This window comes from Roseibium denhamense, assembly GCF_009711415.1.
In the GTDB taxonomy this organism is placed as follows: Bacteria; Pseudomonadota; Alphaproteobacteria; order Rhizobiales; family Stappiaceae; genus Roseibium; species Roseibium denhamense.
Genome location: NZ_SMLZ01000116.1, coordinates 359,235 through 416,905, shown reverse-complemented (window position 1 = coordinate 416,905; position 57,671 = coordinate 359,235). Strand labels below are relative to the sequence as shown.

Here is a 57,671-nt window from a genome sequence, read left to right as displayed (position 1 = left end):
GGAAATCGGCAAGGACCGTTTCGGCAAATCCGTAGGGAAGGCTCACGGTCAACCGGCCGCTCATTTGGGCGTCTGTGCTTTGGACCGACCGGTCTGCCTCCGCGATACGCTCGACGATGTCGCACGCATAAGCGTAATAGCGCTCTCCGGCCTCAGTGAGGGACAATCGCCGGGTGGTCCGGTTGATGAGCCGGGTCCCGATATCCTCCTCCAGGGCGCGCACTTGTTGGCTGACTGCGGGCTGCGATACCCCGAGATCAGAGGCGGCGGCCGAAAAACTTCCAAGGCGGATTGCCTGCACAAAGCTGGTCAATGCGCTGAGTTTGTCCATGTAATCTCCAAGGCGCGCGATGCGCATCATTCATAAGAAAAAATTAGATCTCATATAAATCATAGGCCTCTTCAAAATCCAGAATAATAAATCGATCTATAGACGTATGGCCTCCCACCGGAGGCTTTCTGACCGATTTCAGTACGACCGGAGAATCAAATGACCCTAGAAACACTTGGCCTGAGCCGCCGCGGCTTTTTTGGCGCAGCCCTTGCCGGAGGAACGGCTGTCGGTGCCCTGGGCGAGCTCACCCTTGCTGCGGGAACCGCAAACGCCGCAGCCCCGCTTGCCGGAAGTCCCATGGCCGGTGCGCTGCGCCGGAAGGTTGGCTCCTTCGAAGTGACAGCTTTGCTCGATGGATTTTTGCAACTGGGCCCGGATTTGTTCGTCGGACTGGATGACGCGGAAGCGGCCAAACTTCGTGAGGCAGCCTTCGTTGAAGGGACCGATCTGACCGGCCCGGTCAGCGCCTATTTGGTCAATACCGGGGACAAGCTGGTTCTGATCGACGCTGGTACGTCCGACAAGATGGGGCCGACGCTTGGTCATCTTGGCAAAGCCTTGACCGCCGCAGGTGTGACGCCCGACCAAATTGACGCGGTCCTCATTACGCACCTTCATCCCGATCATCTGTTTGGTGTCCTGACGCCGGACGGGCAAAAGGCCTTCCCGAATGCCGAATTGATCATGCCCGAAACCGACAAGGCCTTCTGGTATGACGATGCCAACATGAATGCGGCTCCGGAACAGTTCAAACCGTTCTTCCTGGGCGCACGCGCGGCGGCTGATGCCTACAGTTCAACCGAAACACTGTTCAAGGGCGACAAGGAGATCCTGCCCGGGATCACGGCGAAAGCGATGCCGGGCCATACGCCGGGACACACCGGATATGTGATCGACAGCGACGGCGAGCGGCTGATTATTGCTGGCGACATCCTCCATGCAGCGGTCTATCAGTTCGCGAAGCCGGAATGGGCGATCGGTTTCGACATCGATCCCGCACAGGCTGTTGCCGCACGGAAAGCGTTTTTCGACGAAGCGGCCAGCGACCGGGTTCTGTTCGCGGGCATGCATATTCCGTTCCCTGGCTTTGGATACGTAACACGGGACGGAGATGGCTACCGGTTCGCGGCGGCGGATTGGCCCTACACGTTCTGACGTTGAGACGATGCAACACGGCGGGTTGTCTGCCGTGTTGCGCGTCAAAGGATGCCCATGCCTGAAAATGGGAGAAACGTAACCGTGTCACCCTTGCGGACCGAGACGGTTTCTTCCGGTATTTCGATTAATCCATCAGCGGCCCTAAGGCCGGATATCAGACCCGACCCATCCCGCTCGAACTTGTGAGCGGTCACCGTGCCGCCCGCCTCTGTTTTCAAAAAACCGCGGTAGAACTCGCGGCGGTCCGGCTTCTTCTTCGGCACGTCGAAACCGGCGGGCATTTGAAAGCGTTGCGGCTCGAGAAACGGGCCACCCGCAAGAACGCTCATGACGGGGCGGGCGTAGAGCAGAAAACACACCATGGCCGCGACCGGGTTTCCGGGAAGGCCCAGCAGGGTGCAGTTTCCAATTTGTCCGAACATCATGGGCCTGCCTGGTTTGATCGCCAGCTGCCACATGTGACGTTGGCCCAGCCGGTCGAGTGCCGCAAGCACGTGGTCTTCCTCGCCCCGGCTTGCGCCCCCCGTTGTCAGGATGACGTCAAAGCGTTCCGCTGCATCTCTCAAGATGGCTTCCACCAAATCACCGTCGTCCTTCAAGATCCCTAGGTCTTCGATGTCCACGGGGAGGGATTGAGCTAGGCCGCGCAAGAGGAAATGGTTGCTGTCGTAAACATCGCCCACGGTTATCAGTTTTCCGGGGCGGCGGAGTTCGTCCCCGGTTGAGACGAGGGCCACGCGCAGTTTCTTGAAAACGCTCAGCTCGGCCGTACCCGTTGAGGCAATTCCAGCAAGATCCTGTGGCCGGAGCCAGCTTTTTTCCGACAAGATCTCCGTGCCTTCGGACACATCTTCACCTGCCTTGCGGCAGTTCGCGCCCGGCTTGAGCCCCTGCGGAACGATCACGAACTCCCTGCCGTCCTGCGTGTGCCGTTCACAGTCTTCCTGCATGGCAACCGTGTCAGCGCCTTCCGGCATGACGGCGCCGGTAAAGATCTGCATGGCGGCCCAGGGGGCAAGCGCGGTCTCACTCGGGTGTCCGGCAGAAACACGGTTCTGCAATGGGAAAAACCCGCCAGCTTCTTCATGATCGGCATGCCGGAACGCATAGCCGTCGACCGCCGAGTTATCGGCCAGTGGAATGTTGCGGGGTGCCTTGAGCGGCTGCGCAGCAATCCGCCCATAAGCCTCTTCAAGCCGGACGATCTCGGTTTCCGTGACCCGCGAGACCCGGCTCTTGAGAATGTCCAGGGCCTCCTGGTGGCGTAGACGGTCCTTATCGTGCAGGAAGCAGTCGTTCAGCAGTGCCGGACCGGTCATTGGGATGTACCTTTCAGGCCGAGATGGGATTGAATGAAATCGGCGATGGCATTGATGTCATTCAAATCGAAGATGGTCACACTTTCTCCTGGCACATCGTGGTCGGCTGCGATGGCGAGAATGTTGGGGTCCGTCTTTGTCAGCGGGCCCTTGTCGAAACTCTCCCGGCGGCGGGCTTCGATTTTCGGATGGTTCTCGCGCTTGTATCCTTCGATCAGGATAAGGTCACACGGGGCAAGACGCGGCAGGATCGCCTCCAGCGGCGGTTCGTCTTCATCCCGCAATTCATGCATCAAGGCCCATCGCCGCCCGGAAACCAAGGCCACTTCACTGGCGCCCGCTTCCCGGTGGCGGTAGCTGTCAGCACCCGGGCGGTCGATATCAAAGTTATGGTGCGCGTGTTTGATCGTGGACACTTTCAAGCCGCGTTGCGTGAACTCGGCAATGAGGCTTGTAACAAGCTGCGTCTTGCCGGAGTTCTTCCATCCGGTCACGCCAAAGACAGGAGTGTTGTTCATGATGCTTCCTGACTGAGAAGGCGGCGGACTTCAGACAGATCTTCCGGACGGTTCGCATTGAAAAACGGATCGAGGCCGGTTTCTGGGTCGGGGGCGAACGCAACCTCGACACTGTCATGACGGTCGACAAACGCCAGTACCTTGCCGCTTTTTCCTGTTTCCAGCCATTCGGTCAAATCATCAATAAGGGCGACAGGCCAGAGCCCAAAGACCGGATGGAGCTTGTTTGACGAGGAGGCCAATGCGATCACAGGTTTGTTGCCGGGCACTGACGCTGCCATGGCAGTGACCAGATCCGCCGGGAAGAAGGGGGTATCGCCGGCAATTGAGACCACATGTGTCACATCCGGCATTTCATCCCGCGCATAGGTCAGGCCCGCCAGAACGCCGGCCAAGGGCCCCGCATACTCACCAACCGGATCGGAAACGACCGGCAGTCCGAATTCAGAAAAACGCTTCGGATCCCCATTGGCGTTGAGGATGATGGATCCGATTTGAGGGCGCAGGCGGTTGAGGATGATTTCCAGCATCGTTTTGCCGCCGAGATCGACAAGGGTCTTGTCGCCGCCGCCCATGCGCCGGGACTGACCGCCGGCAAGCACGCATCCCAATAGTTGCGCCGGGATCAAAGGGCTGCTTCCGAGTGTCATTCCGCGGCCATGCTCCCTTTGCGCCTGGCGTTTTCCGGTTCGTCGCCCGCGAGATCCGGGTTCATGTCAAATTCAATCCGTTCATTGCCCGCAAGGGCTACAAATCGTTTGCCGCGCGCGCGGCCGATCAGTGTCAGGCCCGCCTTTTGCGCAAGCTCGACGCCCCAAGCCGTGAACCCCGACCTTGAGACCAGAACCGGAATGCCCATCATCACCGTCTTGATGACCATTTCAGACGTTAGCCGTCCGGTCGTGTAAAAGATCTTGTCTCCGGCGGGTATCTTGTTGAGCATCATCCAGCCGGCAATTTTGTCGACTGCGTTGTGCCGTCCGACGTCCTCCATGTAGACAAGCGGCTTGTCCTCCTGACAAAGCACACAGCCGTGAATCGCGCCCGCTTCCAGATAGAGCGACGGGGTCATGTTGATGGTCTTGGCAAGGTGATAAAGCCAGGATGTCTTGATCTTGGCATTCGCCGGCAGATCGATCCTGTCGAAGCCCTCCATGACATCTCCGAACACCGTGCCCTGGGCACAGCCGGACGTCCGGACCTTCTTTTTCATCTTGTCTTCGAAATTCGTTTCCTGTTCCGTCCTGACGACCACCACCTCGAGATCGTCGTCATAGTCGATCCCCGTGATCACATCGGTGTCAGAAAGCATGTTCTGATTCTTGAGATAGCCGACTGCAAGCAGATCCGGATGGTCCCCGATCGTCATCATGGTGACCACTTCCTGGGAGTTGAGGTAAAGCGTCAAAGGCTTTTCGGTCACCACCTTGGTCATCACCGGGGCACCGGTCTGATCAATGCCGGGCACTTCGGTGGACAGAGCCGGATCGGACGGGTCGGGTTGCAGAATGTACGGGCCGGTCACTTCCAGTCTCTCCCATGCGAGTCAGCATTTAAAGATTATGGTGCTGCAGGCATTGAACGCAAGGACCGCATTTCTCACGCCTTTTTGGTGGTCAGTGCCAAAAAGGCGCCGCCTGCCAACAGGCCCCAAAAGGCCCCGGAAACACCCAGGAAACTGATCCCGGAGGCCGTCACGGCAAAGGTGATGATCGCGCTGTCGCGCGTTGCTGCGTCCTTCGTGGCCTCGCTGATGGAAAAGGCCAGCGCACCGAGAAGCGCAAGGCCGGCTACCGCTTCGATCAGGATGGCTGGCGTTGCGGCGACCAGCGTCATGACCACTCCGGCAAAAAGCCCAAACAGGATGTAGACAATGCCGCCGGTGATAGCGGCCCAATACCGCTGCGCAGGATCGGGGTGCGCGTCTTCGTTGGCGCACATGGCCGCGGTAATTGCGGCTAGATTTACGGCGTGGCCACCAAAGGGGGCTGACAGCAGGCTGAAGATCCCGGAAATCGTGAAAAGGGACCCTGTCCGCGGCTGGTAGCCATAGGCCCGGAGCACCGCGATGCCGGGAATGTTCTGAGAGGCCATTGTCACGATAAACAGGGGCAGGCCGATACTGACAATGGCCTCAAGACTGAAGGTCGGAAGAACAAGGATCGGTTCGGTGATCAAACCGCCAGTCTGAAACTGCAGCGGAGGGCCGCTGGAAAGACCAACGGCAAAAGTGGAGATCATGGCAAGCGGCACCGCGAACAAGCGGAGGAACTTGAAGGCAACAGCCCAAACGCCGATGACAAGCAACGCCTCGAAAGGAAGCTGGGAAACCGCTTTGACCGGCGCGAGGCAGAGCCCGAACAGAACACCGGCCAGCATGGCGTTTGCCAAAGGCGAGGGGATTGCAGCGACAGCCCGGCCGAACGGCCGGACCAAGCCTGCGGCGGTGATCAAAAAGCCGCAAACGAGAAACGCGCCGACCGCCGCGCTGAAGCCGCCGTCTAGTTGACCGGATGTCGCAAGGAGGGCCGCGCCAGGAGTGGACCAGGCGAAGGAGGCCGGTATCTTGAACCAGAATGAAGCAACGATTGCACTGATGCCCATGGTGATGGAAAGGACCATCAGACCGCTGGTCGCCTCTGGTTGCGAAGCGCCTGCTGCGCTGAGGCCCTGAATGACAATCGCAAAGGAGCTTGCGAAGCCGACCAAAGCGGCCAAGACGCCGGCTGATGCAGCCTGATAGGACGGTGGGATCAGTGTTTGAGGAGCAGCCGGCATCGTGTGATCCGCGAAAAGGTGGGACGATCACACTAAACCGGCGCAGGAACGTCTGAACAGATCAGATTGCGCCCGATCCGTTCTCATCACCGCAAGGCGGCGATCCAATCAGATCATCAGCATGTCGTTCGTCAGGCGGCCTTCCTGAAGTTCACATGCAAAGTGGCTCAGCGCGAGATATGCCTCATCGCGGGTGACCTCACCGGGGTGGTCCAGAAGAGGCCGCAGCACCGGATGTTTGGCTGCAGCAAGACCATCCGTCAGATCCCGGAAAAACATCAGGGAATTTGGAAACATGCGGTAATCGGCAGGCTCGTGAATGATGCCTTCGATGTTTTCCAGGCGGGGGTCGTTCATGACACAATAGACTGTATCAAGCACGGGACCGGTGTGGCCCTCAAGCACCTGCACAATATGCTGATCAACCAGAAGCAATGCCCCGGTCACACCGGCCTTGCGGTTGATGCGGCGAATTCTCAACAGAGTGCGATCTATTTCGTCCGGCAAAGCCAAACGCATCTCATCCCATCTGATCTTGCTGCGGTAGCAGGCCCGGTAAAGTTCCATAGCGTGTCCCATCCTTTTCCAGATGGAACCAGCTTGCGACTCAATTCCTCACATTTGCTTAAAATTTTAATCAAATTCGAAGAATAGGCCGACGTTTCGGTGGCTTCCTGGAAGTTGTCAGTTCCTAGGCGATCTGGTTTGCTGGAAAGCTTCCAACAAACCTGTGCAAAACAACATCGCCACTTCTTTATGTGGAAAAGCAGTTAGAGAATCGGGCGTTTTGCTGAAAACGCCCAAAGCTGCTCGCCCCCTTAAGAATCGATCAGTTTCTGCCGTTCATTCGGATCCGATTCATCGCCCACCGATCTAAGCGACGCTGTTGAGCTTGAAATCAAGACTGGTCCTTACGGCTGGCCATTCATGCGGGAGAATCGAATAAACGGCCGTGTCCCGGAGCGCTCCATCCGGCGTTCTTTGGTGTGACCTCAAGACGCCGTCGAGTTTCGCGCCCAGCCGCTCGATTGCGGTCCGGCTCTGCCTGTTCATGAAGTGCGTGCGGAACTCGACCGCAATGCAGTCGAGGTCTTCAAACGCATGGGTTAAGAGAAGCCGCTTGCACTGGGTGTTGAGGGGCGTTCGCTGCACCGATGTCCGGTACCAGGTCGAGCCAATTTCAACGCGCTTGTGGGTCGCATCAATGTTCATGAAGGTGGTCATGCCGACCGCCTTGCCCGTTGGGTCCAGTACAGCAAAGGGCAGCATGGACCCGTCATTTTGCAGGGATAAACGCCTCTCGATTTCAGCCGCCACTTTGTCCGGGTGCGGCACACTCGTGTACCAGAGTTTCCAAAGGTCGTTTTCAGCGGCAGCTTCGGAAAGGTCCGCCGCATGAGTGTGCGAAAGCGGGGCAAGCGATGCGAACGTACCGGTCAGCGTGACGGGGGTGGGCCAGGCCATGGTTTTTATCCTGTGAGTGGGGCTTAGATGGTTGGGACGCGCTCGTGTGGTGAAACTGAAATCCGTCCCACACTTGAGCCAGCTTCCAGAGCGGATTTCAATTCCGGCAACCGCACTAGAAGCATAAACATGCACGTGTTCTTGGTGATTCTGAAGGTCATTCAGCGCATGCCGGGACAGGAACCGATTTTCTGAGACAGGTGACTAGAAAGGCCGCTCTTCGCCCGACCACTTGAAGAATTTGCCGGTGCCGGAGATATCCAGATCAACTGCCGTTTTCAAAATGCCTTTTGCGACATCTTCGGGACAATTGTCAGCGGCCGGACCGCCCATATCCGTCCGCACCCAGCCGGGGTCGACAACGGCGACGGGAATTCCGTCCGGTTCCAGTTCACTTGCAAGTCCCTGCATGACCTTGTTCACGGCCACCTTGGACGCCCGGTAGGCGAGTGTGTCCGGTTTACGGTAGCCCATCCAGGACATCTGGCTGGAGATTGTAATGATCTTGGGACTGCTGGATTTGCGCAGATGCGGAAGGAAGGCCTGGGTGATCGCAAGCGGCGCAAGCGTGTTGATTTCAAGGGTCTGGCGGAAACCATCAAAATCCATGTCGAGTGGCAGTTGCCGCTTTGGGCCGATGATGCCGGCATTGTTGATCAACAGATCAACCGCGATGCTCAGAGTGCCGGCTGTTCTCTTGACCGCATCATGGTCGGTAACGTCGAAGATGAGGGGCGTGAAACCGTCGCCAAGGGCATCTTGTGTTGTCCTGGCCATGTCATCGCTGCGGACGGAACCATAGACGGTCCAGCCAGTGCGCAGGGCTTCCTTGGCAAGTTCGAATCCAATGCCGCGATTCGTCGCGGTAATCAGGCAGACCGGCATGAAATCCTCGGAGAGTTTGGAAACGCCTTGGCGGCGCGTTGGTCAGGAAGGACACGTGACAATACCGTTGCTTGTTGGTTTGGCAAGGATGACGAAAGTCCTCTTGTTTGGGCATTCTAATGCAACCGGCGCCTGCCTTTTCCAGAACCGCTGCTATGAGGCCGGTTGGTTTCAGCCAAAATCGGCGCGGCCAGCTGTGACCGGGCTTGTATCGTGTTCAACGGGATTTTATGTGTTGATCCAGCATGAAATGTGGAAACACGGCGCCTGCCAATCCAAAGCTTTGCCTGAACCTGGTTGAGCTTGGGTTTCGGTTCCGGGATCCGACTTGATGGGAATATTGAATGAGCGAAAGCCTGAAAGCTGCCGTAACCGAACGGCTCAAGCAGATAAAGGGGCCGGATCTTGAGAGCGATATTATCACGCTCGGTCTGGTCTCCGACATCTTTGTCTCCGACGGCCGCGTCGCTTTTTCAATCACGGTCCCGGCCGAGCGTGCTCAGGAGCTGGAACCGCTGAGACAGGCGGCCGAGAAAGTCGTAAAGGAAGTCGACGGTATCGAAACCGCCATGGTGGCTTTGACAGCCGAACGGCAAGCAGGGGCAGGGAAAACACCTCCACCGCCGCCACCCCCGCGCCCGCCAGTTTCGGCACAGGCCCGTCCGGCTCAAGAAAAAGCTCCGGCAAAGCCCGGGGTCCCGGGCATCAAGAACATTGTCGCAGTCGCCTCGGGAAAAGGCGGTGTCGGCAAGTCCACCACATCCGCTAACCTCGCGCTGGGCCTTGCGGCCAACGGCGTGAAGGTCGGGGTTTTGGATGCCGACATCTACGGGCCGTCGGTGCCGCGCCTCTTCAATGTGTCCGGCAGGCCCGAGGCACTTGAAGGCCGGATGCTGAAACCGCTGGAAGGCCATGGCATCAAGGTCATGTCCATGGGGTTCATGGTGGAAGAGGAAACGCCCATGATCTGGCGCGGACCCATGGTGATTTCCGCACTGACACAGATGCTGCGCGAAGTTGCCTGGGGAGAGCTTGACGTGCTGATCGTCGATATGCCGCCGGGGACCGGGGATGCGCAACTGACCATGGCCCAGCAGGTGCCGCTTGCCGGAGCGGTTATCGTCTCGACACCGCAGGACCTTGCGCTCATCGATGCCCGGAAGGGTTTGAACATGTTCAAGAAGGTCGATGTCCCGGTTCTCGGAGTTATCGAGAACATGAGCTATTTCCTGTGTCCTGATTGCGGCAGCCGCCAGGATATCTTTGGGCATGGCGGTGCGCGGGCGGAAGCCGACCGGTTAAAGGTACCATTCCTTGGCGAGGTTCCGCTGACCATGAAGGTCCGGGAGACATCGGATGCCGGGATGCCGATCGTGATTTCGGACCCGGATGGACCGATCTCCAAGATTTACCGGGACATCGCTGAAAAGGTCTATGCAGCGATCAATGATGACACGGGGCCGACTGCACGGGCTGCGCCGCAAATTGTGTTCGAATAGGTGTGAAAACACGAGGGCGGCAATCGCATCCTGTTGCCGACTTCATCCGGATAAATGTATCAATTGCGGGCCACACTCTATGGGTGTGGTCGGAAATGAGCCGTGATACGGCCGTAAAGCCTGTATCAAAAACGATTTCACGTCCGGATCACAGCCCTGGTCTACAGTTCTTCCCGTAGAGTGCGAGGATAGGTTGTCCTCGCAGTTTCAAGTTGGCGCAGGGAGACAGCGGGGTATGGCTTTGGACGATGTTAGGCCGAGCATATCCGGCAGTAAGCCTTCCATCCTTGTTTTGATTGTTGTTTCCTCCGTCACCATGGCTGCCATGCAGATTTATCTGCCCTCGATCAATGGCATGCTGACAGAGTTCTCCGCGACCGCGAACGAGTTTCAGTGGACCTTGTCCGCTTATCTGATCGCCATCGCGATTTCACAACTCATTTGGGGGCCGCTGTCGGATCAGTTCGGGCGTAAACCGATCATTGTTCTTGGCATGGCGCTGTTCGTTCTAGGCACATTGATGTGCGTGCTGGCGACCACCGTTGAGAGCCTGATGATTGCCCGTGTGATCCAGGCTGCCGGCGGCTGTACGGGCCTTGTTCTTGGCCGGGCCATGGTGCGGGATATCTACGGTCCCGCGCAGTCTGCAAGCATGATCGGATACCTGACAATGGGCGTTACGGTCATGCCGCTGGTCGCGCCTGCAATCGGAGGTCTTCTTGATCCCTATTTTGGATGGCAGGGCGGCTTTTACCTGATGTTGGGTCTGGGATTTGCAGCGCTTTGGGCCAGTATTGTCGGCCTGCCCGAGACCCATTTTTCAAGGCGCGAGGCGGGGCCCGGTGAGATTATCCGGTCCTACGTCCAGCTCACCCGCGAACGTCTTTATTGGTGCTACGCCCTGACCGTGGGCTTCAGTGCGTTCACGTTTTTTGCGTATCTGGGTGGCGCACCTGTTGTGGCGTCGCAAATTCTCTCCGTCTCCCCGGCGGGCCTCGGCGGGTATATGACCTTCGTTGCGCTTGGCTATTTTGGCGGCAATTTCCTGTCCGGCCGGTATACACAGCGGTTCGGTATGGTCCCGATGATCCTGGCCGGTTCCGGGTTGGGCCTGTTCGCAATTGCTCTTGTGGCCGCATTTACACTGGCCGGAGCCCTGTCGCCTCTGACCCTTTTTGTGCCCATGGCGATCCTTGGCCTTGGCAACGGCCTTTGTGTTCCAAGTGGATTCGCAGGTGCCGTCAGCGTCCGTCCGGATTTGGCAGGCGCGGCATCGGGCCTGACTGCATCTCTTCAAATGAGCTTGGGCGCCGTTGCCGGAACATTGGTGGCAGCCGCTTTTGCAGGCGGCCTGATGCAGGCCAGCGCCTGGGCGATGCTGGCGGTCATGGCACTTGGGATGGGATTGAGCCTGTTTTTTGCGCTTTTGATCAGGCCAGTGACTGCAAGAGTGTCGTCCATTGTTGCAGCTGAATAAGAAACGGCCCGTTCCGCGGGCCGTTTCTATTCGTCACAATCGATACAAATCAAAAGCCGGATAGATTAGCCCCCGGTAACGCTCATGTGGCGTGAGACCGCGGGCTGGCGGGTCTTCCGGTCAATCACGAAATCATGTCCTTTGGGCTTGCGGCCAATGGCTTCGTCGATCGCGTCGCTCAACAGCTCATTCCCCTCCGAGGCCCGCAGCGGCGCTCTAAGGTCCGCCATATCGTCCTGACCTAGGCACATGTAAAGCTGGCCCGTGCATGTCACGCGGACACGGTTGCAACTTTCGCAAAAATTGTGGGTGAGCGGTGTGATGAAGCCGAGGCGGCCGCCGGTCTCCTCAATGGTGACGTAGCGCGCCGGGCCACCCGTCTTGTAGGGAATGTCCGTCAAGGTGAACCGTTCGGACAGCCTTGCCCTTACGGTTGAAAGCGGAAGGTACTGGTCCGTCCGGTCGCCATCTATTTCGCCCAAAGGCATCGTCTCGATCATGGTCAGATCATGCCCGTTTTCATGGCACCATTTGAGCATCGTCTCGATTTCATGCTCATTCACGCCTTTCAGCGCGACCATGTTGATCTTGACCTTCAGACCGGCCTTGGTGGCTGCACGGATGCCATCCAGCACCTTGTCCAGATCGCCCCACCGGGTCACGGCCTTGAATTTGTCCCGGTCCAGCGTGTCGATGGAAACATTGATCCGCCGAACGCCGCAGTCATAGAGTTCGTTCGCGAACCGGGCGAGCTGAGACCCGTTTGTGGTCAGGGTGAGCTCTTCAAGCGCGCCCGTGTCGATATGGCGTCCAAGGCTGCGGATCAGAGACATGATGTTTTTGCGCACCAAAGGTTCACCGCCGGTCAGACGCAACTTGCGGACACCCTTGGCAATGAAAGCCGAGCAGAGGCGATCCAGTTCCTCAAGGCTGAGTACTTCGCGCTTTGGAAGAAACGTCATGTCTTCCGCCATGCAATAGACACACCGGAAATCACAACGGTCCGTGACCGAGACCCGCAGATAGGTAACTGCACGGCCAAAAGGATCGATCATCGGGGTAGGGGCGGTCGACAAGGGTAGTTCACTTTCCGCCGGTACCTTGATGGCCTCATCGCTCACGTTTTTCTCCCCGCATTTGTGTCCTCTTGCCATGATCATACGGCACGATCCGACAGCGGTTCAATCAAAACCGCGCGTTTGGCATGTCACGTCGTCGAAAAGTAAACTCTCCAGTTTATTTTTGTCAATTGATCTCGATAACAGTGAGGTTACCGCAATCTGGCGCCGCGCCTTTGTCGGCTGTTCAACGCGTGGCTTTCAGGCCTGATACATTGATCTGCTGCTGCCGGGCTGCGTATCCATGAGGCAAGACAAAGAGATAGGGTATAATGACAACACTGGTCTGGTTCCGGCAGGACTTGCGGCTTGCCGACAATCCCGCGCTTCATGAAGCAGCAGAACGTGGTCCGATCCTTCCGGTCTATATTTTTGAACCGGCTGAGGAGACTGGCGAAAGTCATCCGTTGGGGGGCGCCAGCCAATGGTGGCTGCACCACAGTCTGCAGTCACTAAAGAAACGGCTGCCCGGCCTGGTCATCATGAAAGGTGATGCCCGCCATCTGATACCGCAGATGGCAAAAGACGTTGGCGCGGAGGCTGTCTACTGGAACCGCTGTTATGAACCGAAGGCCATTCAGCGCGATACCGATCTTAAGTCCTCTTTGAAGGACGATGGCTTTGAGGTCAAAAGCTTCAAGGCGTCGTTGTTGTTCGAACCTTGGGAAATGGAAACAAAAAGCGGCGGCCCGTTTAAAGTCTACACGCCGTTCTGGAAAAGTGCCCAGCAGAAGCCTGTTCCGGAACCGTTGGCCGCCCCGGACAAGCTGGACACGATCTCCTATGACGGCGGTATCAAGATTACTGAGCTTGATCTGTTACCGCGCCGGCCGAACTGGGCGGCCGGCTGGGAAAAGCTTTGGTCGCCTGGGGAAGAGGGCGCGCACCAACGCCTGACGACCTTTCTCCAGAACGAGCTTCAAGGATATGGAGACCTGCGCAACCGGCCGGATCTTCCAAATGTGTCCCGCCTGTCACCGCATCTTCACTTTGGCGAAATCTCGCCGCGCTCTGTCTGGCATCAAACCCATCAGGCCGCTGCAGCCAAGAAGTCTCTCGCCGATGATGCGCACAAATTCCTGTCCGAGATCGCTTGGCGGGAGTTTTCCTATCATCTTTTGTATCACTTCCCGAAACTGCCGGAAGCCAACTGGCGCCCGGCCTTTGACGCGTATCCCTGGCAGGAGCCGGGTGAAGACCTGATCCGCTGGCAAAAGGGATTAACTGGCTATCCGATTGTCGATGCGGGCATGCGGGAACTTTGGCGAACCGGATACATGCACAACCGGGTGCGCATGATTGCAGCCAGCTTTCTGATCAAGCATCTGCGCATCGACTGGCGGCATGGGGAAGCGTGGTTCCGCGACACGCTTGTTGATGCGGACCTGGCCAACAATTCGGCCGGCTGGCAGTGGGTCGCGGGATCCGGCGCGGATGCGTCCCCTTATTTCCGGGTGTTCAATCCGATCACGCAAGGGGCGAAGTTCGATCCGGAGGGCACTTATGTCCGCAAATGGGTTCCCGAACTTGCAGAGCTGCCGACCGAACATTTGTCCGCGCCCTTTGATGCGCCTCCTGCCGTCTTGAAGATGGCTGGCGTATCACTTGGTAAGGATTACCCAAATCCCATCGTTGATCACGCTGAGGCTCGAAAGGCAGCGCTTGCCGGTTATGACGCCGTCAAGACTGTGGGTCAGGACGCTGCTTGACCGCCGGACTTATGCTGCTACTGTCCGCGCGGCAGAAACCAGTTTTTCCTGATGAGACAAGAAGATGAGCGCAAGTGACGAGCCCTGGCCGAGCGAATTGAGGGTCGCGAAGGACCGCCGGACTTTGACCATTGGGTTCGACAATGGCGAGCGGCATGACCTGTCGGCTGAATATTTGCGGGTCTGTTCCCCCTCGGCGGAGGTGAAAGGCCATCATCCGTCTCAAAAGAAGACTGTGCCGGGCAAGCGCAATGTCGAGATCATCAAGATCGAACCGGTGGGGAACTATGCTGTTCGAATCCACTTCGACGATATGCACAGTTCAGGGATTTACTCCTGGCGGTATTTCAGAGACCTCGCCACCCATCCGGAAAATCACTGGGAAGTTTATCTTCAAGAGCTGGCAGCAAAAGGCTTGAGCCGCTAGGCACCCAAACAGTCCAAGTGCCGGAGAGATCTCCGGCACATGTGGACAGCGTTTGTGGGTTTACTTGGCGACTTCCCGGGCCAGGAAGTCACGAATTTCCGTGGCAATCAACTGGCCATCTTCTTCAAGGGCGAAATGCCCGGTGTCGAGAAGATGGAATTCCAGATTTTCCAGATCCCGCTGATACGGATGCGCTCCTTCGGCCGGGAAGATATGATCGTTTTTCCCCCAGACCAGAAGCGCGGGCGGCTGGTGCTCACGAAACAGAGCCTGCCAATCCGGATACTCTTTCAGGTTCGAACCGTAATCGTAGAACAGCTCCAGCTGGACTTCCTGATTGCCAGGGCGGTCAAGGAGATACTGGACATGCCAGTAGTTGTCCGGGCTGATCGCATCAGGGTTTCTGGTTCCATGGGTAAACTGCCACTTGGTACCATCCAGCCCCAAAAATGCGCGCAAGAGTGCGGCATTTTCCTCTGAACGGTCTGACCAGTAGGCTCTGAGTGGATCCCAGAAATCCAGCAGTCCTTCCTCATAGGCGTTGCCGTTCTGGATGATGAAACCGGTAACTTTTTGCGGGTCGTCTGCAAAGATCCGGTATCCGACCGGCGCGCCGTAGTCCATCAGATAGACGGCATACTCATCTATGTTCTTGCGCTCCAGCAGGTCTTGCACGGTCCGGGCAAGGTTGTCGAATGTGTAGTCATACTCAGCGGCGTCCGGCATGTCGGATGCGCCGAATCCTTGGTAATCGGGCGCAATTACATAATAATCCTCAGCAAGCGCCGGGATCAGGTTCCGGAACATGTGGGACGAGGTCGGGAACCCGTGAAGAAGAAGAACAGCCGGATCGGATGGATCTCCTGCTTCCCGGTAAGCGATCTTCAACCCGTCAATCACTTCATAGCCGAATTTGGTTTGTGGCACGCCGGCCGGTGTGCCTGCAGAACCGGGTGAACTTGCAAAAGTTGCAATGCCGGCTGCCAGAAGCGCAGCCGAAAGGGTTCTGGAAATCAGCGTCATTTTCCTATTCCTTCTGTTTGAGCGGCGTGGTTCCGGTCGAACCTGCCCGTGGTTTTCAGCCGGTGCCCGGCTGCATCCTCAATTCTGTGGCTTGAGGAAGCTCTTCAGCTCTTCATTTTCCGCTTCGAGTTCTGCGATGCGGTTTTGAAGAGCGTTGAAATTCGGTGCCAGCTCGTCGAGTGTGAACCGGCGCGGGATATGCTGAGGGCAATTCCAGTCAAACGCTTCGACGGTCAAGACCACAGCGCGTTCTGGAAAAGCGCGGTATCCAGGGGTGGTGAGCGTGGCAATCAGCTCCGGATCGTCCTTGGCGTCCACCTGGCGCGCCCGCGCCCAGATCTTCAAGCGGCGCCGGTTCGGATAGTCCATCAGGATCAGGGAAACACGGTCATTTTCCGATAGATTTCCACTTGTGATGTATTGGCGGTTTCCACGGAAATCCGCATAAGCGATCGTCTTTTCGTCAATCACCTTCAAAAAGCCTGCTGGCCCGCCTCGGAACTGGACATAAGGCCAATTCGATTGGGAGACCGTTGCCTGATAGAACCCGTCTCTCTCGCGGATGAACTGTGCTTCGATGTCGGTAAGCCTGTCGCCGCGGTCGACCTCAGGCAAGTCGAGAGGTGCGTAACTGTCACGGGACCCGTATTGGATCTGTCGGTCCCGGACCGACGGAGTGAATGCTATGTCACTAAATGCACGAGCCATGTCCTGCTCCAATTTATTCGTTTAACTGTACCGTTCTGTCCTTATTAAAATGTACCGATCTGTTCATTTTTCAATCGAAAAACGGCGAGATCACGGATACGTGAATTATCGACATTGAAAAAAAATGGAAATTCATACTGTCAGACCCGAGATAGAGGCTGTAAGAATAAACAGAACGGTACAGTTAAGTATGGAAAGGGCGGCTATGCGTCCGAGTAAGCGCGATGAATTGGTGCGGAAGGCGTTGGAGATTTTTGACCGGCTTGGCTATCAGGCTGCCGGAATGGATACGCTTGTCGCGGAGACCGGTATTTCAAAGACGACCATGTTTAAGCATTTCCGGACCAAGGACGATCTTATTCTGGCTGTCCTGCGCTACCGGGATGAGACCTTCCGGAACTGGTTTTTCAAACAGCTCGACGAAAGCGGATTGCCACCGGGCGAAAAGCTTCTGCATGTTTTCGATCTGCTGGAAGATTGGTTTGGCGAACCGTCATTCAAAGGCTGTATGTTCATAAAGGCATCGGCCGAGTTTCAAGAAAAAGCCCATCCAGCCCACGTCCAGTCCGCGGAACACAAGCGGCTCTTGCGTCAGGCCATTCTCGAATTGGCCGGGCAGACCGGGGTATCGGATCCCGAGCTTTTGACCCGTCAGGTGATGTTGCTAATAGAGGGGGCGATCGTTTCCGCGCAGATGGGAACGGATAGAGACCCCTCAGCTGTGGCCAAGAAGGCGGCGCGGCAATTGCTGGAGTGCGGAATGAGACCTCAGTCGACTGTCAATTGACTGTGCACCTGGTTCGAAAGCGCAAAAAAAGCCGGGTCTGAGCCCGGCTTTTTCAATTTCAGTGTTTTGAGCTGTTAGCGCTTCACAACGATCTTCGCACCGACATCGACGCTCTTGTACAGGTGAATTACGTCCTTGTTGGCCATGCGGATGCAGCCGGAAGAGACTTCCGAGCCGATTGTCCACGGCTCAGTGGTTCCGTGAATCCGGTAGAGGGTAGAGCCGATATAGAGCGCGCGCGCGCCCATCGGGTTGTTCGGTCCGCCTTCCATGAAGGCTGGCAGAATGCGGCCGTTGCGGCGCTCACGGGCCCGCATTTGTGCCGGTGGTGTCCAGCTCGGCCATTCCGCCTTGCGGGTCACCCGGTGCGTGCCTGACCATTGGAAGCCATCCTTGCCAACGCCAACGCCGTATTTCATCGCCCGGCCGTTTGGCAGGATGTGATAAAGGCGACGCTCGGACGTATCGACGACAATCGTGCCCGGCGCATAAGGCCCGTCATAACGCACCTTGCGACGCTTGATCGGGGAGGGCCCGCCCGGATGATATTTCGGAGTGACCCATTTTTTCTGGTCATGGTCGAAGAAACCGGCGCGCGCGAAAGCGTTCTCCGGCAGGATGAAGGCGGCTACAAGGACCGCGATTACACCGTAAAAAACTGTTCTCATACTGATCCCCCATAGCAGCCGGCCCACAATCCGGCGCTTGTCACTTGAAGAAGGTTACGCGTCCCACGTTGCCGCTCCGTTAATGATCATGGCGTAAACCCGGCAAAAAGGGAATCTCACGACGCTGTGATATCAGCGGATCGCGCAATTGTGTTGTGCACCTGCAACGATTGATACGCCTTTAACGTGTTTTTGACGTCCTTTACCGCGTAGAAGCTGCGCACTTTCTGCGCGTGTGAACAAATCATGTCCGATCCTTCGCGGATTTGATGAAAACTCAAGTGGCGGCGTCAATCTGCAGCCGCATTTGAGGCAGCGCGGCCGTGGCTGCGGTCATAAGGATTCTCCGGAGGCGAACGCCACCCTTGAAGGCTTTCGTCCGCTGGGCGGTACACTTCCATGAGCATGGGATAGCAGGCCGCAGTATCGCTTGAATGCTCGGAACTGCAGTCGCCGCCCGGACAAGCGCTCATCACTGCCAGCAAATCGATTTCTGCGAATAGTTCCAGATAATCACCCGGACGGACCGGGCTTGCTTTCATGAAATATTGGCCGGTGTCTCTGGTAAAGCCCGTGCACATGAACACGTTCAACACGTCATGGACCAGGCGCTCCGCGTCGGGCATCGGAAGGCGGCGTGTGTCTGCCAGTGCACGTGTCAGGTTTGAATGACAGCAATGATGGTAGTCGGGCCCGCCGAGGGCCCTGGCTGTGTACGGGTCGCACCGCGTGCCGATGACATCGTGAACCGAGCCGCCGAATTCATCGATACCGTACCAGTCCAGTGTGTCTGTGGTGACCGTGGCAATGGGTCTCAAATAGGGAAAGCAGGACCATAGCCGGTCACCAGTGGTGACGTGCGTTCCATGAAGCGCCCGCGTTTTGCCGGAAAAAAATCTCTCGCTCAAATTGCCGCTGTTGAAGAGATTCAGATCCCCCACCTGAGGGCCCTCGATGGAGGTGATTTTGAGAAAGTGCCCGGCTGGGACCTCAATCGAAGCCGCATCGCGTGGCGCGACAATGACCTCGCCGATTTTCACGGCTGTCTCGCGGGCGGTGTTATAAAGTGAAAGGTCAGGATGCGGCAGGGTTTCGGGCGGATAGCAGATGACCGGCTTTACTTTGCGGCGCGTGCCGGCATCTTCTGGTTCTGTCATGGGAGCCCCTTAAGCAGCTGTGAAACTGCCCGTTTTGTGGACCGGGACGTCCCGTTTTGGCAAGGCCTGCGCAGCGGCAAGGCGTTCGCCCAACGCTGGTGCGCTCCTTCTCAACCACCAAGCCCGAAGGAGCAGCTGGCCTTGAGCGGAACCCAGTTCGACAGCGCCTTAAATCCCGGTGCCGACGCGCGGTAATGGGCTTCAATCGGCTGATGAATGGAAAGCTCCCGGCTATAGACGCCCATAAAGGTGCTGTTTCCGGTCTTCTGGGTTGTCACCTGGTAAGGGCCGGCGACTTGACCGCCTTCTTTTGCAATATAAACCGGGACAGTTCCTTCCTTGTTGGTGAACACCCAGATGGACAGTTTCGCATCGGCCGGGCAGGCGGCAACGGTTGGCCCCTTGATCCCCATTTGCAGCTTCGTGACCTGAAGCGGCTGATTGCCCGGTGCCTGAAGCGTGACGGCCGAAGCCGCGTTCGGAAGAAGAGAGGTGGCCAGAACGGTCGCGGCAAGAAGCGTTTTAAAGGTCATTGGTCGGTCCCGTGAGTTGGCGGTCTTTCAATGCGGGTTCTTTGATGGCCAAGAAGTGGGAGCCATTGCCCCGATTGCGAGGAAAACCCTCCGGCTGGTGACCTCCGTCACACTTTTTTGGCAGGAACAACAGTGCCGAAACGGTAACCAGGGGAGATTTCAGGTTGGCGGCTGCTGCGCTACCTGTGGTGCAGATCATCTGGCGATCAACCGGATCTGATTTTCCGTCCAAAGCGGATTGATTGGGGATTTACCAGGCATTTTTGGGGGTTTCCAACAAAACGCGCGATGCGCTAGTCACAGAAACCACTTGATGAATCTGGAAAACTGCCGTACCAAACGGCCATCGATATTTGCTGGACGAACTCTGTGACTGCGCGGTTATCCGCGAAAGACGATCTTCCGTTTCAAAATCGACTACCCGCATGGACCCGCTCTCGAGCTAGTCCTGCAAAATTTATCTGCCCTTTGAAAAGGACATCGTTATGACCATCGGCACAGTCAAATTCTTCAACACCACCAAAGGCTACGGCTTCATTCAGCCGGAAGACGGCAGCAGCGACGTATTCGTCCACATCTCCGCTGTTGAGCGCTCCGGCATGACCACTTTGAACGAAGGCCAGAAAGTCAGCTTCGAAGTTGTTCAGGACCGCCGCTCCGGCAAGTCCGCAGCTGACAACCTGTCTGCAGTCTAAGTTTACCGAACGGGTCCTCAAGGATCCTTTCGGACTTGGATGAGTTTGAAAAGCCGGGCTTTTGCCCGGCTTTTTTGTTTGTTGTGCGGCGATCTGTTCAAGTGCGGGGCTTTCTTGCGCGCAGTGCTGCAAGGTTGGAGACAAGTAAGGCGCCTATTACAAGGATGCCACCAGCAAGGGCATAGGAACCGGGATCCTCGCCGACGAGCGCCCAAACCAGCAAAGGCGCCAAAACCGATTCCAGGAGGATCAGTAGCGCGACCTCGGCCGAGCTTATGTAGCGCGGGCCGATCGTCAAAAGGCACGTGGCCAGGCCGATAAACAGCCCATGGCCCAGAAACAGCGGCCATTTTTCCACAAAAGCGGGCAAGGGTGCCTGAAACAGACCGATCAGCACAGCGGTCCCGATAAATGCGATTGGGATCGCGGGGATCATCGGGGTTTCTTTCAGCTTGCGCACCAGGGTGAGGGCCGCAGCGTAGGACGCCGAGATGTAAAGCGCCCAAACATCGCCCTTCCAGGAGGCCACTTCATTCGTGTGCGATCCATAGGCAAGAACGGCGAGCCCGCAAAAGACCGCGGCCATGGTGAGGATCATCCGTCTGCTGATCGGTTCGCCCAAAAAGATGCGGCTGTAGACAGACGCAAACACCGGCATGGAAGCGAAGATGAACACCACATTGGCAACGCTCGTATTGCTCACCGCCAGGACAAAGGCCGGGGCCGTCGAGGCGATCAGCACCGTGTACCAAAAGCCCGGCCATCCAGTCCGAAAGAGCGTCCGGAAACTTCCGAGACCGGGAAACATGAGAACAGCCGCCAAAACAACAGAGCCGGAGATCAGGGACCGCCAAAAGGTCGTGACCATGGGCTCCTCGCCGATCAGGCGGACAAAAAGCGAATCCGGCACGACGCAAAGCACACCGAGTGTTGTAATTAGCAGCCCTTTCAGATGATCGCCCATCCTGAAGAAGCTGCAGAGGGCGAAGGAGGGTGTAAAGCCCAGTTTCGGCCGCGAGAGTTCGCTGCGTTGTTTTTCAAGATTGATTGGCAGCCCAGGACACCCAGAGCTGATGAGGACCCAGTCCTGTTGGTCCTCCATCAAAAAGTGTCCGCCGTCTTCTGGTACGCATGGTTCCAGGCAAGACCCGGGCCGCCGCAAGGGATGGTATACTCGAACCGGCTACCCCAAGTTCAGTTCCTTGAAGAAGTCGTTGCCCTTGTCGTCGATGACGATGAAGGCGGGGAAGTCCTCGACCTCGATTTTCCAGACGGCCTCCATGCCGAGTTCTTCGAATTCAACGACTTCGACCTTCTTGATGCAATCCTGGGCAAGGCGCGCGGCCGGGCCGCCGATGGAGCCCAGATAGAACCCGCCATGGGCCTGACAGGCGCGGCGGACTTGCGGTGAGCGGTTGCCCTTGGCCAGCATGACCATGGAGCCGCCGGCAGCCTGGAACTGGTCCACAAAGGAATCCATGCGCCCCGCTGTGGTCGGGCCGAAAGAGCCGGAGGGCATGCCATCGGGTGTCTTGGCGGGACCTGCGTAATAAACCGGGTGGTTCTTGATATAGTCGGGCAGGGGCTCGCCGGCTTCCAGGCGTTCGCGCAATTTCGCATGGGCCGCATCCCGGGCGACGATCAGCGTGCCGGTCAGCGACAGACGGGTCTTGATCGGATGCTTGGTGAGTTCTGCGAGGATCTCGGACATCGGTTTGGTCAGGTCGATCTTGACCACGTCGCCGCCAAGATGATCGTCGGTGATCTCCGGCAGATACTTTTCCGGATGCATTTCCAGCTGTTCCAGAAAAATGCCGTCCTTCGTGATCTTGCCGACGGCCTGACGGTCCGCCGAGCAAGAAACAGCAAGGCCAATCGGCAAGGAGGCGCCATGGCGCGGCAGGCGGATGACACGGACATCATGGCAGAAATACTTGCCGCCGAACTGCGCGCCAACCCCGGTTGCCTGAGTCAGCTTGTGGATCTCTTCTTCCATCGCCAGATCCCGGAACGCATTGCCGGCTTCGGACCCTTCCGTCGGCAGATTGTCGAGATAGCGGGCGGAGGCGTATTTCGCCGTCTTCAGGTTCATTTCCGCCGACGTGCCGCCAATGACGATGGCAAGGTGATAGGGCGGGCATGCGGCCGTTCCGAGTGTCAGGATCTTTTCCTTCAGGAAGTCGATCATGCGGTCATGGGTCAGAAGCGACGGCGTTCCCTGGAAGAGGAAGGTCTTGTTGGCCGAGCCGCCGCCCTTGGCCATAAACAGGAACTTGTAGGCGTCTTCGCCCTCGGAATAGAGCTCAATCTGCGCCGGCATGTTGTTCTTGGTGTTCTTCTCCTCGAACATGGAGATCGGCGCGAGCTGGGAGTAGCGCAGGTTCTTTTTGAAGTAGGCGTCACGGGCACCTTCGCCGAGCGCGGCATCATCGCCGCCGGACGTCCAAACGCGGCGGCCCTTCTTGCCCATTATGATCGCCGTGCCGGTGTCCTGGCACATGGGCAGGACACCATGGGAGGCAATGTTGGCGTTCTTCAGAAGATCGAAGGCGACGAACTTGTCGTTCTCGGTCGCTTCCGGATCATCAAGGATCTTCTGCAGCTGCTCCAAATGGCCGGGACGCAGGAAGTGGTTGATGTCCTTGAAGGCCTCTTCGGCCAGAAGCCGCAGGCCTTCCGGCTCCACCACCAAAACTTCCTCGCCGTTGAATTCGGCGGTCTTGACGTGGTCAGAGGTCAGCTTGCGGTAGGGTGTCGTGTCTTCGCCTTGCGGGAAGAGGGCGCTGTGCTGGTACTCTGGCGGGGTGACGGGCGCGTTCATGCAAAAAGCCTTCCTGATCTGGCTAGGGCTGAAATATCAGCCCCTGGCAAAAGGTCTGTGGCGTGTTCTTAAGCAAAATGTTGGAAAAGGCCAAGCCGACATAAGGTGCAAACGCTCTGCCTGCCCGGATTTGAAAGGCGTGGCCGTTGTAGTCGTAGCGGGTCTGTGAAAAAGTGCTTCTCAGGATCGTCATCCGTTCTCATCGTTTTCATGCAAAAAATGAAATTGGAAGTTCTATGGACCTGGCGTTTTGGGCCTTGTTTGCGTTGACTGTTTTCACTGCCTCGATGGTGCCCGGCCCGAGCACACTCATCGCTTTCACCCACGGTGCGCGTTTTGGCTGGAAACAGGCGCTTGCAACAGCGCTTGGAAACATGAGTGCTTCTGTGGTGCAGGCTCTCTTGGCCTGCGCTGGTCTTGGCATTGTGCTCGCCAAATCGGCCATGTTGTTCATGGCAATCAAGTATGCTGGCGCTGCTTATCTTGTCTATCTCGGCTTTTCAATGTGGCGAAGTTCTTCTGACGGGATCGATATGACCAGCGACACAAGGTCTTCCGGAGATACGAGCGGACGCCTTTACCGAAGCGGGTTTCTGGTCGCCGCAGCCAACCCCAAAGCGATCGTGTTTTTCACGGCTTTGTTTCCCCAGTTTCTCGATCCATCGGGAACAGCTGTTTCTCAGCTCACTGGTATGGTCATGTTGATAGCTCTTGTGTCTTTTTTAGTTGCCATGATTTACGGCTGTCTCGGTAGCCGTTTGAGTGCGCTGCAGCTGACGCGCCGTTTCATGGGGCGGGTTCACAAAACTATTGGCGGTTTGTTTATTGCCAGCGGTATCGGGTTGGCGGCCTCGCGCGGCTAAGAGCGGCCGCGCAGGCTCATCTGCAGTCTGTCAGCGTGTTGCGGTCAGATCCAGGGTTACGGTCACGGCTTCACCGACTGTATTGGTCGCAACGGTCGAGCCGAGGTTGTAGTTCAACCGGTTGAGCGTTGCCTTGCCTTCCGCTTTTGCCGTATCGCCGTCGATTGCAAGCGTGAAATCGAGTGTAACCGGTTGCGAGACCCCCTTGATCGTCACGGTGCCATCGGCGCGGTAGCTGGAGCCTTCGACACGCTCCACGCTTGTTGCCGTGAACTCGGCTTCCGGGAATGCGGACGTATTGAACCAGTCCTTGTTGGGCAGGGTTCCGTCGAACTGCGCATTGCCGGTGGTGGCGCTGGCCGGTGAAATCCTTGCGGAAATCTGAGCGGTTTCGGGCGCATCCGGGTCAAAGTCTATGGTGGCGGTCCATGTTCCGAAGGTGCCGCTCACCGTTCCGGTTCCCTGCTGCACCTCAAATCCGAGGCTGCTGCTGGACTGATCGACAGTCCAGGTCTCGGCAAGGGCGTGCGTCGTCGTCAGTGCCGGGGCCGCAAGGGCCACGGACAAAGCCAGTGATGTCAGTTTCATCTAGGGATATCCTTCAAAGCGATGATGAGGTGTCCGCGCGGGCCGGACCGGTCGAAACCATGCGTTTCAAGGTGTCGTCCCGGGCGATGAAATGGTGCTTCAAGGCCGCCGCAATGTGGGTTACGATGAGCGCAATCATCAGATACGCGCCGTATTTGTGAAGGACTTTAAACAGACCTTCTGCTTCTTCTTTCGTCCCAAGTGCCTCAGGCACCGGCAAATGCGGTATGGGCAGGACGTTAAAGACCACGGTCGGAATGCCCCAGGGCGATGCGGACACCATGAACCATCCCGTGATTGGAAGTGCGAAAATCAGAGCATATAGGCCGATATGGCCCAAATGAGCAGCCATGCGCTCCCAGCTCGCCATCCCGGTGGGGAGTTTCGGTGACGGGTTTGCAAACCGCCAGATAATCCGCATCAAGGCCAGGGCAAGAACAACAAAGCCAACCGATTTGTGGAGTTGATAGAGCTGAAACAGGTTCGGATCGGACTGCGGAAGCTGGTCAAGATAAAGACCGAAGGCGAGCATGCCCACGATCAGCAGCGCCATCGTCCAATGAAAGAAGATGGCGATACGGCCGTAACCTGAGGAAGTGTTCCGCAACATGTCGTACTCCGTGAGTGTCGGGACAGGACCGCCAGGGTTGGCGGTCCTGAAGTCTCATTAGTTGGTCGTATCCGCAATGAGTGTTTCCGCATGGAAGGTCACGGTGACCTCATCGCCTACGTAGGGCACAAACATGTCCATGCCAAAGTCAGACCGTTTGATGACGGTGTTCACAGCAAAGCCGGCCGCTTCTTTTTTTGCCATCGGATGTTCGCCGAGACCAACGACGTCGACCGTCAGAGTGGTCGGCTTCGTGATTCCCTTGATGGTCAGGTCACCGGTCACCGCCAGCTGGTTTTCGCCTGTCTGTTCGATGCTGGTGCTCTTGAAGGTGGCTTGCGGAAACTTTGCCGCGTCGAAGAAATCCGGGCTTTTCAGGTGCGTGTCGCGGTCCGCCCAGAAAGTGTCGAGGCTGTCGATGTTGATTGTGAACTCAATGGAGGAGTTTTCCGGCGTTTCCTTGTCGATCATCAAGGTGCCGTCCCAGTCGCCGAAACGGCCATCCGTTGTCGAATACCCCAGATGGTCGTAGGTGAAAGACAAGTTAGCGTGAGACTTGTCGAATTCATAAGCCACGGGCTCTGCGAGAGCAACGGACGTCAGAAGCGACAGGGACAGTGCAGAAGCTGCAAGACGGAACATGATCAAACCTCAAATTCTGGTGTTAGGGCTGCGTTCGCTCATGAACGCCACGCCGTCTTACATAAGCATCTTCGCATCTGCGGCAATTTGACTGACTGTTCGCTGGGATTGAACAGTTCCGTGAAAGCGGACCAATGATCCTCTGCTAGCAGGGCAGCCAGGAGATGCCTTTTATGGAACAACGTCCCCTGCGGATCGAGATGTTGCGAATCTGTATTTGATTGTAGAAATTAAGAACCACACGACCAGAGTGTTTTCGCCTGTTAACAAACTGAAATTGCATGGCATTAAAAACTGTCATCATAGCTTAAAGAAGTTCGGGCACCCCTAGGCCACTTTCCCGCAAACAAGGTTTTCATCCGGCCAGGCAGCCCAACGCTGTGGGGCAGGCGCAACAGGAGAATAAGACGTGAAACGTGCAGCTATCGTCTGTCATCGGGGCGCTTGTCTTCAAGCGCCGGAAAACACGTTTGCAGCGCTCGAAAAGGCAATTGAAATCGGCGCGGATGTCGTTGAATTCGATGTTCGGCCATCCCGCGATGGCGTGCTCTACGTGCATCACGATGAAACCGTCAACCGGACTACCAATGGAACGGGCCGGTTCGCAGACATGACGTCTGATGAGATTGACCAGCTTGATGCAGGCAGGTGGTTTCACGCCGACTTCGCGGGGGAATCGGTGCCCAGGCTAAGCGATTTTCTGGATGCCTGCCGGGGCCGGATCAAAACCTATGCGGAGATCAAGGAAGGGGACCCGGCTGAGGTGCGGGATATGTTGGCAGCTCGCGGTATGCTTGCGGACGCATGGACATTCTCGTTCGATCAATCCATCCGGGCGCAAGCGCGCGCGCAAGTTCCTGATCTCCGGCGCATGGTGCTGTTTGCCCATGTCGGATCTGTTGAACGTGCCGTTGCGCTGGACGCGCATATTCTCGAGTTTCACGAAGGCGATGTCAGCGAAGCCCTGGTTGCACAAGCAAAGTCTGCCGGGCTGATTACGCAGATGTTCTATGGCGGCAGTGACCGCGCAGTTTTTGAGACGGCCGTGCGGTGCGGCGTCGAACAAATGAACATCGATCACGTGGAGCTGTTCCGGGACGTGGAAAAGGCTCTGCTGGAACCCGTGACTTGACGCGGATCTGGCCGGCGCGGCTTAGAGTCCCGGCCGAATAGATTGAACATCCTTCCGATCAATCAGCCTGGGCGGGACGTTCTAACACCGTCTATAAAGAACAATTTTCCCGTGGACACAAACCAAGAGGCTCTTTTTCCACGGGTATCGCTCTAGAGGCCAAGGCCGCCGATACAGCTATATTTGATGTTCAGGTAATCGTCCAAACCGTATTTGGAGCCCTCATTGCCGAGGCCGCTGTCCTTTACGCCGCCGAACGGCGCAACTTCGGTGGTGATCACGCCCTCATTGACGCCGACCAGCCCATATTGCAGCTGTTCCATGACGCGGTAGGTACGCCCGAGACCGTTGGAGTAGAAATAGCAGGCCAGGCCATACTCCGTGTCGTTGGCCAACCGGATGGCGTCCTCTTCGGTCTCGAATTTGAAGAGACCGGCAAGCGGGCCGAATGTCTCCTCATGGGCAACCCGCATTTCCTGGGTCATTCCGGTCAATAGGGTCGGTGCGTAGAACGTTCCGGCGGTTTCGAGACGTTTGCCCCCGGTGACCAGGGTCGCGCCTTTTTCCAGTGCATCGGCAACATGGGCAGCCACCTTGTCAACGGCCGCCTCATTGATGAGCGGACCTTGGGTCGTGTCCGGCTCCATCCCGTTTCCGGGGCTGAGCTGTGCCTCCATGGCGGCTTTCAGTTTGTCCGCGAACTGGTCATATACGCCCGCTTGGACATAGATGCGGTTGGCGCACACACAGGTCTGTCCGGAATTGCGGAACTTGCTTGCTATTGCTCCTTCAACCGCGCGGTCCAGATCCGCGTCGTCAAACACGATGAAGGGCGCATTGCCGCCGAGCTCCATGGAGATTTTCTTCATGTGTTTGCCTGCATTAGCCGCCAAAAGCTTGCCAACGCGGGTCGACCCCGTGAATGTGATCTTGCGCAGATCGGGGTTTTCGCACATTTCCTCCCCAATCGCCGGAGCATCCCCGGTCAATATGTTGATGACGCCTTTTGGCAACCCGGCTTTATCCGCCAGTGCACCGAAGGCAAGCGCGGAGAAGGGCGTGAACTCAGAAGGCTTGATCACCATCGTGCAGCCGGAAGCGAGTGCAGCGCCAAGTTTGCGGGCAATCATCGAGTTGGGAAAATTCCACGGCGTGATCGCGCCTGCAACACCAACCGGTTCCTTTGTCACGACAATCCGCCGGTCAGCCCAGGGTGAGGGAATGGTGTCGCCGTAAATCCGTTTGCCCTCTTCGGCAAAGAACCGGATGTACTTCACGCCCAGGGCGATTTCCCCTTTTGCTTCGGCCAGCGGCTTGCCCATCTCGCTGGTCAGGACAATGGCAAGGTCGTCAAGGTGATCCATGATGGCATCACACAGGTTCACCATATGGGTTGCCCGGGCGTCCGCAGTCAGTGCTTTCCAGGCAGGCAAAGCGGAAGTGGCGGCTGCAATCGCGCGATTGGTCTCCGCCCGGCCGCACATTGGAACTGAACCGATGTGATCGCCCGTCGCCGGGTTTGTGACGGCCACAGTCTGGCCGCTGTCGGCTCCAACCCATTCCCCCCCGATGTAGTTGAGATCCTTGAAGATGGCAGGGTTGAATGATGACATCGGTCGCTCCTTGGAGGACGTCCGGGCCGGACGATGAAATGGAAAATACGAGTGGGCTATAAGGAATAGGCATCCGGCGAGAGGCTTGCAAGGCCGCTTGAAGGTCTATCTGCCGGGCCGGGCGGCAAGCAGACGTCTTTGCGGCAGCGCAGCAGCAACTGCGTGGGATGAGGTCTGCAAGCCCACAACCAACCTCATCCCGAAGGGCAAGTTTCCCGGTCCCGTTTACCCGGACTGACGCTCAACTTCTTTGAGCCGCAGAAGGATCAAACGCGGTTGATCTTGTCCTGAAGGTCGGCGATTTCGTCCGCAAGCGCCTGCGCCTGCTTCTGGATCCGGTCGAGCACACTGCGCATTCCGTCAATATCGGCAGGAGCTGCGGTGTCGTCGGTCAGCGGCGGCGTTCCCCGGCCGACAAGAAGCCATGTGGGGCTTACGTTCAGCACACCTGCAAGCAAAATCAATTTATTAGACCGAGGCTCGGACCGATCGCTTTCCCAGCTTTGCAAGGTTGAGGTCTTTATTCCCAGCCGCCGCGCCAGCTGGGCGGTGGAAAGGCCGGATGCGTCCCTTGCCTTACAGATACGTTCCCCAAGAGTGTAATCGGTACTGCTGTGTGCCATGCCTTCCTTGCCACCGGTATCGGGCACTTCCGCCAGATACACGGTTCCCCCAAGAACATTCAGATTATTTGATTTGGTTGTATTGGTCATGGCGGAAACCTTGCACATTCAACCGGTGCACCGCAACAGCCTGCCATGGAATTGTCGGTCGGAGCAAAAGAAACGGCGGGAATCCACTGTGTCCTTGTCAAAAATAGCGCCGGTAGAAAACGGGATGACGGCGCATGGCGCCGGATTAGTACTCCCGCTCGAAAAAAATGCCGGCCTTGGACTCGCCGTCTGCGCCGACCTCTCCACGGACTTTCAGGCCACGATCAAGATCGATATCGACCTGTACCCGGCTGGAGTCGCTGCCGGTGCCTTGTTCAACGCCGAGATAGATATTGTCATTGATGTACTTGCCGACGGCAAGCGAGGGCCCGTTGTCGCCATCCGTGTTGATATCGATGGCATCAAGGCCAAGGCCCTTCCGGATCTGGGCCAGAGGTCCACTGTCGCTGCCGCCCGTCAGGGTGGCGATGGCCGCTGCCAGGCGCGCAACCTGGGTCGCAGATAGGTTCCCAACACTTTTGCCGAACAACAACAGGGCAAGAACTTCGTCTTGCGGCAGCTCCGGCGAGGATGTGAAGCTGATTTGCGGGTCATCGGCCTGACCACTGACCGAAACCGTGATTGTGGTATCGCTAACGCTTGTCGTGGCTGCAAAATCGATGACAGGGGTCAATGACCCTTCGAAGGTTGCATTTCCGCGGGAGAATGTCAGGCGCCTCGTCAGGATATCGAGCTGGCCGCGCTTCAGGGAAAAGCTGCCGATAGCCTGGGGATCCGCGGTCGTTCCGACGATTTTCAGGTTGCCCTGGAGTTCGGCGTCCAGGCCGCGTCCGCGGACAAAGATGCGTCCCGGTGCAGACAGAAGCACATCCAATCTTGGCGGGACGGATTTCTGGCTTGATTGACTGGTTCTTTCGCCGCCGCCGCCAAGGGCCGCGACCTGCTTGAGGATGGCGCTTGAGGCGTTGATGTGCTGCACATCCACCGGAGGGATCGCACCTGGCAAGGATTCCGGGATCGAAACATCGGCTTTCTCTATCGTCACAGTGCCCCCGATCAGCGCTGACGAACTGGGAGATGCCAATGGGCCAGACACACTTATGTCCGCACTGACAATCGCTGTCACCAATCCGGGGTCTATGTAACGGCCTTGAGAAAGGTTCACTGAAAGGTTGGCTTGATTGCCCTCGGACATGCTGACGGTGCCACCTGCGGTCAATCTGCCACCCGTCGACAACTCCCCGGCAATACCGTTCAAGGATGCCTGATCCTGAGTAACGGCAACAGACCCGGTCAGGTTTTGGACGGTCAGCCCGGTCGACAGGCTTGTCACCCTGAGCCCGGATGGGGTGGCGGTGATTTGATAGGCCGGTGAGGAGGCAGTGCCAGCGACCGTGCCGGAAACCGATATCGTACCTTCGCCGCTGAGCCCGGCTTCAATGAGCGGACGCCGCAGGGCGGCAAAGGGAACCGCCCCCTCAAGACTGAGCGACAAGGGTGTCGGCGCATTCAGGCCAACCGTGCCGCTGGCGGTCAGGTTGAGGCCGTTCGGGTCATCGACCCGTGTTGTCTGTGTGACCGTATTGTTGGCCAATGTGCCGTTTGACGTGAGAGACAGGGCCGCCAGTCCGTTGCTTTGCATTTGTGCCGCGGTCAGTCCGGCCCCCGTGAGCGACCATGCCGCTTCCGGAGCAGACGAACTGCCGCTCGCCGTCGCTGTGCCGGAGAGCGTTCCGCCCAGCCCAAGGGAGGGCACGAAGGCATTGGCAAGATTGAGCGGTACATCGTTCAACTTGGCGGATAGATCGAGGTCCGCCCCTGCGGTCCCCGAAACACTCAAGGACCCGCTGCCGAGCTGAAGTTCCAGCGGCGTGATTTGCGCGGTCTGTCCGGCATAGGTGAGTGTCGCGGGTTGCGTCAGGCGGCTTTGAAGACCCTGATAAACAAGGGCAAGATCCGCAAGGCGGAGCTGATAGCTGGCGCTGTCCGGCTGGCTGAAGAGAGCACTCATCGTGAGCCCGTCCTCACTGCCGCTATCCAGCTTGATGTCCGCGTCGATCTGGGTCCCGCCATCGTCCGGAACGGCGGTCACCTTGACGGTATGAATTGGGCTGACATCCGTGATGATATCAGTAACCTCAATGTCCGCCGACAACGTGTCCGTCGTAAACGGCGGCGCGACATTTGCATGGAGTTTCACGCCCGAAACGCTGACCGAAGGAATTTCAATATCCGCGCCCGCCAGGTCGAGCCGCAGGGTCTTGTCATCGGGGTTCGCGAGCAAAGTTCCAGTCAGCGATCCGCCCAGTTCGGTCAGAGCAAGCGGGGAGAGCGTTCCAAGATCAGGCGCCGAGATATCGAGTTGCCCGCTGAGTGTTTGCACAGGATCTGACAGGTCGCCAACTGCAAGCGACCCTTTGATCGTGTTTCCGGCCAGAGTGATCGAGAGAGGGTTCAGATCAGCGCCCCCGTCCTTGCTCGAAAGTTCCACATCCACCGCAATCGGCTGTCCGTTGAGACTTGCTGTCGTCGTCAAGGTTGCTGTCGGCGCGTCAATATCGGCTACGGCTTGCGCGCTCAGCTTCAAATCATCCAGAGGCGTTCCGGCCAGCAGGATCTGCTTTGACGTAAGCTCCGCATCAACACCGAGTGCGTCCAATGCGCCGTTTGTTTTGATTTTGGCAGCGAGCGCGCCGGCGACCTGACTGTCGATCCGGGCAAGATCTTCAAGGATGATATTAAGATCTGCAGCAACTTCATCTGGCGAATAGGCAACGGTCCCGTCCGCTTGGAGCGCGGGTGTTTTGAGGCTCAGCGTCTCGATGGTGATGTTGTCCAGACCGTTTAGGTCAAGCTGCGTATCGAGCGTCGAACGGCCTTCAAACAAGGCATCCGCTTGCGGAACGCCGAACGCGAGGGAATTGCCTGTCAGGCCCACGGCGAGTGTTCCTGCAAGTTCAGACGGGTCCAGATCGAAGGCGAGGTCCGTTGTTGCCGTGCCCCCAAGGGAGCGCCCCGCCAATTCTGAAAACGAAGACAAGTCCTTCAGTCTGAGCGTCCCGTTGCCGGTCGCCCGCGCCGCACTCAAGGTCGTTTCGGCAAGGGATGCATCCAAGGGCCGGCTGTCCAATGTCAAAGCGGATACGTCGATGGATTGATCCTCAGCGTTTGCCGTCCCGCCCGCTGTCAAAGAGATATCTCCGGTAAGCGGTTTTGTTGCCGGAACCAGCCCTTCAAACGTCTTGATCGCGAGAGATAGGTCAAATGGAACGCGAAGGGATTCAGGGCGGAAATCGGCACCATTCCCGGAAAGGTCCAGGCGGATCGGACCGGTACGGCCCTCGGTTGTCTGGATGGTTTCCAAGGAGAGGTTCGACGTAAAGTCGACAGCCTCCAGGGGGCCGGACGCCTCTGCGGCCAACGACAACTGACCAGCGGCAAGTCTCCTGTCCGGCAGGTCCAAGGCGATCAGGCTGCCCGATCCTGCACCGACGGTCACATCCGCCTTTGATTTGACGACGCCATCAGCAATCGATCCATTTGCTGCCAGCTGAACCGTTCTGGTGGTGAGATTGAGATCAACGGACTTTGGCGCAAACTCCAGGGTGAAGGACGCGGTCCCCTTGGCTTTTGTCGTCCCCAGCAAAAAGGCCTGAGCGACCGGAGGCGCAAGCGGTTCCAGGTCACCGTCTAGATCAAACTCAAGGCGGCGCTCTGATTGGTCTTCGCGAAGCGTGGCAGAGCCGGTCACGGTTGTCCGGCCATCAAGAGCAAGATCGAGATCTGCCGCCCAATCGGTGAGGGGGCCTTTTCCGGACAGATCGAGGGTCAGGGCAGGGAGGTCCGGCAGATCAAGCAGCTTGGCTGCCAGGCCATTCCGCGGTTCCGATGCTTTGATATCAAACGCAAGGATGCCTTCAGAAGGGTCAAATTCGGCATTTGCAGTCAGTCCGGCGGCAACACCGTCGATCCGCGTTGCATCAAGCCGGGCGGACAGCAAGGCCGGATCGAGGGCCAGGGCGCCCGCGCCGGTTATGGACAAGGAGACGGGGTCACCGAGAACAGCCGGTCCAATATTGATTTCATTGAGAGAGAGGCTCTCAAGGCGGATGTCGAAGGGAACGCCCACCCCACCGGCTGACGCCGCCGGGCTCTTCTGTGGGGCGTCTTCCGGACCGGAGCTCGTTGGGGTTCGATTGAGATCAATCCGTTGTGCCGTGATTGTTTCAACATCAATCTCGCCGGCAAGCAGCGCTGCTGGTGACCAGGTGACCGCAGCCTGGTCCAGTTCGAGCCAGACACCCTCCTGGTCTGAGAGGGCTACTTTGGCGACCGATGCATTCAGTCCGAAGCTCAAGTAAAGATCCGATATCTCGATTTTGAGTGTATCGGTGGACGCAAGTGTGCTGACGACATTAGACACAAAGGTCCGCCCCGCCGGGACCTGGAGCACGGCAATCGTGGCCACGGGAATGAACACTGCGGCAAGTGTCAGGAACGCGAGGATCCTTAAGAAGAGTGATAGCAAACGCATATGCGTTAGAACGCCTGGCTCAGTCCAACATAGAGGGCGAAATCCGGATCGTCTTGTTCCGGATCAAGCGGGACCGCAGCATCGATTCTCAACGGCCCTATAGGAGTAAAGTAGCGCAAACCGGCGCCCACGCCCACCTTCAAGCCGCCCGAGAAGTCAGGAATGCTGTCTTCATAGGCGTTGCCTGCATCAACAAAGCCGACCACCCCAATCGTGTCTGTCATTTTGACACGCACTTCGCCGGAGAGTTCAATAAGGGACCGTCCGCCGGAGATTTCGCCATTTACCCGCGGTCCGACATTTCTATAGGCATACCCACGGATCGAACCGCCGCCACCGGCAATAAACCGGCGGCTCGCCGGAACGTCGCGGACGGAAGGTGCGACGATTGTACCGGCCGTGACCTTTCCGGCCAGAATGAAGCGTTTTGCATCGTCAAGGGCGAGGTAGGACGAGGCTGTTCCACGCACAAACCCCATGGCCGTTGAATTGAACGTGTCATAGGCGGGCTCGGCGAAGATGTTCGCGAAGATCCCTTTGGAGGGATTCAACGGGTCATCGCGGTTGTCGAAGGTGAGTTCGGCCGGGATGCCGACAAGCAGATAGTCGTTGTCGCCGAAGACATCTTCTTCATTGGCGTAGTAAACCTCCGCGCCCGCGCGTGCGCGCAGCTGATCGCTGAATTGCCGGTTCAGATAAGCGTCATAGGTGATTGTGCGGCTCAGGTACGCGTCGGGGTTTTCCTGTTTCGCGCCCAAGCTGGTAGAGAAACTGGTGAGCGGCCCGAAGACGCCCGGTTTTTCAAACGCAATGCGGGCGGAGTATTCCTGTTCGTCGATCGAGTTGCTTCCGATCCGGCCGACGGATCCTTCCAGGGACAGCAGTTCGCCGCGCCCGAACAGGTTCCGGCGCCGCCAGTAGGCCTCAACCCCAAAGCCTTCCGTGCTGGACCAGGAGGCGCCCGCGCCGATGACATGCCGCTTGCGCTCGCTGACCGTAATCGTGATGGGCATGAGACCCTCAGGGCCTGAGATGTCGCCCTCTACAAAGCGGATGGACGAAAATATCCCGAGTTCGTTCAGTCTTTTCCGCGCCCGTGCAAGGTCTTCAGGTGAATAAACGCCGCCTTGCGGCAACATTGCCTGTTCGACCACGAAGGCGGGGTCGGTGACTTCTGTCCCTTCGACAGTCACAACACCGAACCGCGCCCGCGGACCGGAGTTTACGACCAGCCCAACATCCAGCGTGTTGGAGCTGTGATCTGCGGTGATCCTGCGCTCCGCGATGCTTGCCTTGGGATACCCCCGTCCGCGCAAGAGTGTCAGCATACGCCGCTCAGCAGTCAGGATCTTACCGGACTCGGCAGGTTCTCCGCGTTGGAGGCCCCAGAATGCCGGATCTGTTGACAAATCGCTGCTGCGGCTCGTGACCGAAACGGACCCGAATGTGAATTCCGGGCCCGGATCTATACTGATCGTAATGGGTACCGGGCGCTGATCCGGCAGATCGCCGCGTTCAAGCGCTGTTTCAAGGGGAATACCGGCAAGCGCAATATCGACCGTGCCGCCATAGCGCCCGTCGGCATAGAGTTTTGCGACAAGGCGTTCCCGATCGGAAAGAGCGCGCGAAATCAGTCCGGCTTCCCCGGAAGGCGGTTTATCCTGTTGCGAAATCAGCAACGAGGCGCCTTCGAGGTCTTTCTTCAAATCTTCATTGGTGGAGGTGACCGTGATGGCCGCAGCATAGGGCGTCGGGTCCGGAACCGCTTCTGCGGTCTCCTCATCGCCTCCGAAGAGTTTCCAGCCAAAAATCTCGAAAGCCTGGGCGGGCGGAGCCGCCGAAACGAGGGCGGATCCAGCAACAAGAGCCAACAGAAAGCTACGCACACCAAGAGGCGCGGCGGCGCAAGCTGCCACGCGCAAAGACACGCTCAAGCGCAAAGCCCGGAGCAGTCCGGACTTTCGAGACGGTAGACCCTTCACAAACTGCCGCCTAACACGGTTATGGGGCAGGAAATTGCTCCTTCATTTGCAAGTGAAACGGAGCAATCAACACCCCAACTGCATTTGCAGCCCCTACGTAACATACCCTAAGTAGCCATGGTTAAAGATCTATCACCGAGATAGATCATGACCTCCACTGCATTGCAAGCCAACCGGAGCGGCACGGGAGGCCACGCTCCAAACTGTGAACCAATAGCTAGGCCTGCGGGAGTGAATGCACAGGCCCTTGGGACGTCTCCGCCCTGACAGGACGTTTAGAAAAGCGGCTTGTCGTCCGGAAGACCCATGAGCCGCCGGGCGGCTGTTTGTGTGTTCACCATCAGCATGGCAATGGTCATTGGGCCAACTCCGCCAGGCACCGGAGTAATCGCACCGGCATGGCCAAGCGCTTCTTCAAAAGCAACGTCACCCACCAGACGGGTCTTGTCAGGACCAAGGTCTGGTGCCGGAATGCGGTTGATGCCGACGTCGATGACCGTTGCACCATCCTTGATCCAGTCACCCTTGATCATTTCCGGGCGGCCAACCGCGGCGACAACAATGTTCGCGGACCGGACGACATCGGGCAGATCCCGGGTCCGGCTATGGGCAATGGTCACGGTGCAGCTTTCCTGAAGCAGCAGGCTTGCCATTGGTTTTCCAACAATGTTGGACCGGCCGACCACGACGGCGGATTTTCCCGAGAGGGTCTCCCCAAGCGTGCGCTTCAGCAGCACAAGGCTGCCGGCAGGTGTGCAAGGCACCAGCGCACTGTCACGCTCTCCGGCCGTCAGGAGCCCGACATTGATGGGATGAAAACCGTCGACGTCCTTGTCCGGACGGATGAGCCGCAAAACCTTGCTTTCATCGATATGGCCGGGCAGGGGCAGCTGAACAAGAATGCCGTGAATGTCGTCTGCATCATTCAATTCGCTGACCAGAGCAAGCACGTCGGCTTCGCTCGTGTCGGCGGGAAGCGTGTGTTTAACCGAATGGAACCCGCAGGCTTCAGCGGCGCGGTCCTTGTTGCGGACATAAACCTGGCTGGCAGGGTCCTCGCCGACGAGAACGACTGCAAGGCCCGGCCGCTTTCCAGTTGTTTCAAGAAGGGATGCGGCACGGTTGCGGATTTCCTCACGGACCGATTCTGCAATCGCTTTTCCGTCAATGATTTGAGCCTGGGGCATTGTGCCTCCCGTTTTCAAGCTGCGGCGGGCATTGGTTTTTTGAATCGCGCATAGCTATAGGCTGCCGGACAAAAAGGCGGAAGACGGATTCCGTCTTTTCTTGCCGAACATCCGCCATCCAGCGGGGGCGGTGGTCGAAAAGTCCTTTTAGAGCTCTTTGGTGAAAGCCTGCAGCTCGGAGATGGCACAAACGATGTGATAGAACGAACTCGCCGGTGCCGGCTCGTCGGCAAACGTTCCATCGGGCTTGAGCTTGTCGTGCCATAGACCAGCTGGCACGTCTTTGAAGAAGGCGAGCATTGCCTCTGCAGCGTCAGGAATATCGTCAAGATAGGCTGTGCGTTCCGGTCCAGACGATACTTTCGCAAGAGCGATAGCTGCCTTGAGCCATTCCGTCTGGCCCCAAAGCCGGGCAATGGGATCGAGGACCGTGAAATCATCGCTGAGGGCCATGAAAACGGCCCCACGGGTATCATCAACGCCGAATGTGCGCCCGATATCGTAAAGCCGCCGGGCGGCGATCAGCGCATCGGCATCCTGGCGGGCGGTTCCCCACCTCACCAAAAGCCAGGCCCATTCGAACTGGTGCCCGGGCTCCATGATCCGGCCGGACGCATCAGGCATTGGTGACCAATCGAGATCGAAAAACTCCCTCAATCCGCCGCTCACCGGATCAATGAAGGCGACCAGCGCCAACTCGGCAATCTCGTCTGCAAGGTCCTGCCAGACCGAGTTTTCGGATGTTTCTTCCCAGGCAAGACACGCCTCGAACAGATGCATATGCGGATTGGATTTGAGGGGCGCGGATTTCTCCGGCGTGTCGAAAAAACCGTCGCGCGGATGCTGGAAGTGCGCCTCTATGTAGGTCAGAAGGCGCTCTGCTTCCTCGTGGGCCAAATCTGCCCGCTCCGGAATAAACCGCGCGATTTGGGCAAGGGCGAACAGCGCAAATGCCTGATTGTAGAGATCGAATGTACCGTCGGCCAATTCGCCAGAGGGGCCGGTTACATTGCCATAGTGTTCAAGATCTTCGCGAAACGTTCTTTCATACCAGGCCCACAGGCTGACGGCGATGTCAGCAGCGGCGCCGTCCCATCCAAGGTTTGCGCCTTCCAGAAATGCATAAATCTGGCGCGGCGGAACACGCGCCCTGACGGTGTCAGACGCCGCAGCTCCAGATTTGAGATCAAGCGATTCGAAACAGGCGCCAGTTGATGCGTCAATTCCGGCGCTTGACCAGACAGGCAGCGCTTTTTGTGTCAGCCAGGAGGTCAATTCCTCCGAAATTTTGAGGAGGCTTGCGGCCTGATTTGGGTGCATGCGGGCAATCATCGCAGAGCCTTTCAATTGGTCGCCGGAACAAGCCTTCTTTGGTGCGTACGTGACACACCATGACAAATTTCAAGCCTGCAAATCGAAAATTTATCAATTCATTAGGTAAATCAGAACCAGTGTGACAGCAATGCCACATATGATGGAATTCTCCCTGGATTTTGTCAGAACGAGCTTGGATACCGGTGGTGCGGGGTGTTACCAGACGGGCACAAGTTGGGTGGATCGGGGTAATATGCGTTTAATTGCTACTATGGTGCTCGCGGCGGCGTTGACGGGATGTGCTGCTCTTCCCGGTGACGGGCCAGCGGCGATCAACATCACGTCGCAGGATGTCGAGACCAGTGCCCAATCCGGCGACTACACGGTCGTGACGATCGACAACGCCAACATTGAACTGATCAAGGCTTACCGGCCGCTGGCATTCGCCAATCAATTCCGGGGTGTCGGGCGCGGTGGATCTCCAACCCTTCTGGGTGTTGGTGACACGCTGACCGTCTCCATCTGGGAGGCAGCTCCAGATGGGCTGTTCACCGGCGGGGAGACGGGCTCAAGCCGCATTCCATCCGTCGTTGACGAAAGCGGATATATCTTCATCCCCTATGCGGGCCGGGTGCGTGCAGCGGGCTTGAGCGTCGAAGGGCTTCGCCAATCGATCCAGAAGAAGCTCATTGGCAAGGCCGTGGAGCCTCAAGTCCTTGTCAGTCTGGAAAACAAGCTGAGCACCACGGCCGTTGTCGTTGGTGATGTGGTGAAGCCGGGGGTTTATCCGCTCTCCTTGCGGGATACGCGCCTGCTTGAACTTGTCGCAAAGGCTGGCGGGGCGCGCGAGGCGACTTACGAAACGGTCGTTACACTGAAGCGTGGGAACCGTGCTGCAACGACCCGCCTGGAAGACCTGATCGATTTTCCGGAAAACAACGTCCAGATTTCCCCGAACGACAACATTCTGCTGTCGCATCGCCCGCGTACCTTCTCGGCGTTTGGCGCGGTCAAGACAAACCAGCTCGTGCCGTTCAAGACCAAAAGCGTAACGCTGGCCGAGGCTCTTGCAACAGTTGGCGGATTGCGGGACGAACGGGCCGATGCAAACGGCATATTCTTGTTCCGGTTTGAAGATGCCGCGTTGGTTCGGCGTTTGAAACCGGAGTTGGCCGACCGCTATCCTGGAAATGCCGAAGTTCCGATCGTCTACAAACTGGGGCTTCGTGATCCCAGGGGGTTCTTCATGTCCCGCTTCTTCGAGATGCGTGACAAGGATATCCTTTACGTTTCGAACCATCCGACTGCTGAGCTCGGCAAATTCCTGCAAATCATTGCACCGCTCATCAGCAACTACTCGACTGTTCAGCGCATCGCCGATTAAGGTGAGGTGCGCTGAATACTCACAGGTGGTTTTAGCCGGTCGCAAAGATCAACAGGAACGAAGTGCATCGGGATGAGCAAGACCGCACCCATGGTGGTTCTTTTTCTCCAGGGCCCGCCAGGTGTGTTTGCGAGGTCCATTGCCGATGCCCTTGAGGCGCGCAACGTCAAGACACTCCGGATCAATCTCTCCGCCGGCGACTGGCTCGGCTGGCACGATCACCGGTGCCGGTCTTATCGCGGTAGCCTGAAAGACTGGCCTGCATGGCTGCGTGCTTACTGCCGCGGGAATGCGGTAACGCATATTGTCTATTATGCCGACCGCGTTCCTTATCATGTTGCCGCGGCAGAGGTGGGGGCGGACCTCGGGCTCACCTGTCTTGCTTTTGAAAACGGGTACTTGCGTCCGGATTGGATTACCCTTGAACGTGTGGGGATGTCCGCGCATTCGCTCTTCCCAGCCGATCCGGAAACAATCCGGGCTGCTGCTGACGGCTTGCCGCCCATTGACCGGCGTCCGCTCTATTCCTACCCCTTTGTGAATGAGGCTGTGAACGAAGTCTCATACAATATGGCCAATGTGCTCTTTTCCCTGGCCTATCCGGGATACAAGCGGGACAAGCTCTATCATCCGCTTATTGACTATCTCAGCAACATTCCGCGAATGGCGCTGGCAAGACGCCGGAACCGGCGAGCGAGCCATGTCATTGACGACATCATCTCCGTGCGGCTGCCATATTACGTTTTCCCGCTGCAACTGCAGAGCGATTATCAGCTGCGGTTTAATTCCCAATATACGCATATTGCCGATGCAGCCGAGGAAGTCATCGCGTCCTTTGCGAAACATGCGCCGTCCGCGGCACGGCTCGTTTTCAAGATCCATCCGCTGGACAACGGGATCGAGCCTTGGGAGCGCATACTCAAAACGATTTCCAAGAAGTATCGCGTCAAGAAGCGCGTCTATCTGGTGGACGGCGGGAATCTTGATCAGTTGCTGCGGCACGCAACTGGCGCCTTGACCATCAACAGCACAACGGGCATCCATGCGTTGCGGGCAGGGTGCCCGACAAAAGTGCTCGGAATTGCGCTGTATGATATTGCCGGTTTGACGTGTCAAAAGCCGCTGGACTCGTTCTGGCGTCAGGGAACGGCACCTGATCCGGAGCTGGTCGATAGCCTTGAAAGGCTCCTTGCGGCGACCATTCAGGTAAAGGGGTGTTTTTACACGCTCGAGGGGCGGACAGCCGCGGCCGAGCAGATGGCGGACCGCATTATCGCCGGCACAGTCAATTTGCCCGGAGCATTGACCGCAACACCACCAAGGCTGGAAGAAGCCCGGGAGCGTGGCATCGCAACGACATTTGCAGGGCAAATGGCAGCGACGGGAAAAACCGAGCGTTGGACCTATGTCTGGCGGGCGTGAAGACGCGCCCATAGACGCCGGTGATTTGCAGGATCGGCGACTTCTGTTCCTTCAGGGGCCGCTGTCGCCCCTTTTCAAACTTATTGGCCGTGATTTCGCCAGCCGCGGCGGAGAAGTTCACAGGATAAACTTTTGTGCAGGCGACTGGTTCCACTGGCATGGTCCTGAATGCACGAGCTATCGCGGGACGCCAGAAAAGTGGCCGGATTTCCTTGCCGAATTTGTAGATCGCAACCGGATTACAGATCTGGTGCTGCATGGCGATCAAAGGCTCTATCACCGCTTGGCGATTGAGAAGGCGATAGACCGTGGCGTCTTTATCGCGGTCACGGAATTGGGGGCCCTGCGGCCCGGTTGGATGACGCTGGAACAAAATGGTCTGTCGACACTGAGCCACTTTCCAGTCGCGCCCGATGCCATCAAGGAGATAGCTTCGGCTGCCGGGGAGATTGATCTGTCGCCGCGTTATCCGGGCTCGTTCTGGCTTCAGACCGGACCGGATGTTTTTTATAATTTATCGAACGTTTTGCTGAAGTTTCTTTATCCGAACTATCAACAGCACACGCTTTACCCGCCCGTGCTGGAATATGCCCGCGGCGCAATGCGTTTGGTCAGCCAAGCCCGCCGTGACCGCGTCGCCGATATGCTTTTGAAACAAATTCAGACCGGAGGCAGGCCGTATTTTGTTCTCCCGCTTCAGCTTGAAGGGGACTTCCAGTTGCGCCGGCACTCTCCCTTCGGCAGTTTTTCCGAAGTATTAGAGCTTGTCATCGCCTCCTTTGCCAAGGCAGCGCCGCAAGATGCAAGCCTGGTCATCAAAAGCCATCCACTTGATGTTGGTTTTGAGAACTGGCCGACGGTTACAGAGGAAACGGCTGCGGGACACGGTGTTGCTGGCCGCGTGCATTTCCTGGATGGTGGTGGCCTTGGACCGGTTCTGGAAAAAGCAGCGGGTATGGTTACGGTGAATTCGACAGCCGGCGTGGAAGCCCTCCAGATGGGCGTTCCCGTCAAAACTCTGGTCCCGGCCCATTTCGATATCGAGGGGCTTACATCAAGAAGCCCTTTGGGGTCTTTTTGGCAAGCGCCTGAACCGCCGGACGCGCAACTGTTGGATAATTACATCCGCGCTCTGGCCGCCTCCACGCAGGTCCGAGGCTCCATCCACAATCGGGAGGGCGTTCTGGTTGCTGCTCGTAATATGGCCGACCGGATAGCAAGCCGGGAGTTGAATTCTTATGGCGGTTATGTCGATCCGCCGCCGCGTCTTGCCCGTGCCCGCGAACTTGGAGTGCCGCTGTGATGGTGTTCACGCGCCTTCCGGGCGGTGGCAGGGCCGGTCCGGCTCTGAAACCGGCAATCCCTTTTTTGAGGCAGTTGTGCCGTTCGGGCTATAAGGATCATTGGAAACAAGACCGACCGGTCTTTCTTTGGGGGCATAATGAATCAGCGCTGAGGAGAGTTTTGACCCGCGCGAACCGGGCTAGAACACGCCTCATTCTTGTTCTGGATGGGCCGACACCCGTGGACGCACGCCGCGTGCCCGCCAGTCTGGTTCTAATCGAATTGGATCCTGAAGCGTTGAGTGCTTTGGGACAGGGCGAGTCGGTTTCCAAAACGGTCCACCGCCAACTCTTGAAGCCTCGGACGGCAAATGATCTTCGTTTCTTGGAAGCATATCGCAGCCTAAAATTGTCTGCTGAGACGGCCGGTGAACCTGCAGATCAGTCCGCCGAGAGCAGCTTTCTGGAAACCTTGCTGACAAGCGGAACAACAGACCGCGTGCCACGCGGGATTTGGTCACAGGTGATGCAGGACGCCCAGGCCGAACCGTCAAGCCCGGACGATGTGCTCAACTTTTTGCTTCGCGATCATGTGGTCTGGCAAAGCCCCTATACCGGCGCGATACTGGAATCCGATGAGGCCCTTAAGATTTACGCGCTTATCCAGGCGCATTGGCAGTCCAATCAGCTCCCATCCCATTGTTTTGGGGCACAGCACTGGAACCATCCATCGATCAAGGCCTCGTTTTCGGGCGTCGGCGGGCATGTGAGCTTTCACAAATCGCAAGATGAAACCCTGGCTGAGGCCAAAGAAAGCGGCGGCCGCATTTTGTCCTGGGCGGGTCGGACGGACGAGGCTTTTGAGACGGCAAGCGATAAGGCAAATGTTCCGCTGATCCGGATCGAGGACGGTTTTCTGCGGTCCGTTGGGCTTGGAGCGGGATTGGCGCGCGGGGCAATGCTGGCAGCTGACGATCTTGGGATCTATTATGATCCGTCCCGTCCCAGCCGGCTGGAGATCCTGCTGCGGGACTATGACCTGGACGAGGCAGAGCTTATCAGGGCCGAAACGCTGGTCGGCACTATTCGCACGGCCCGCGTCTCGAAATACAATTTTGGGGTTGCGCGGCAGTTCTCATTCCCGAAGGACAAGCGCATCATTCTCGTTCCAGGCCAGGTGGCCGATGATGCCGCCATCCGCAAATCCCGGTCGGCAACCATCGACTGCGCCCACACCGAAAATGTCAATCTGGATCTCCTCAGACTGGCACGGGACCGTCATCCAGACGCATTTCTGATTTTCAAGCCGCATCCGGACGTCGAAACCGGGTTGCGGAAAGGCAAGGTGCTCGAGTCAGATGCGCTCGAATATGTTGATGAAGTGGCTCGGGATGCAAACATCGTCGACCTGATTGATGCGGTGGAGTGTGTCGAGACTTTCTCGTCATTGTCCGGGTTTGAGGCGCTTATTCGCGGGAAAACCGTGATGGTTCATGGCGCACCGTTCTATGCCGGTTGGGGACTTACCGAGGACTTGACCGCCTTGAGCGGGAGGGGGCGCAGACGCAGCCTGAACGAGCTCGTATATCTTGCTCTGGTCAAATACGCGGTAACGATCGACCCGGTGACATTGCTGCCTTGCAGTCCGGAATTCCTAGTGTGGCGTCTCAGTCAGCAGAGGCAGGACCGGAAACATGTTTTGACCACAACGTTCAAACGCCGTTTATCGTGGCTTGGCAGAAGATTCGGGATTTGAGGCAGCAGGAAACGCATGACCAACGCCAAGGCCAAAGTGATTGTGATAACCGGAGCGAGCGGAGGGATTGGCGAAGCGCTTGCCTGCGAGATGGCCGGGCCGGCCACTTACTTTGCACTCATTGCCCGCGACAAGGACCGGCTGGCGCCAGTGCTGAAGAAAATAAGAGCCAGAGGCGCGGACGGTGAGTGCGCAGGAATTGATATCCGGGACCGTGACACGCTCCATGCTTATCTCGGCGACCTGGACGGCCGCCTGCCGGTTGATATGGTCATTGCCAATGCGGGCGTGACCGCCGGTCTTGGCCCTGAGCGTTCGCGGGAGCGCGATGCCGACAGCGACCGTCAGATCGATGTGAATTATCGGGGTGCCGTCAATACGGTGACCGGGCTTGTGTCCGGCATGCAGGCGCGTGGCTCTGGCCAGATCGTGCTGGTGTCGTCACTGGCGGGGATGCGTGCCCTGCCGGACATGCCGACTTATAGTGCCACGAAAGCTGCACTGATTGCTTATGGTCATTCTCTGCGCGGCTGGCTGAAGCCTTCTGGCGTCAGTGTTACGATCTTGTGCCCCGGTTTCGTGACATCGCCCATGTCCGCCCGGCACCAAGGACCAAAACCGCTCGAAATGCCTGCCGGAAAGGCTGCCAGGCTCATGGCTAACGCGATTGCCAGGCGGAAGGCTTTCTACGCGTTCCCGTTTCTGCTGGCGACCGGAATTTTGCTTCAAAACCTGCTTCCGCCCAAGATCTCCGATCTCTTCATGGGCGGGTTCAAGGCCGACATCGATTCCGATCCTCGCTACTGAAACGCCGGCGGCAACGAAGCTTTAACGCGCGGCCTTAATCAGGCGGTCGACGGCATTTCCATCCGCCCGCAAGGCATCCAGTTCGGCGGCTGTTGTCTGGACAGCGCGGGCGATCTGATCCTCAGTATGTTCACTCGTTACGAAAAAGCGTATCCGGGCCGATTTTTCCGGCACAGCCGGGAAAATGATCGGTAGCGCGTTGATGCCCCTGGCGAGCAGGCGGTTCGAGAGGGTCGCAGCTCCTGCGGAATCGCCCACGATGATTGGAACCACTGCATAGCCTTCGCTCGGACCGGTATCCAAACCGGCGGCCTTGGCAAGTTTGAGGAACAATTTGCCGTTTGACTGAAGTTTGGCAACCCGTTCGGGTTCCTTCTCAAGCAAGCGGCAGGACTCGATGGCGGCTGCGCCGAGCGGCGCCGACAAACCAACGGAGTAAACAAAACCAGGCGCCGAGACTTTCAGGTAATCACACAGGACTTTTGACCCTGCGATATAGCCGCCACAAGACGAGAACGTCTTGCTAAGCGTGCCCATCCAGACTTCGACTTCGTTCGGATCTACGCCGAAATGCTCAGCAATTCCCTTGCCGGTCTTCCCAAGCACGCCAATGGAATGGGCTTCGTCTACCATCAGCCAAGCATCATAGGATTGTTTGAGCCGAACGACCTTCTTCAAGTCCGGGAAGTCCCCATCCATGGAATAGAGGCCTTCGACAATGATCAAGGTGCGCTCGAATTTGTGCCTGTGTTCAGACAGCAAGCGTTCCAAAGCTTCCAGATCATTGTGAGGGAAGTTCATCCGGGTCGCGCCGGACAGCCTGACCCCTTCTGAAATGGAATTGTGGACGTAGGCATCTGTCAGGACGAGATCGCCCTTTTGCATCAGATGACCGATGGTGGTCACATTGGTGGCGTGGCCTGAAACCATGACGATTGCAGATTCGACGCCGTGAACCCGGGCGAGGGATTGTTCGAGCTCACGGTGAAACGGTCGCTCGCCCGCAACCACCCGGCTGGCCGAGACGCTGGTTCCATACTGCTCGACAGCTCTCTGGGCCGCACCGGTAACCTCCGGGTGCCCATTCAGGCCGATGTAATTGTAAGAGGCAAAATTGTCATACACTGCATTGTCGATTTGGCTCGTTCCGGCTGCCAAACCATCATGAGGCCGGAAAAAGGGGTTTTCGATCCCCATCATATTGGCCGCCGCACGGTGCATCTGGAGCTGTTGTATCTGCGGCAATTCCTTGAAGTCGAAGACCTTCCTTTTGACCGGGCGTTCCTGCGGCGTGGCTGCCGGCCGTTCGCTTTGACGGGTGCGCGCAGACCGGCGTCCGGCTTTTAGGCTATCCATCAGTTTGGCCCTGTCGTCAGCGCCCATTGCAACTTCCTTTGCTTGCCAGGTTCTAGAGGAACGAACCAAGTTCCCGGCTTTTGTTTTCAACTTCAGCCGCCACATCTGACAGGTCGTCCGATTGCGCGCGGTCGTCCTCCATATGAAGGCTCGCCAGCTGCTGGGTGTCGTCAGACATGCCCGAGGCTTTTTCCTCGCCAAGAACACGGTTAGCGACCCGGCTTGATAAATCGATCAGCGTCGCCCCATTGGCAAGGGACATAAGCGGAATATCGATCCCGAGCTGGCGTTCGGCGCTCATGCGCAATTCGAGAGCCATCAGGGAATCCATTCCGATTTCCGACAGTGGCTTGTGGGGATCGATTTCTTCGGACGAGATCCGAAGGATCTTGCCGATTTCCGTTGCGAGCAGCTTCGCAACTGTCTGAGCGGCCGTGACGGCGTCCATGCCGTCCAGCATGGCCGCCAGATCAATGGCGCCGTCAGAGCCTGCGTCCGGATCATCGCTCAAGCCCAGCAGACTGACCAGCGGGGTTCCGACAAGCGCAAGGTCCTTGCGCGCCGCATGCCAGTCAATCCGTGCATACCCCACGGACGCATTGGCCGTGCCGCCGGTTTGCGGCATTGCCATCAGAGCCATCAGGCCGTCCAATGCCTCTTTTGCGGTCAGGGCGTGCCTGCCGAGCTTGCGGGACAGCATCTCGTTGACATCTTCGTTCCGGGCCAGATACCCCGCATCTGAGATCGCTCCCCAGGCAACGGACAAGGCCGGGCGGCCCTGCGCGCGGCGTTTGCGGGCCAGGGCTTCCAAGTAACCGTTTGCCGCAACGTAATTTGCCTGACCGGGGTTGCCGACAAGGGTCGTGGCCGAGGAGTAGAGCACAAAGTGATCCAGCGGATCATCTTGCGTCAATCGGTCGAGCAGTTCCGCTCCACGGATTTTCGGCGCGAGCACACTGGTGAGGCCCTCATGGTCCATATTGGCAATGAGGACGTCATTCAAAACCATGGCTGTGTGGAAAATGCCCTTGATCGGCAGACGGTTGCTGCGGACCACAGCAAGAGCAGCCTTCACGGCCTCTTCGCTGGTGATGTCGCAAGACAGCCCATGAACCGTCACTCCGCGCTCAGCAAGTTTCGCGATCGCTTCTTGCGCTTCCTCGGTTCCCGCGCCCCGGCGGCTGAGCACCGCAAGATGCCGGGCACCGTGATCTGCGAGCCGGTGCAGGAGTGCAATACCGAAACCGCCGAAGCCGCCGGCAATGACGTAGGCCGCCTTCGCGTCCAGTTCCAGTTCGGTCTTGACCGGAACATCAACAGGAACTCCTGGCGGCCGCAGCACGATCTTACCGATATGCCCGGCCTGTTGCATGAGGCGGAATGCGTCCACGACTTCAGACGCCTCGAATGCGCGATGCGGCAGCGGCTGCAGAGTTCCGTCTTCAAACAGGGCGACAAGTTTGACGAACAGTTCTTCGGCCAGTTGTGGCTGCCGCGTCAGCAGTTGGTCGGCGTCAATTCCGAAATAGGTCAGGTTTTGCCTGAAGGGGCGAAGACCAATGCGGGTGTTGCCGTAATAGTCGCGCTTGCCCAGTTCACAGAAGCGGCCAAACGGTTTCAGCACCTCAATGCTGCGCTCCATCGCTTCGCCAAACAGCGAGTTGAGCACCACGTCAACGCCATCGCCGCCGGTGAGGCGCATGATCTCATCAACAAACGCCAGGCTACGGGAATCCAATACGACATCAGCCCCGAGTAGTTTCAAGGTGTTGCGCTTGTCTTCAGATCCAGCAGTCGCGATGATTTTCGCGCCCCGCCATTTCGCGATCTGAAGCGCTGCGAGGCCAACACCGCCTGCGCCGCCATGAATCAGCACCGTTTCCCCTTTTGCCAAACCAGCTAGGTGCACCAGAGCATAGTAGGCCGTCAGGAACGTCACCGGGATTGTTGCCGCCTCTTCGGGCGACACCGTGCTTGGCATCGGGGCACAGCCGCTCTCGTCTACGGTCACATGGCTTGCAAAACAGGCAGGTGCGAAGGTGATGACCTGATCGCCGGGCGCAAAGCGGGTGACTTTTGATCCCACATTGACGACGTGGCCGCAGCACTCCATTCCGAGTGTCGGTCCTGCAAAACCGTCTTCCAGCGCTTCTTCCGGCAAAAGCCCAAGCGCCCACATGACATCCCGGAAATTGAGACCACTTGCGCCAACGGCGATTTCAACGTCACGCTCCCCAAGCGGTTTCCGTTCCACAAGCTGCCAGCTCAACTGGTCCAATGACCCTTGGCGCAAAATGTCCAGGCGCATGGCTGATTCAGCGCCCTTAGTCAGCGCCGTTTGTGACAACAGCCCGCCTTTGACAATGCGAAGGCCAGATCTGGTTTTGCTGTCCAGCACAACTTCGCGTTCGCCGTTTGCAACAAGGACTTCCTCTGCAACGCGCGCGGCCGCGATACCCGGTTCCAGGTCGGGTGAAACATCAATCAGCTTAAGGTTGGCGTCCGGAAACTCATTCATGACCACACGGCCGAAGTTCCAAATTGCGGACTGGGCCGGCTGTGGTGCCAAGCCGCCGGCAATGTCCTGAGCGCCTGCCGGTGCAAGGAGAGTGATATTGCCCGGTTCTGCTCCAAGTGCTTGCAGCAGATGGATCAGGCTATGACAGCGCTGATCCACAATCGCCAGGCTGTCGCCGGTGTCTGTGAACGCCCCGAGGAGGTGGATCAAATGGCCGTCGTGATCGGCAAGCAGTTTTTTCAGTGCATTATCATCACTGGTGTCAAGTGATGCGCTCCAAATCCCATCGCCGAGCGGCTCGGTCGTCGCGCCCGGAACCAGCAGTGTGGCGTCAAGACCATCTCTTTGGAGGCATGATTTAAGGCCTTCGGCAAACCGGTGTGCCTGCCCATCGGTATCGGTCAGGATGAGATAGCGTTTCGACGTCTGCTCCTCTGTCTTGCTCTCCGCAGTTTCCTCGGATGCTTCCTCTACAACGGCAAGGGCATCAGGGGCACGCGCTGCAATAAGATCGGCCTCCACCAGTTCGGATTTCAAAGGCACCGTTTCAACGGACTGGAATCCCGCGGTTTCGAGCGTTTTCTTCCAGTCGCTCTGCTGCTTGGTAACCGGAAATTCCGGCGTCGCGCTTTCCTGCCACCAATCCGTGGCAACACCTAGGACGAGATCTGTCAGTGGGTTTGGCAGAGGCTCGGCAGCGAGGACAAGCCCATCCTTCACGACCGACAAACCCAGCGTTTTGAGCGCTTCCGGCTCTATATCCGCCAATGAGCGGGAGAACAGCAAAAGATCATATGTCCGCTCTTTGGCTGCCTCATCAAATTCGGCGAAGGACACCGCAGCAGATCCTTGCCACAGACGCTCCCCACGTGACAGATCGGAGCTTGATGTGTCAGTGACGGTCACCGCCATGTGCGATGGATCTAGGATGTTATCAAGGGCCGCGGCAATTCCGCCCGCTGCTCCGACGATCAAGATGCGCAACGCCTGATCTTCCGGCCAGTTTGTAACGATTTCCGAAGCACTTTCTTGCAGTGCAGAAGCCAGTGAGCGTTTGACCGGAGAGGCTGATCCGTAAGCCTCCAACAGACTTGAAGAATAGATAGTTGCGGCGTCTTCTTTAAGTCCGCACTGAAGAATATCAGGAAGTCCCGTCCAAAGGCGGGAAATGAGTGCAGCTTCCGCCACGTGTTCTCCGCCTCTTTCGAACAGCGCCTGCAGGAGCGTATCGGGAGAAGGGGTTTCGGACGGATCTTGCAGGATGTAGCCAGCTTCCGTTTCCTCCGCGAATCCGGTCTCCTCAAGCCAAATCAGGATTGATGAGGCTAATGGCGCTGCTGTTTGGTCGAGTTGTCCGCCTTCGATCAGACTGGTTACTGTTGCAGGTGCGGAACCCGTGATCGAATAAAGCGCCTCATGCGCGACCGAGCGGCCGAAAGCTTCGATCAGAACCCGGTTGTCATCGAACTCTTGATCGTCCGCGCCGACCAGACCAAGTTTCCCGGCAAGAGCAGAAAGCCCGGAGTAGGCCGCCGATATCGGCGAGGTCCTGTCCCACGGGGGCAGGATAGTTGCGATTTGGCGGTAGATTAACTCATCCTGGCGTGTTTCCTGGCCAAGTGTTACAGCCTTAAAGCGCGTCCGCGACAAACGGGCAATGACATCTCCGTTGCCGTCCAGATATTCAAAGCTTGCTTCAATCGATCGCGGGGATGCTTTGGTAACTTCGATACGCGCTGTAGCCGGTTGCGCCTCGGGTGCAAGCAAGCGCAGGGCGCCAATACGGATCGGCAGGAAGGACGTGTTTTCCGGGACGCCTTCGACACCTTCCAGCAAAGCGAACAAACCGTGAAAACCCGCGTCAACCAGCGTTGGACAGAGTGCGAACTGGAGATCCTGTGCCGCCTTCTCCTGATCTAACAATTTGACCGTTGCCGTGGTATCGGAGTGTTTCTCGACGCTGGCTGCCCGCCGGAAAGCAGTCCCGTAATTCAGGCCGAATGTTTCGGTGATCTTGTAAAGATCATCGTGGGACAGGACAGTGATCGTGTCTGCCGGAGCCTGTAGCCACGGACTTTTACTATGGGTTGACGGCACCGAAAATGTGCCGCGCGCATTCAAGGACCAATCACTATCGGACAGGCGTGGACGGGACAATACTTCAACAACGTGATCATCCGAAGAGATCCTGACTTGGGTTTCCCAAACCTCGCCGTCTTCTATCACGAGCGGCCGGATGATATCGAAATCCCGGAGTTCGATATCTGAGCCGCGGGTCCACCTCAGGGCAGCACGCAAGCACATTTCCAAGTACCCGGCTGCAGGGAAGACGACACTGCTTTCAACCTTGTGGTCATCCAGAAAGGGCAGGGATCCGGTGTCGATATGATTGAACCACTCGGATGTGTCCTCGCGCAGACGGTAACCAAGCAACGGCCACGTCTTACCGAACATGAAATTGACCTGTTCGGAGGTCCTTTCCGGTTGAAAAGCAGTGTTCTGCCAAGGGTATGAGGCGAGTTTGGCAAATACTTTCGGTCGCGGCCCGACATATTTGTCGAGTGATACAAGTCCACCGTGCGCAACAATCGATGCCGCTATTTCGTCCAGCGGGTTGGAGCTCGGGGCTTCCCCAGTGTGTTTTTGCTCTTTAAGGGTTTCCAGAAACTGAGCTTTTTTGCCCTTTCCCCGAAGAACATCATTGACATAAGTGCCAAGAACCGGTTTCGGACCGATCTCAACAAAAACAGAAAAGCCGTCTTCGGCCATCGTCCCGATCGCAGATGCAAACCGGACGGGCTGGCGCACGTTCAGCCACCAGTAATCCGCATCGGTTGCGACCTCAGGTGCATCTGGTGTCACGGTCGAGTAGAACGGCAAACTCGCTTTTGTCGTTTCAAGGCCGTCGAGAGCAGCCAGCAAGGGCTCCTTGATCGGGTCCACAAGCGCACTGTGGAACGGATAGGCCAGATTGAGACGGCGCAGTGCCCACTTGTTCTTGCGTGCAAACTTGGCAAAGGCCTCAAGGCTCTCAGTGTCACCGGAAATTGTAACGCTGCGCGGGCTGTTCTCCGCGGCAAGCTCAAGGCGCGGCAATCCGCTGTCCGCGATTGCCTGAACGGCCTTTTCCGCCGGCAGAAGGAGAGCGGCCATTGACCCGAGATCCCGGACGACCTCTTGCTCGCTGGATCGTGCCCGGATGACACGCACGGCTTGTTTGAGATCCAGTGCCCCTGCACACCATGCGGCCGCGACTTCCCCGACCGAGTGGCCGGCCACGCCCGCAGAGTCAATGCCACGTTTGCGCAGGGATTGAACGATGCCGACTTGGATCGCAAAAAGAAGCGGCTGAGCAATTTCAGACCGTTCCAGGTCTACGTCCAGGTCTTCTGCGAAAAGGGTGGTTACCAAGGACCAGCCGCTAACGGCCATGAACAATTTGTCAACACTGTCGAAGGCAGATCTAAATACATCGTCCGTTTGATACGCGTCTTGGCCCATGCCGGCCCATTGCGAGCCGTTTCCGGAAAACACAAATCCGATTTTGGCATCTGGCCTTATGACGCTGCCTGAAACTGCCCCCGCGGTCTTGCCGCCGCTTTCGGTAAATCCCTTCAGCGCTGCAAGGCGCTCGTCCTGGTCTTTGCCAAGAACCACCAGCCGCTCTGAGAGCATATCCCGTCCATGGGCAAGCGATGTTGCAAGCGTGGTGACCTTGGCAGGGTCTTCAGTTTCCAGAATTGCCGCATAATCAGCCGCTAGGATTTTGAGCGCGTCTTTGGACCGGGCGCTGATGATGAGTGGAGCTTCTTCGGCTGGGAGTTCTCCGACGACCGGCGCAGGATCCGGATCACCGATCACCGCATGGGCGTTTGTCCCGCCAAACCCGAATGAGTTGATGCCGGCGAGGCGCCTTTCGGCAGTTTTTTCAAGCTCTTCTGATTGTGTCGCGACCCTCAGATTGAGGTCTTCAAAGGGAATGTCGGGGTTTGGTGTGTTGAAATGAAGCGAGGGTGGAAGGACATCGTGATTAAGAGCAAGTGTCGATTTTAGAAGGCCAACAAGCCCAGATACCGGTTCAAGATGCCCGACATTCGTCTTAACCGACCCGATCGGAAGGACATTATCGCGTTTTTGTCCAATAACCTTGCCGAGGGCATCAGCTTCAGCCGGGTCGCCGACACGTGTTCCAGTCCCGTGAGCTTCAACAAATGCAAGCTGTTTTGGGTTGATGCCCAAGCCGTCATACATCTCACGCAAAAGATCTGCTTGTGCGTAGGGCGAGGGCAGGGATAACCCCACGGTGCGGCCATCTGCGTTGATGCCCGTTGCAAGTATCTTTCCGTAGCTCTTCGTGCCTTCCGGCAATTCTGTGCGTGCGGACCGCAAAACGATAACAGCCCCGCCCTCGGACCGAACATAGCCGTCGCCATTCGCATCAAATGCCTGGCAGAGCCCTGTTGGCGACAGCATTGTTGCGCGGGAAAAGCCGACAAAAGCGAACGGGCTCAAAAGCAGACTGACACCGCACACAATGGCCGTATCGATCTGCCCGCTCTCAATGGCGGAAACGGCCTCATGCAGGGCAACCAACGAAGATGAGCAAGCAGTGTCAACAGTGAAGCTCGGCCCGCGCAAATCGTAAATATAGGATATCCGGTTTGAGACGATGGACAGCGTGTTGCCGGTCATGAATTGCATGTCGGCCATTGCAGGGTCCACCAGAAACCGGTGGTGATAGTCCAAAGAAGACGCACCGACATAAACGCCGGTCGTCGTACCGGCCAGATCGCTGGGTCTAAGATTGGCGTGCTCGAGCGCTTCCCAAACGAGCTGCAGAAGCAGGCGCTGTTGCGGATCCATCTGGATCGCTTCACGCGGTGAAATGCCGAAAAACCCAGGATCAAAATCCCAGACGTTATCGAGCTGCCCAGCCGCCCATGTATAGGACTTTCCAGAAGTCGATTGTGCCGGGTGGCCGAAACGCGCGAGCGGCCAACGGTCGGTCGACACCGACGAAACGGAACATTGGCCGTTCTTCAAAAGGTGCCAGAAAGCCTCGTTGTTGTCTGCGCCAGGGAGGCGTGTAGAAAAACCCAGAATATCAATGTTGGAGGTAATCGATGCCACAGTACAACCTGTTATATTCTTTTAAAGCCAGAAGAGATCAGCGGGTTTTAGATTCTAAAATGGCGAACATCACACCGTAGTCTCCGTCACAAACATACCCGAGCGGCGGTCAGGTTTGTGTTATTTGCACAAGTCACCATAGCCCAAGGCTTCCGCCCATGCTACCTGCTGACACATGTTGCAGAGCAATAAATTCGAGGAAACCTTTTAGCGAAAAGTCGCTGGCATAAAAGAGAAACTGTCTGTTAGGACAAAAAAAACCGTTAAGTAAGTCTGGAAATAAAACGCCCTGCGGGGGCAGGGCGCTTAGTCTGATCAAACGTTGCTGTCCGGGAAGGACGATTTCCGGTCTGCCATGAAGGCCTGAAGCGCCTCATCGATGCCCGGATCGAGTTCCGGTCCGGTGTAGGCGCGCAGTTGTTCTTTCCAGATCTTGTTTGCGCGCCGAGCTGCGTCCAGTTCCCCATCCGCCAGCCATTGTTCATAGGAATTGTTGTCCGCGACCGATGAACGATAAAAAGCGCTTTCAAAATTCCGTTGCGTGTGCGCCGCGCCAAGAAAGTGACCGCCTGGGCCAACTTCCTGCAATGCGTCCATCGCAAGCGCTTCGTCGCTGACATCTATGCCCTTGGCCAGAACATGCATCATGCCAAGCTGGTCGGCATCCAAGACAAATTTTTCATAAGAAGAGCAGAGACCGCCCTCCAGCCAGCCGGCCGAGTGCAAACAGAAGTTAACGCCAGATTGGACCGTGGCCGCGATTGTTTGCGCTGATTCTTGAGCGGACTGGGCATCGGGGAGTTTTGACGCGGTGAAAGACCCGCCGGAGCGGAAGGGAAGTCCGGCCCGGCGCGCCAGCTTTGAGGCCCCATTCAAGAGTAACGAGCCTTCCGGGCTGCCGAAGGTGGGTGCGCCCGACTGCATGGAAATGGAGCTGACAAAAGCTCCAAATACAACCGGCGCGCCCGGACGCACCAGCTGGGTTAGCGCGCATCCGGCCAATGCCTCGGCCAGCACCTGGCTCAGTGTGCCCGAAACGGTAACCGGGCTCATTGCTCCTGCCAGGATGAATGGTGAAACGATGCAGGCCTGGTTGTTGCGGGCGTAGACTTTCAATGCGCCGAGCATGGTGGCGTCGAAAACCAGGGGAGAGTTGGCGTTGATCAGCTGGATCATGACGCAGTTCTGATCCACAAACTCTTCGCCGAAGACGATCTGCGCCATTTTCACGGAGTCTTCCGCCCGTTCAGGCGCCGTGACTGACCCCATGAACGGCTTGTCGGAATACTTGATATGGGAATAGACCATATCGAAGTGGCGCTTGTTGACCGGCAGGTCCACCGGCTCGCACACCGTGCCGCCGGAATGGTGGAGCCATGGTGACATGTAAGCGAGTTTGACGAAGTTCCGGAAGTCTTCGATCGTCCCGTAACGACGGCCCTGATCAAGGTCCGTGACAAATGGGGGGCCGTAAACCGGCGCAAGCACGAGGTTTTTACCGCCGATCTCGACGTTCCTTGCCGGATTGCGCGCATGCTGCGTGAACTGAGATGGGGCCGTTTTCAGGATTTCGCGGAGCATGCCTTTGGGAAATCGGACCCGCTCGCCGTCTACCTCTGCACCAGCGGCTTTCCAGATGCTTAAGACCTCTGGGTCTTCCCGGAACTCCAGCCCGATTTCCGCCAGGACCCGGTCCGCGTTGGCTTCAATGATCTCGGCTGCCTCGTCGCTGAGCACATCATAAAAAGGGATGTTCCGGGTGATGTATGGTGCTCCAACCGTTCCGGCACCGGACTGGCGCCGTTCACGACGGGCGGATCTTCCACGGCGACCGCTTGTGGCAGCTGCGTCTGACATGTGGGGACTCCCTGTAAAGTGATGTGTCGTTATGGCAAGTCTTAGGCTGATTGGCCAGCCGTCTTGGCGCAGAACCGTCTTTGGCTGCTCTGTTTCCGCCATCAAAGAACCGGGGCAATGCGTTGTCGTCTTTTGGGCATGTCGTGGGCATTATGCCGCAATGACGCAATTGCGCTATTTGTAACCGTGGACTTGGCGCAATACTGGCGCAACGCAAGCCGGTCTGCGTTCGCGGAGCATGAACCCGTGCCGCACCGGGCTTTACGGCCGAAACAGGCGGGAGAGGCGAAGTCTCGATCTTCCGGTCCTACGAAAAGGAATGAATCATGTCAGCTTTTCCTGACAAGGCACAGATCGTCATTGTTGGTTTGGGAGGAATTGTTGGCGCCTCCATAGCTCACCACCTGATCGGGCGTGGCTGGACCGATATTGTCGGCATCGACAAGTCCGGCATTCCGACTGATATCGGTTCGACCGCCCACGCGTCTGATTTTTGCTACACGACCAGCCACGATTACCTGTCGACTTGGACGTCGCTCTATTCGGTCGAGTTCTTCGAGAAAATGGGCGCCTATGAGAAGATCGGCGGCCTGGAAGTCGCGCGCACCGGCGACGATTTCTGGATGGAAGAGATCAAGCGCAAGGTGTCCTCCGGTAAGGCCTTCGGTACCCGCGCCCACCTGGTAACGCCCGCCGAAATCAAGGAAAAATTCCCTCTGATCGAAGAAGATCAGGTTCAGGGCGGCCTCTATGATCCGGATGCGGGCCTCGTGGTGCCGCGGTCACAGGCGCTCTCCGGCAAGCTGGTCGACATGGGTGTTGAAAGCGGCAAGCTGAAATCCTTCGCCAACACGCCGGCGCAATCGCTGATCGTGGAGGACGGCCGCATCAAGGGCGTGAAGACCCACCGCGGGACGATCATGGCCGATCATGTGATTGTCTGTGCCGGTCTCTGGGGCCGTCTCATTGCCGAGATGGTCGGCGAAGACCTGCCCGTGATGCCGGTGGACCACCCGCTGACATTTTTCGGTCCGTTCAATGAGTTTGAAGGCACGGGCAAGGACATCGGCTACCCGTTGCTGCGTGATCAGGGCAACTCCGCCTATATGCGCGACACCGGCGATCCCAAGACCACCGAAGGCGGCCAGATCGAGTGGGGCTACTATGAGACCACTCATCCGCGCATGTGCCACCCGCGTGACCTTCAGGAAAAAGAAGAGGCGCGCCTGTCGCCGTCCCAGCGCGATCTGGAACTGGAGCAGGTGATCGAGCCGCTTGAAAAAGCGATGGAGCTGACACCGATTCTGAGCGAGCTGGGTTATAATGAGACCTGGTCGTTCAACGGTCTGCTGCAGGTCTCCGCAGCCGGTGGCCCGTCCGTTGGCGAAAGCCAGAAGGTGCGCGGGCTTTGGTACTGCGTTGCGATCTGGGTCAAGGATGGGCCCGGCTACGGCAAGCTGGTGGCCGACTGGATCACCGATGGCCGCACGGAAATCGACCACGCCTCCATCGACTATTCGCGTTTTTACTCGCACCAGCTCACCGAAGAGTTCATCGAGGGCCGGTGCTATGAGGCGGCTCAGAAAATCTACTTCCCGGCGATCCATCCGCGCGAGCCCTATGCCAATGCCCGCAACATCAAGCGCTCGCCGTTTTACGAGCGCGAGGTCGAACTCGGCGGTCACTTCATGGAGCTTGGGGGCTGGGAACGCGCCCATGGCTATGCCGCCAACGAACATCTGCTTGAAAAATACGGCAACCAGATCCCCGTGCGCGAAAACGAGTGGGACAACCGCCACTTCTGGCGCGTGTCCAATGCCGAACACCTGGCGCTCAGCGAGGATTGCGGGATCATCAACCTGTCGCACTTTTATATGTTCGACGTTGAAGGCCCGGACCATCTGGCGCTGATGGAATGGCTGTGCGCGGCCAAGATCGGCG

Annotated in this window: 44 protein-coding genes (2 of these 44 cut by a window edge); 15 read left to right on the top strand and 29 right to left on the bottom strand. The window is 57.6% G+C overall.

Annotation, left to right across the window (positions count from 1 at the left end; genetic code table 11):
* Positions 1-331 carry the 5' portion of a LysR family transcriptional regulator gene (locus E1180_RS21790; RefSeq protein ID WP_155194811.1) on the bottom strand. Its footprint begins 599 nt before the window's first position, so the window shows 331 of its 930 coding nt (coding positions 1-331); its start codon is at positions 329-331; the stop codon falls past the left edge of the window.
* Positions 332-490: 159 nt separating this feature from the next.
* Between E1180_RS21790 and E1180_RS21785 the strand changes: the two genes are divergently transcribed.
* On the top strand, positions 491-1,489 hold the full coding sequence (locus E1180_RS21785; protein WP_155194809.1) for an MBL fold metallo-hydrolase: 999 nt from the start codon (positions 491-493) through the stop codon (positions 1,487-1,489).
* Positions 1,490-1,533: 44 nt separating this feature from the next.
* On the opposite strand, the gene E1180_RS21780 is transcribed toward E1180_RS21785, so the two are convergent.
* The 8 genes from E1180_RS21780 to E1180_RS21745 form a co-directional block, all read right to left on the bottom strand.
* The gene (locus tag E1180_RS21780) at positions 1,534-2,811 is read right to left on the bottom strand and encodes a molybdopterin molybdotransferase MoeA (protein WP_155194807.1); all 1,278 of its coding nucleotides are present in this window, start codon (positions 2,809-2,811) and stop codon (positions 1,534-1,536) included.
* Positions 2,808-3,329, bottom strand: coding sequence for a molybdopterin-guanine dinucleotide biosynthesis protein B (gene mobB / locus E1180_RS21775; protein WP_155194804.1), 522 nt, complete (start codon positions 3,327-3,329; stop codon positions 2,808-2,810). The genes E1180_RS21780 and mobB overlap by 4 nt, the downstream gene beginning before the upstream one ends.
* Positions 3,326-3,955: a molybdenum cofactor guanylyltransferase MobA gene (gene mobA, locus E1180_RS21770; protein ID WP_283404486.1), complete on the bottom strand. Its 630-nt coding sequence runs from the start codon at positions 3,953-3,955 to the stop codon at positions 3,326-3,328. The genes mobB and mobA overlap by 4 nt, the downstream gene beginning before the upstream one ends.
* A gap of 20 nt (positions 3,956-3,975) precedes the next feature.
* The gene (gene fdhD / locus E1180_RS21765; protein ID WP_283404446.1) at positions 3,976-4,854 is read right to left on the bottom strand and encodes a formate dehydrogenase accessory sulfurtransferase FdhD; all 879 of its coding nucleotides are present in this window, start codon (positions 4,852-4,854) and stop codon (positions 3,976-3,978) included.
* A gap of 74 nt (positions 4,855-4,928) precedes the next feature.
* Positions 4,929-6,107 (bottom strand): benzoate/H(+) symporter BenE family transporter, encoded by a 1,179-nt coding sequence (locus E1180_RS21760; protein ID WP_155194798.1) that lies wholly within the window; start codon positions 6,105-6,107, stop codon positions 4,929-4,931.
* Positions 6,108-6,215: 108 nt separating this feature from the next.
* Positions 6,216-6,674, bottom strand: a complete 459-nt coding sequence (locus E1180_RS21755) for a BLUF domain-containing protein (RefSeq protein WP_155194796.1) — start codon at positions 6,672-6,674, stop codon at positions 6,216-6,218.
* A 306-nt stretch (positions 6,675-6,980) separates the two neighbouring features.
* Positions 6,981-7,571, bottom strand: coding sequence for a GNAT family N-acetyltransferase (locus E1180_RS21750; RefSeq protein ID WP_155194794.1), 591 nt, complete (start codon positions 7,569-7,571; stop codon positions 6,981-6,983).
* A gap of 204 nt (positions 7,572-7,775) precedes the next feature.
* A complete protein-coding gene (locus E1180_RS21745; RefSeq protein ID WP_155194792.1) occupies positions 7,776-8,456 on the bottom strand; it encodes an SDR family oxidoreductase in 681 nt (226 codons plus the stop codon).
* Positions 8,457-8,800: 344 nt separating this feature from the next.
* On the opposite strand from E1180_RS21745, the gene apbC reads away from it, so the two are divergent.
* Both apbC and E1180_RS21735 read left to right on the top strand, forming a co-directional pair.
* Positions 8,801-9,955 carry an iron-sulfur cluster carrier protein ApbC gene (gene apbC / locus E1180_RS21740; protein ID WP_155194790.1) on the top strand — a complete coding sequence of 385 codons (1,155 nt, stop codon included), beginning with the start codon at positions 8,801-8,803 and terminating at the stop codon, positions 9,953-9,955.
* A gap of 235 nt (positions 9,956-10,190) precedes the next feature.
* Positions 10,191-11,432: a multidrug effflux MFS transporter gene (locus E1180_RS21735; protein ID WP_155194788.1), complete on the top strand. Its 1,242-nt coding sequence runs from the start codon at positions 10,191-10,193 to the stop codon at positions 11,430-11,432.
* A gap of 65 nt (positions 11,433-11,497) precedes the next feature.
* Here the strand turns inward: E1180_RS21735 and moaA are convergent, their stop codons facing one another.
* Entirely contained in the window at positions 11,498-12,586 is a 1,089-nt protein-coding gene (moaA, locus tag E1180_RS21730) for a GTP 3',8-cyclase MoaA (protein ID WP_155194943.1), read from the bottom strand.
* A 236-nt stretch (positions 12,587-12,822) separates the two neighbouring features.
* On the opposite strand from moaA, the gene E1180_RS21725 reads away from it, so the two are divergent.
* Both E1180_RS21725 and E1180_RS21720 read left to right on the top strand, forming a co-directional pair.
* Positions 12,823-14,259 carry a cryptochrome/photolyase family protein gene (locus E1180_RS21725; protein WP_155194787.1) on the top strand — a complete coding sequence of 479 codons (1,437 nt, stop codon included), beginning with the start codon at positions 12,823-12,825 and terminating at the stop codon, positions 14,257-14,259.
* Positions 14,260-14,323: 64 nt separating this feature from the next.
* Positions 14,324-14,686 (top strand): gamma-butyrobetaine hydroxylase family protein, encoded by a 363-nt coding sequence (locus E1180_RS21720; protein WP_155194785.1) that lies wholly within the window; start codon positions 14,324-14,326, stop codon positions 14,684-14,686.
* A gap of 60 nt (positions 14,687-14,746) precedes the next feature.
* Here the strand turns inward: E1180_RS21720 and E1180_RS21715 are convergent, their stop codons facing one another.
* Complete coding sequence (locus E1180_RS21715) at positions 14,747-15,709, bottom strand: alpha/beta fold hydrolase (RefSeq protein ID WP_155194783.1); 963 nt, start codon at positions 15,707-15,709, stop codon at positions 14,747-14,749.
* Positions 15,710-15,787: 78 nt separating this feature from the next.
* On the bottom strand, positions 15,788-16,417 hold the full coding sequence (locus E1180_RS21710) for a pyridoxamine 5'-phosphate oxidase family protein (protein WP_155194781.1): 630 nt from the start codon (positions 16,415-16,417) through the stop codon (positions 15,788-15,790).
* Between the two features lie 205 nt (positions 16,418-16,622).
* On the opposite strand from E1180_RS21710, the gene E1180_RS21705 reads away from it, so the two are divergent.
* Positions 16,623-17,204 (top strand): TetR/AcrR family transcriptional regulator, encoded by a 582-nt coding sequence (locus E1180_RS21705; protein ID WP_155194779.1) that lies wholly within the window; start codon positions 16,623-16,625, stop codon positions 17,202-17,204.
* A gap of 74 nt (positions 17,205-17,278) precedes the next feature.
* Here E1180_RS21705 and E1180_RS21700 read toward each other — a convergent pair whose 3' ends face one another.
* The 3 genes from E1180_RS21700 to E1180_RS21690 all read right to left on the bottom strand — a co-directional run bounded on the left by E1180_RS21700 (position 17,279) and on the right by E1180_RS21690 (position 19,562).
* A complete protein-coding gene (locus E1180_RS21700) occupies positions 17,279-17,872 on the bottom strand; it encodes a L,D-transpeptidase (RefSeq protein WP_155194778.1) in 594 nt (197 codons plus the stop codon).
* A 290-nt stretch (positions 17,873-18,162) separates the two neighbouring features.
* Positions 18,163-19,029, bottom strand: coding sequence for an urea carboxylase-associated family protein (locus E1180_RS21695; protein ID WP_155194776.1), 867 nt, complete (start codon positions 19,027-19,029; stop codon positions 18,163-18,165).
* A gap of 110 nt (positions 19,030-19,139) precedes the next feature.
* Positions 19,140-19,562, bottom strand: coding sequence for a hypothetical protein (locus E1180_RS21690; protein WP_155194773.1), 423 nt, complete (start codon positions 19,560-19,562; stop codon positions 19,140-19,142).
* Between the two features lie 485 nt (positions 19,563-20,047).
* Here E1180_RS21690 and E1180_RS21685 point away from each other — a divergent pair, with 485 nt between their 5' ends.
* A complete protein-coding gene (locus tag E1180_RS21685; RefSeq protein WP_155194772.1) occupies positions 20,048-20,257 on the top strand; it encodes a cold-shock protein in 210 nt (69 codons plus the stop codon).
* A 97-nt stretch (positions 20,258-20,354) separates the two neighbouring features.
* On the opposite strand, the gene E1180_RS21680 is transcribed toward E1180_RS21685, so the two are convergent.
* Both E1180_RS21680 and E1180_RS21675 read right to left on the bottom strand, forming a co-directional pair.
* Positions 20,355-21,359 carry a DMT family transporter gene (locus E1180_RS21680; RefSeq protein ID WP_244314136.1) on the bottom strand — a complete coding sequence of 335 codons (1,005 nt, stop codon included), beginning with the start codon at positions 21,357-21,359 and terminating at the stop codon, positions 20,355-20,357.
* A gap of 81 nt (positions 21,360-21,440) precedes the next feature.
* Entirely contained in the window at positions 21,441-23,078 is a 1,638-nt protein-coding gene (locus E1180_RS21675; RefSeq protein ID WP_155194768.1) for a fumarate hydratase, read from the bottom strand.
* Positions 23,079-23,314: 236 nt separating this feature from the next.
* On the opposite strand from E1180_RS21675, the gene E1180_RS21670 reads away from it, so the two are divergent.
* Positions 23,315-23,941: a LysE family translocator gene (locus tag E1180_RS21670; protein ID WP_155194766.1), complete on the top strand. Its 627-nt coding sequence runs from the start codon at positions 23,315-23,317 to the stop codon at positions 23,939-23,941.
* A 30-nt stretch (positions 23,942-23,971) separates the two neighbouring features.
* Here the strand turns inward: E1180_RS21670 and E1180_RS21665 are convergent, their stop codons facing one another.
* The 3 genes from E1180_RS21665 to E1180_RS21655 are packed head-to-tail and all read right to left on the bottom strand — an operon-like array spanning position 23,972 to position 25,781.
* A complete protein-coding gene (locus E1180_RS21665; RefSeq protein WP_155194764.1) occupies positions 23,972-24,529 on the bottom strand; it encodes a YceI family protein in 558 nt (185 codons plus the stop codon).
* A 13-nt stretch (positions 24,530-24,542) separates the two neighbouring features.
* Positions 24,543-25,139: a cytochrome b gene (locus tag E1180_RS21660; RefSeq protein WP_155194763.1), complete on the bottom strand. Its 597-nt coding sequence runs from the start codon at positions 25,137-25,139 to the stop codon at positions 24,543-24,545.
* Positions 25,140-25,196: 57 nt separating this feature from the next.
* Positions 25,197-25,781 (bottom strand): YceI family protein, encoded by a 585-nt coding sequence (locus E1180_RS21655; protein WP_155194761.1) that lies wholly within the window; start codon positions 25,779-25,781, stop codon positions 25,197-25,199.
* A 409-nt stretch (positions 25,782-26,190) separates the two neighbouring features.
* On the opposite strand from E1180_RS21655, the gene E1180_RS21650 reads away from it, so the two are divergent.
* The gene (locus tag E1180_RS21650; RefSeq protein ID WP_208997297.1) at positions 26,191-26,913 is read left to right on the top strand and encodes a glycerophosphodiester phosphodiesterase; all 723 of its coding nucleotides are present in this window, start codon (positions 26,191-26,193) and stop codon (positions 26,911-26,913) included.
* 152 nt (positions 26,914-27,065) lie between these two features.
* Here the strand turns inward: E1180_RS21650 and E1180_RS21645 are convergent, their stop codons facing one another.
* From E1180_RS21645 to E1180_RS21620, 6 genes are all read right to left on the bottom strand, one after another.
* On the bottom strand, positions 27,066-28,526 hold the full coding sequence (locus E1180_RS21645; protein ID WP_155194759.1) for an NAD-dependent succinate-semialdehyde dehydrogenase: 1,461 nt from the start codon (positions 28,524-28,526) through the stop codon (positions 27,066-27,068).
* A gap of 266 nt (positions 28,527-28,792) precedes the next feature.
* The gene (locus E1180_RS21640; RefSeq protein ID WP_155194757.1) at positions 28,793-29,239 is read right to left on the bottom strand and encodes a helix-turn-helix domain-containing protein; all 447 of its coding nucleotides are present in this window, start codon (positions 29,237-29,239) and stop codon (positions 28,793-28,795) included.
* A 145-nt stretch (positions 29,240-29,384) separates the two neighbouring features.
* On the bottom strand, positions 29,385-33,734 hold the full coding sequence (locus E1180_RS21635; protein ID WP_155194755.1) for a translocation/assembly module TamB domain-containing protein: 4,350 nt from the start codon (positions 33,732-33,734) through the stop codon (positions 29,385-29,387).
* A 5-nt stretch (positions 33,735-33,739) separates the two neighbouring features.
* Positions 33,740-35,716: an autotransporter assembly complex protein TamA gene (locus tag E1180_RS21630; RefSeq protein WP_208997296.1), complete on the bottom strand. Its 1,977-nt coding sequence runs from the start codon at positions 35,714-35,716 to the stop codon at positions 33,740-33,742.
* Positions 35,717-35,991: 275 nt separating this feature from the next.
* Positions 35,992-36,903 (bottom strand): bifunctional methylenetetrahydrofolate dehydrogenase/methenyltetrahydrofolate cyclohydrolase FolD, encoded by a 912-nt coding sequence (folD, locus tag E1180_RS21625; protein ID WP_155194753.1) that lies wholly within the window; start codon positions 36,901-36,903, stop codon positions 35,992-35,994.
* A gap of 147 nt (positions 36,904-37,050) precedes the next feature.
* A complete protein-coding gene (locus tag E1180_RS21620) occupies positions 37,051-38,223 on the bottom strand; it encodes an AGE family epimerase/isomerase (RefSeq protein ID WP_155194751.1) in 1,173 nt (390 codons plus the stop codon).
* Positions 38,224-38,470: 247 nt separating this feature from the next.
* Between E1180_RS21620 and E1180_RS21615 the strand changes: the two genes are divergently transcribed.
* The 5 genes from E1180_RS21615 (at position 38,471) to E1180_RS21595 (ending at position 44,869) form a co-directional block, all read left to right on the top strand.
* The gene (locus E1180_RS21615) at positions 38,471-39,601 is read left to right on the top strand and encodes a polysaccharide biosynthesis/export family protein (protein WP_155194749.1); all 1,131 of its coding nucleotides are present in this window, start codon (positions 38,471-38,473) and stop codon (positions 39,599-39,601) included.
* Between the two features lie 72 nt (positions 39,602-39,673).
* Complete coding sequence (locus E1180_RS21610; RefSeq protein WP_208997295.1) at positions 39,674-41,023, top strand: capsule biosynthesis protein; 1,350 nt, start codon at positions 39,674-39,676, stop codon at positions 41,021-41,023.
* Positions 41,007-42,326 carry a capsule biosynthesis protein gene (locus E1180_RS21605; RefSeq protein ID WP_155194747.1) on the top strand — a complete coding sequence of 440 codons (1,320 nt, stop codon included), beginning with the start codon at positions 41,007-41,009 and terminating at the stop codon, positions 42,324-42,326. The genes E1180_RS21610 and E1180_RS21605 overlap by 17 nt, the downstream gene beginning before the upstream one ends.
* 161 nt (positions 42,327-42,487) lie before the next feature.
* Entirely contained in the window at positions 42,488-44,062 is a 1,575-nt protein-coding gene (locus E1180_RS21600; protein ID WP_196220676.1) for a capsular polysaccharide export protein, LipB/KpsS family, read from the top strand.
* Between the two features lie 15 nt (positions 44,063-44,077).
* Positions 44,078-44,869, top strand: a complete 792-nt coding sequence (locus E1180_RS21595) for an SDR family NAD(P)-dependent oxidoreductase (RefSeq protein ID WP_155194743.1) — start codon at positions 44,078-44,080, stop codon at positions 44,867-44,869.
* Between the two features lie 21 nt (positions 44,870-44,890).
* Here E1180_RS21595 and E1180_RS21590 read toward each other — a convergent pair whose 3' ends face one another.
* From E1180_RS21590 to E1180_RS21580, 3 genes are all read right to left on the bottom strand, one after another.
* Entirely contained in the window at positions 44,891-46,252 is a 1,362-nt protein-coding gene (locus tag E1180_RS21590; protein ID WP_155194741.1) for an aminotransferase class I/II-fold pyridoxal phosphate-dependent enzyme, read from the bottom strand.
* A gap of 25 nt (positions 46,253-46,277) precedes the next feature.
* Positions 46,278-53,873 carry a type I polyketide synthase gene (locus tag E1180_RS21585; protein ID WP_208997294.1) on the bottom strand — a complete coding sequence of 2,532 codons (7,596 nt, stop codon included), beginning with the start codon at positions 53,871-53,873 and terminating at the stop codon, positions 46,278-46,280.
* Between the two features lie 315 nt (positions 53,874-54,188).
* The gene (locus E1180_RS21580) at positions 54,189-55,730 is read right to left on the bottom strand and encodes a trimethylamine methyltransferase family protein (protein ID WP_155194739.1); all 1,542 of its coding nucleotides are present in this window, start codon (positions 55,728-55,730) and stop codon (positions 54,189-54,191) included.
* A 326-nt stretch (positions 55,731-56,056) separates the two neighbouring features.
* Between E1180_RS21580 and E1180_RS21575 the strand changes: the two genes are divergently transcribed.
* Positions 56,057-57,671, top strand: the 5' portion of a protein-coding gene (locus E1180_RS21575; RefSeq protein WP_155194737.1) for a GcvT family protein. Its footprint extends 947 nt past the window's final position; the window shows 1,615 of its 2,562 coding nt (coding positions 1-1,615); its start codon is at positions 56,057-56,059; its stop codon lies beyond the right edge, outside the window.

What these genes read in the sequence shown, in the direction of transcription:
- folD (WP_155194753.1), bottom strand. Translation starts at nt 36,903, where the DNA reads ATGCCCCAGGCTCAAATCATTGACGGAAAAGCGATTGCAGAATCGGTC.
- E1180_RS21755 (WP_155194796.1), bottom strand. Translation starts at nt 6,674, where the DNA reads ATGGAACTTTACCGGGCCTGCTACCGCAGCAAGATCAGATGGGATGAG.
- E1180_RS21605 (WP_155194747.1), top strand. Translation starts at nt 41,007, where the DNA reads ATGTCTGGCGGGCGTGAAGACGCGCCCATAGACGCCGGTGATTTGCAG.
- E1180_RS21590 (WP_155194741.1), bottom strand. Translation starts at nt 46,252, where the DNA reads ATGGGCGCTGACGACAGGGCCAAACTGATGGATAGCCTAAAAGCCGGA.
- E1180_RS21780 (WP_155194807.1), bottom strand. Translation starts at nt 2,811, where the DNA reads ATGACCGGTCCGGCACTGCTGAACGACTGCTTCCTGCACGATAAGGAC.
- E1180_RS21710 (WP_155194781.1), bottom strand. Translation starts at nt 16,417, where the DNA reads ATGGCTCGTGCATTTAGTGACATAGCATTCACTCCGTCGGTCCGGGAC.
- E1180_RS21735 (WP_155194788.1), top strand. Translation starts at nt 10,191, where the DNA reads ATGGCTTTGGACGATGTTAGGCCGAGCATATCCGGCAGTAAGCCTTCC.
- E1180_RS21595 (WP_155194743.1), top strand. Translation starts at nt 44,078, where the DNA reads ATGACCAACGCCAAGGCCAAAGTGATTGTGATAACCGGAGCGAGCGGA.
- E1180_RS21665 (WP_155194764.1), bottom strand. Translation starts at nt 24,529, where the DNA reads ATGAAACTGACATCACTGGCTTTGTCCGTGGCCCTTGCGGCCCCGGCA.
- E1180_RS21675 (WP_155194768.1), bottom strand. Translation starts at nt 23,078, where the DNA reads ATGAACGCGCCCGTCACCCCGCCAGAGTACCAGCACAGCGCCCTCTTC.
- E1180_RS21640 (WP_155194757.1), bottom strand. Translation starts at nt 29,239, where the DNA reads ATGACCAATACAACCAAATCAAATAATCTGAATGTTCTTGGGGGAACC.
- E1180_RS21690 (WP_155194773.1), bottom strand. Translation starts at nt 19,562, where the DNA reads ATGACCTTTAAAACGCTTCTTGCCGCGACCGTTCTGGCCACCTCTCTT.
- E1180_RS21615 (WP_155194749.1), top strand. Translation starts at nt 38,471, where the DNA reads ATGCGTTTAATTGCTACTATGGTGCTCGCGGCGGCGTTGACGGGATGT.
- E1180_RS21660 (WP_155194763.1), bottom strand. Translation starts at nt 25,139, where the DNA reads ATGTTGCGGAACACTTCCTCAGGTTACGGCCGTATCGCCATCTTCTTT.
- E1180_RS21715 (WP_155194783.1), bottom strand. Translation starts at nt 15,709, where the DNA reads ATGACGCTGATTTCCAGAACCCTTTCGGCTGCGCTTCTGGCAGCCGGC.
- apbC (WP_155194790.1), top strand. Translation starts at nt 8,801, where the DNA reads ATGAGCGAAAGCCTGAAAGCTGCCGTAACCGAACGGCTCAAGCAGATA.
- E1180_RS21620 (WP_155194751.1), bottom strand. Translation starts at nt 38,223, where the DNA reads ATGCACCCAAATCAGGCCGCAAGCCTCCTCAAAATTTCGGAGGAATTG.
- E1180_RS21705 (WP_155194779.1), top strand. Translation starts at nt 16,623, where the DNA reads ATGCGTCCGAGTAAGCGCGATGAATTGGTGCGGAAGGCGTTGGAGATT.
- moaA (WP_155194943.1), bottom strand. Translation starts at nt 12,586, where the DNA reads ATGGCAAGAGGACACAAATGCGGGGAGAAAAACGTGAGCGATGAGGCC.
- mobB (WP_155194804.1), bottom strand. Translation starts at nt 3,329, where the DNA reads ATGAACAACACTCCTGTCTTTGGCGTGACCGGATGGAAGAACTCCGGC.
- E1180_RS21700 (WP_155194778.1), bottom strand. Translation starts at nt 17,872, where the DNA reads ATGAGAACAGTTTTTTACGGTGTAATCGCGGTCCTTGTAGCCGCCTTC.
- E1180_RS21645 (WP_155194759.1), bottom strand. Translation starts at nt 28,526, where the DNA reads ATGTCATCATTCAACCCTGCCATCTTCAAGGATCTCAACTACATCGGG.
- E1180_RS21610 (WP_208997295.1), top strand. Translation starts at nt 39,674, where the DNA reads ATGAGCAAGACCGCACCCATGGTGGTTCTTTTTCTCCAGGGCCCGCCA.
- E1180_RS21580 (WP_155194739.1), bottom strand. Translation starts at nt 55,730, where the DNA reads ATGTCAGACGCAGCTGCCACAAGCGGTCGCCGTGGAAGATCCGCCCGT.
- E1180_RS21655 (WP_155194761.1), bottom strand. Translation starts at nt 25,781, where the DNA reads ATGTTCCGTCTTGCAGCTTCTGCACTGTCCCTGTCGCTTCTGACGTCC.
- E1180_RS21760 (WP_155194798.1), bottom strand. Translation starts at nt 6,107, where the DNA reads ATGCCGGCTGCTCCTCAAACACTGATCCCACCGTCCTATCAGGCTGCA.
- E1180_RS21685 (WP_155194772.1), top strand. Translation starts at nt 20,048, where the DNA reads ATGACCATCGGCACAGTCAAATTCTTCAACACCACCAAAGGCTACGGC.
- E1180_RS21670 (WP_155194766.1), top strand. Translation starts at nt 23,315, where the DNA reads ATGGACCTGGCGTTTTGGGCCTTGTTTGCGTTGACTGTTTTCACTGCC.
- E1180_RS21680 (WP_244314136.1), bottom strand. Translation starts at nt 21,359, where the DNA reads ATGGAGGACCAACAGGACTGGGTCCTCATCAGCTCTGGGTGTCCTGGG.
- E1180_RS21785 (WP_155194809.1), top strand. Translation starts at nt 491, where the DNA reads ATGACCCTAGAAACACTTGGCCTGAGCCGCCGCGGCTTTTTTGGCGCA.
- E1180_RS21720 (WP_155194785.1), top strand. Translation starts at nt 14,324, where the DNA reads ATGAGCGCAAGTGACGAGCCCTGGCCGAGCGAATTGAGGGTCGCGAAG.
- E1180_RS21635 (WP_155194755.1), bottom strand. Translation starts at nt 33,734, where the DNA reads ATGCGTTTGCTATCACTCTTCTTAAGGATCCTCGCGTTCCTGACACTT.
- E1180_RS21725 (WP_155194787.1), top strand. Translation starts at nt 12,823, where the DNA reads ATGACAACACTGGTCTGGTTCCGGCAGGACTTGCGGCTTGCCGACAAT.
- E1180_RS21745 (WP_155194792.1), bottom strand. Translation starts at nt 8,456, where the DNA reads ATGCCGGTCTGCCTGATTACCGCGACGAATCGCGGCATTGGATTCGAA.
- E1180_RS21695 (WP_155194776.1), bottom strand. Translation starts at nt 19,029, where the DNA reads ATGACAGAACCAGAAGATGCCGGCACGCGCCGCAAAGTAAAGCCGGTC.
- E1180_RS21750 (WP_155194794.1), bottom strand. Translation starts at nt 7,571, where the DNA reads ATGGCCTGGCCCACCCCCGTCACGCTGACCGGTACGTTCGCATCGCTT.